This window comes from Klenkia soli (assembly GCF_900103975.1).
GTDB lineage: Bacteria > Actinomycetota > Actinomycetes > Mycobacteriales > Geodermatophilaceae > Klenkia > Klenkia soli.
This window is the reverse complement of sequence record NZ_FNIR01000006.1, coordinates 112056-169726: the sequence shown is the minus strand read 5'-3', so window position 1 is coordinate 169726 and position 57671 is coordinate 112056. Positions and strand designations below refer to the sequence as shown.

The window sequence follows — 57671 nt, the reverse complement described above, 5'->3', positions numbered from 1 at the left end:
GCACCACGTACAGCGGCACGACCTCGATGCCGAGCTCGTCGACCAGCTCTGCGGGCAGGTACGCCGTGGAGTCGGTGACCACGGCGACGGACATGGGCGCGAGGCTAACCGGCGCCGAGGCGCGACCGGCCGGGAACCTCCTGGTCAGCCCCGATCGGGGGACACCGGAGCCGGGTCAGGAGGCGGCGTCGGCGTCGGTCGGTGTGGGCGCTGCGTCGTCCGGCGTGGCCCCCGCGGGGAGCGGCGCCGACCCGGCGACCGCGACGTCGGACACCCCCGCGGCCTCGGCGACGTCGGGCCCGGTCTCGGACCCGGACCGCCGCGGCAGACCCGGGGCACCCCCGGTCGCCGAGGCGTTGTGCCGGAGCACGCGCCAGCGGGTGCCCTGGTGGGCCAGCTCGGTCCAGTGGCAGTTGCCCAGCGGACCGAAGATGCGCCGGTGCTCGGGGCCGAGCCCCAGCAGCGCCTCGACCAGCCGGCCGCCGGTGCCGCCGTGGGTGACGAGCACCGCGACCGGCGCGGTCGGCAGGTCGGCCAGCGCGGCCAGCGCCCGCCGGGCCACCTCGGCCGGGTCCTCGCCGCCGCGGCCCCGCACGGGCCGGCCCTCGACCCAGTCGGCGTACTGCTCGGGGAGGTCGCGGGCGACGTCGTCGCGGGTCAGGCCCTCCCAGCTGCCCAGGCCGTGCTCGCGCAGGCGCGGCTCGACCCGCAGGGTGGTGCCGAGGACGTCGGCGAGGGTCTGCGCGGTGTCCCGGGCCCGGACGAGGTCGCTGGTGACCACCAGCGTGCCGGCCGGCAGCTCCCGGCCCAGCGCCTGCGCCGCCCGCGCGGCCTGGGCGCGGCCGGTGGCGTCCAGCGGCGGGTCGAGCTGGCCCTGGAACCGGCCGCTGGCGTTCCACTCGGTCCGCCCGTGCCGCCAGACGAGCACGCGCTCGACCGACGGCGGGGCGTGCTCCCCCGCAGCGGCGCTCACCGGGTGGTGTCGGCCTGCGGGGCGTCGGACGTGGCCGGGTCGAGCGCCTGCGGGGCAGCTTCGCCGTCGCCGGAGATGCCGCCGGGCACCGCGTCGGCGTCCTGCGCGGCCGGCACCGCGGCACTCCCACCCGCAGCGGGCGCGGGCGCCGGCAGCGCGCTGTCGGTGAACGGGATGGTCGGGCAGTCCTTCCAGAGCCGCTCCAGCGAGTAGTAGGCCCGCTCCTCGGCGTGCTGGACGTGCACGACGACGTCCACGAAGTCCAGCAGCACCCAGCGGGACTCGGCCACGCCCTCGCGGCGGACGGCCTTGATGCCGTGCTCGCGGAGCCGGTCCTCGACCTCGTCCACGATGGACTGCACCTGGCGCTCGTTGGGAGCCGAGGCCAGCACGAAGGCGTCGGTGATGGCCAGCCGGTCGCTGACGTCGACGATGGACACGTCGGTGGCGAGCTTGTCGGCCGCGGCCTGGGCGGCCCACAGCGCGGTCTCGCGGGCCTCTGTCGAGGCGGTCATCGGGGAATCTCCTGGAACTCGGGGGTGCCGGGACCGTGGGTCGGCCCCGGCGGGGTGGCAGTGGTGCCGGTCGGCGCGCCGAGGTGGCGCACCGCCGTGCCGGGCAGCAGCTGCCCGGGCGGGCTGGGCGGCAGGCCGTCGCGGTAGAGGCCGCGCTTCTCGATGTACTGCACGACGCCGTCGGGCACGAGGTACCAGACCGGCTTGCCGCGGCGGACCCGCTCGCGGCAGTCGGTGGAGCTGATCGCCAGCGCCGGGATCTCGACCAGGCTCACCGCGCCGGCCGGCAGGTCGGCGTCGACCAGCTGGTAGCCGGGGCGGGTGACCCCGACGAAGTGCGCCAGGTCGAACAGGTGGGCGGTGTCCCGCCAGCCGACGATCTGGGCCAGGGCGTCGGCGCCGGTGATGAAGAACAGCTCGGCGTCGGGCCGCTGCCGGCGCAGGTCGGTGAGGGTGTCGATCGTGTAGGTGGTGGTGCCGCGGTCGACGTCGACCCGGCTCACCGAGAAGCGGGGGTTGGAGGCCGTCGCGATGACGGTCATGAGGTAGCGGTCCTCGGCGGGGCTGACCTCGCGGTCGGCCTTCTGCCAGGGCTCGCCGGTGGGCACGAAGACCACCTCGTCGAGGTCGAACAGGCTGGCGACCTCGCTGGCGGCGACCAGGTGACCGTGGTGGACCGGGTCGAACGTCCCGCCCATCACGCCCAGTCGACTGCCCGCCACCTGAGGAGCGTAGCCCGGTCCACGGCCGGTCACCGTCGAGATCGTGCAGGCCCGGGCCCCGCGGGCTCCCCGGGACCGCCGCTGGACCGCGGCAGCGGCGCACGAGCAGGCCGGCCGGTCCCCGTCTCGCGACGGCGGACCCGGTCCGGCCTGCTCGACCGGCGCCCCCGTGTCGCCGGCCCCCGACCGGGGTGACCGGTCGGCGCGCGGAGGCGGTGCGGCTGCCTCCACCGTGGACCAACGCGGGCACGGGGGGTTGGGTTACGGCGACTCACAGGAATTCGTGCCGGAGGCACGACCGGCTCACAGCGTGGTGACGAACTCCGCCAACTGGGCCGCGTTGCGGACCTCGATCATCGGGATGACCTGCCCGTACTTGTCCGCGGCGGAGTCCCCGCTCCCCCACAGCCGCGCGGGCTCGGGGTTGAGCCAGTAGGCCGAGCGCGACCGGCGCACCAGGTCGGCCAGCACCGGCAGGCCGGGCTGCCGGTAGTTGGTGCGCCCGTCGCCGAGCACCAGCAACGAGGTCTTGGGACCCACCGCGGTCGCCCACTTCTCGGCGAACACCCCGAACGCGTTGCCGTAGTCGCTGTGCCCGTCGAAGGTGACCACCTCGGCCTCCCGGCCGATCCGCTGCACGGCGTCGGCGACGTCGGCACCCGGGGAGAAGAACCGCGTCACCTCGTCGGTCGAGTCCACGAACGCGAACGCCCGGACGCCGGAGAAGTGCTCGCGCAACGCCTGGGTGAGCATCAGCGTGAAGTGGCTGAACCCGGCCACCGACCCGCTGATGTCGCAGAGCACCACCAGCTCGGGCTTGTGCACCGCGCGCGGCTTGTGGTGGGTCACCACCGGCACGCCGCCGGTGGCCAACGAGGCCCGCACGGTCTTGCGGAAGTCCAACCGGCCCTCCCGCCCCAGCCGGCGCTTGGCCGAGAGCCGGGCGGCCAACCGTCGGGCCAGCGGCGCCACCGACCGCCGCAGCTCGGCCAGGTCGGCGGACTGCGCCCGCAGGAAGTCCACCTGGTCGGCCAGCGGCTTGACCGCCGTCCGGGCGACCCGGTCGCGGCCGCGCTCGGCGGCCGACCGCCGCCGCACCTCGGCCTCCACGGCGGCCCGGAACGCGGCCAGCCGTTCGCGCACGGTCTGCCGGGCGACCTGCTCGGCCAACCCACCCCGGTCGGCGCCGCCGAGCAGGCCGTCCAGCAGCTGCGAGACCAGGGTGTCCGGGCTCAGCGCCCGCAGCACCCGGTAGGAGAAGAACGACTGCCCGGACGGCGAGGGCTGGCCCTGGCCGAGCTGGTCGACGGCCATGCGGGCGAAGCGGCGCAGGGCCTCCTCGTCGCCGTCGAGCAGCCGGCGCAGCAGCTCGGCGCGCAGCTCGGCGGCCAACGCCGCCTGCCGGTCGGCGTCGGGGATGCCGTCCTCGGGTGCGGGGGCGTCCTCGTCGACCTCCGCGGGGACCGCGGGCCGGTCCGACAGCGGCCACCACAGGTCGAACAGCACGTCGTAGGTCTGCCGCTGGGCGGCCCGCTGCAGCAGGACGGCCGCCAACCCGTGCCGCAGCTGCTCGCGGTCGAGCAGGTCGACGACGGTGAGCACCTGGGCCGCGTCGACGGCGGCCGAGATGCCCACCGGGATGCCGGCCTCGCGCACCGCGCGCACGAAGCCGTCCAGGTGGGCCGGGAGGCCGCCGTCGACCATCAGTTCAGCCGCAGCTCGGCGGCGGCCCGCGTCTGGTCGCTGGCGTGCTTGAGCACGACCCCCAGGGTCTGGCGGACCTCGTCGCTGCCGAGGGTGTCCAGGCCGAGCGCCAGCAGGGTCTGCGCCCAGTCCAGGGTCTCGGAGATCGACGGCGACTTCTTCAGCTCCATGGCCCGCAGCGCCCGCACCGTGCGCACCAGCTGCTCGGCCAGCGCGGGGGCGAGCTCGGGCACCCGCGACAGCACGATCTCGCGCTCGCGCTCGGCGCTGGGGTAGTCCAGCGCCAGGTAGAGGCAGCGCCGCTTGAGCGCCTCGGACAGCTCGCGGGTGGCGTTCGAGGTCAGCACCACCATGGGGCGCCGGGTGGCCACGATCGTGCCGATCTCGGGGATCGTGACCTGGAAGTCGCTGAGCACCTCGAGCAGCAGACCCTCGACCTCGACGTCGGCCTTGTCGGTCTCGTCGATCAGCAGCACGGTCGGCTCGGTGCGCCGGATCGCGGTCAGCAGCGGGCGCGAGAGCAGGAACTCCTCGCCGAACACGTCGTCGTGCAGGTCGCCCCAGTCACCGCCGTCCGCGCTGTTCTGCGAGGCCTGGATGCGCAGCAGCTGCTTCTTGTAGTTCCACTCGTACAGCGCCCGCGCCTCGTCGAGGCCCTCGTAGCACTGCAGCCGGATCAGCTCGGACGACGTCGCGGTCGCCAGCGCCTTGGCCAGCTCGGTCTTGCCCACCCCGGCCGGCCCCTCGACCAGCAGCGGCTTGCCCAGCCGGTCGGCCAGGAAGACCGTCGTGGCGATCTGGGCGTCGGGCAGGTACCCCGCGGCCGACAGCCGGGCGGTGACGTCGGCGACGTCGGCGAAGAGGGCGGGCTGCTGCGGGGGCACGGGGCTCCTATCGGGTGTGGCCGTTGCCGGTCACGACGTAGGTGGTGGAGGTCAGCTCGGGCAGGCCGAGCGGGCCGCGGGCGTGCAGCTTCTGGGTGGAGATGCCGATCTCCGCGCCGAACCCGAACTCGCCGCCGTCGGTGAACCGGGTCGAGGCGTTGACCAGGACGGCCGCGGCGTCCACGCCGGCGACGAAGGCGGCGATCGCGGTGGCGGAGTCGGCCACGACGGCCTCGCTGTGCCCGCTCCCCCACTCCGCGATGTGGTCGAGGGCGGCGGGCAGGTCGTCGACCACGCGCACGGCCATGTCCATCGACAGGTACTCGGTCGCCCAGTCCTCGTCGGTCGCCGGGACGACGGCCTCGTGCGCGGCCCGGGCCGCCTCGTCGCCGTGCAGGGTCACCCCCGCGTCGACCAGAGCGGTGAGCAGTCGGCCCAGGTGGGGCGAGTCGCGGTGCACCAGCAGCGTCTCCGCGGAGTTGCACACGCTCACCCGGTGGGTCTTGGCGTTGAGCACGATCGCCTCGGCCATCGCGCCGTCGGCGGAGGGGTCGACGTAGACGTGGCAGTTGCCGACGCCGGTCTCGATCACCGGCACGGTCGACTCGCGCACCACCCGCTGGATGAGCTCGGCGCCCCCGCGCGGGATGACGACGTCCACCAGACCGCGGGCGTTCAGCAGCTCGCCGACGCTGGCGCGCTCGGCCGGCAGCAGCTGCACGCTGTCGGCCGGCAGCCCGGCCTCGGCCGCGGCCTCGGCGAGCACCTGCACCAGGATTACGTTGGTGCGGTAGGCCGAGGCGGACCCGCGCAGGAGCGCCGCGTTGCCGCTCTTCAGGCACAGCCCGGCCGCGTCGACGGTGACGTTCGGGCGCGCCTCGTAGACGATGCCGATCACCCCGAGGGGCACGCGGACCTGGCGCAGCTGCAGCCCGTTCTCCAGCGTCGAGCCACGGACGACGTCACCCACCGGGTCGGGCAGCGCGACCAGCTGGCGCAGCGCCTCGGCCACACCGGCCACCCGGTCGGCGTCCAGCCGCAGCCGGTCGAGCATGGCGTCGGGGGTGCCGGACGCCCGCGCGGCCTCGACGTCCTCGGTGTTGGCGGCGAGCACGTCGGCGGTGTGCGCGACCAGCGCGTCGGCCATGGCCAGCAGCGCGGTGTCCTTGGTGGCCGACGGCAGGGTGCGCAGCACGCGGACGGCGGCGCGGGCGCGACGCGCGGCGTCGCCGATCAGCGGCAGGTCGACCTCGGGCACGACGACGAGAGTACCCAGCCGTCAGCGCTGACTGTCCGGGAAACCGGGTGAGCCCGTCGGGACCCAGCCCCTACGGTTCCGGGATGACCGACGTCCCCGTGCTGCGCAGCCCCGACGGGCAGGTCCTGCTCCGCGCCCACCGCGGATCGGACGCCCCCGCCGTCGAGGAGCAGAGCCAGGACCCGGACATGCAGCGGTTCACCACGATCCCGGTGCCCTACGGACCGGAGGACGCCGCCGGGTTCCTCGAGCACGTCGCCGGGATGTGGGCCAGCGGCACCGGCGCAGCGTGGGCCATCGAGGTCGCGCACCGCTTCGCCGGCACCGTCGACCTGCGCTTCGGCGAGGACTGGGCGTCGATCGGCTACGGCCTGGCGCCGTGGGCGCGTGGTCGCGGGGTGATGACGGCCGCGGTGCGTCTGGCCCTGGACTGGGGTTTCGTCGAGCGCGGGCTGGTCGGCGTCCGGTGGGAGGCGCTCGTCGGCAACCACGCGTCGCGCCGTGTGGCCGAGAAGTGCGGGTTCCTGGTCGAGGGCACGGCCCGGGGTCTCAGCGTGGCCCGCGGGGTACGGCACGACGCCTGGATCGGCAGCCTGCTGGCCACCGAGTGGCGGGCCGGGCGCGGGGTGTCCGCGGATTCCTGAGGGTGTCCGGTCATCGCGATGGCCGCCCACCTGCAGCAGACCCCGGACACCCCGTGCCGGCTTCGGCTCAGGCCGGGGCGAGGTGGCGGCGCGGCACCGGGCTGGAGTAGACGACGCTGGTGGTGATGCCGCCCAGCGTGGCGAGCCGGCCGGTGATCCGCTCCAGGTCGCGCATCGATCGAGCCACGACCCGGATGACGAAGCAGTCGTCGCCGGTGACGTGGTGGGCCTCGACGATCTCGGGTGTGACCTCGACGAGGTCGTGGAAGGGCTTGTAGTTCCCCGACGGGTACGCCAGCCGCACGAACGCGCTCACCGCGTAGCCCAGCGCCTCGGGGTCGACGGTCGCCGAGTACCCGGTGATGACCCCGACGTCGGTGAGCCGTCGCACCCGGTCGGCTGTCGCGCTGGCGGACAGGTTGACCTCGCGGCCGAGGTCGGCGGTGGTCAGCCGGCCGTCGCGCTGCAGGGCGGCGACGATGCGACGGTCGGTGTCGTCCAGCCGTGGGTTCGCGGGCACATGGCCAAAAGTACCGCGGATCCACCGGCTGGACGGCAGTCCTGCCATGGATCACCCCTGTCCTGGGGGCGCCGTCCACGGTGGGATCGATCCATGACCAGCGCCGCCGACTTCTTCGCCGCCAAGCTCGCCCACGAGACCGACCCCGCCGACCTGGCTGCTGCCCGAGCCGCCGGCGCCGGCCCGGTCGTGGTCGACGTCCGGTCGCCTCAGGCCTGGGACCAGGGCCACCTGCCCGCCGCCGTCCACCTCCCCGACGTCGCCCGGGCCGCCGAGGTGCTGCCCGACCGCGACGCCGACCTCGTCGTCCACTGCTGGGGCCCGGGCTGCAACGGCAGCACCAAGGCCGCCCTCGCACTTGTCGAGCAGGGGTACACGCGGGTGCGCGAGCTGATCGGCGGCTACGAGTACTGGGTCCGCGAGGGCTTCGCCGTCGTGACGCCGGAGGGCCGCGTGCGCCGGTCCCCCGACCCGCTCACCGCACCCGTCCCGGATTGATCGTGGGGTGGATCAGCCGCGCAGGGCGCGGAAGGCGGCCTTCTTGGCCTCGCCGGTCAGCCGCTGGAGGAACACCATGCCGTCGAGGTGGTCGACCTCGTGCTGCAGGCAGCGGGCCATCAGGCCCTCGCCCTCGAGGCGCAGCGGTTTGCCCTCGACGTCGAACCCCTCGGCCGCGCACCACATCGCCCGCACGGTGGGGGCGTAGAGGCCGGGCACCGACAGGCAGCCCTCGTCGCCGTCCTGGGTCTCCTCGGAGCGCTCGACGATCACCGGGTTGACGAGGTGACCGATCTCGCCGTCGATGTGGAAGCTGAAGACCCGCAGCGAGACGCCGATCTGGTTGGCCGCCAGGCCTGCCCGGCCGGGGTGGTCGACGGTCTCCTCGAGGTCGCGCACCAGCCCGGCCAGCGCGGCGTCGAAGGCGCGCACCGGGTCGCAGGGGGTGCGCAGCACCGGGTCGCCGAGTTCACGGATGGGACGCAGAGCCACGCCGAGGATCCTCTCAGGCGCCGACGGAGGCCCGGACCAGCACCATCTCGTCGCGGTGCACGACCGGGCGCCGGTGGTCGGGTTCCAGGTCACCGGTGGACCGCCCGACCAGGCCGGGCATCTCGCGGGCGTCGTAGGAGACCAGCCCGCGGGCGACCACGACCCCGTCGGGTCCGACCAGCTCGACCGGGTCGTCGGCGAGGAACTCGCCGGTGACCCCGGTGACCCCGGCAGCCAGCAGCGAGGCACCGCGCTCGCGCACGGCGGCCACGGCTCCGGCGTCCAGCAGCACCCGGCCGCGCGGCCGGGAGGCGTACCGCAGCCAGAACTGCCGGGCGGAGGGACGACGACCGTGGGCAGCGAACAGCGTGCCGACCGGCTCGCCGGCCAGCGCGGCGGCGGCCTGCGCGGTCGAGGTGACGACGACGGGCACCCCGGCCTGCGCGGCGATGAACGCGGCCTCGACCTTGGTGGCCATCCCCCCGGTGCCCACGCCGTTGCGCGCAGCCGAGCCGAGCACCACCGCGGCGAGGTCGTCGGGGCCGGTGACGGTGTCGATGCGGGAGGCCGGACCCACTCGCGGGTCGCCGTCGTAGACCGCGTCGATGTCGCTCAGCAGGACCAGCGCGTCGGCCACCGCCAGGTGCGCCACCAGCGCGGCCAGCCGGTCGTTGTCGCCGAACCGGATCTCCTCGGTGGCCACGGTGTCGTTCTCGTTCACCACCGGCAGCACACCCAGGGCCAGCAGCCGGTCGACGGTCTGCCGGGCGTTGCGGTAGTGCCCGCGGCGGGTGAGGTCGTCGGCGGTGAGCAGCACCTGGCCGACGGTGATGCCGTGCTCGGCGAAGGCATCGGCGTAGGCGCGCATCAGCCGCAGCTGGCCGACGCTGGCCGCGGCCTGCGCGGTGGCGAGGTCCCGCGGGCGGCCGGTGACGCCCAGCGGGGCCAACCCGGTGCCGATGGCGCCGGAGGAGACCAGCACGACGTCCCGGCCGGCGGCGCGCAGCGCGGCGAGGACGTCGACCAGCGCCCGCAGCCGGCCCTCGTCCAGGCCGGCCTCGAGGGAGGTCAGGCTGGAGGACCCGACCTTGACCACCACGCGGTGGGCGGCGGCCACGGCCTCCCGGGTCACGGGGCGTCGTCCCAGCTGGGGTCGTCGTCCTCCGGCTCGAGCAGCTCGTAGGGGGTGCGCCGACGACGCTTGGCGGCCAGGCGCTCGTCGGCCCGCGGGCGGGCGTTGGTCTCGAGCCGCACGTCGGTGCCGCGGCCACCCAGGCCCGCGGTCTCCTCGACGGTGAGCGTGCCGGCGGGCAGCGTCGGCTCCCAGTCGAAGGTGACGTCGCCGACGGTGATCGCGTCGCCGGGGCGGGCACCGGCCTTGGCCAGCTCGATCTCGACACCGAGCCGGTTCAGCCGGTCGGCCAGGTAGCCCACGGCCTCGTCGTTGCTGAAGTCGGTCTGCCGCACCCAGCGCTCGGGGCGCACACCCACGACCATCCAGCCGTCGGTGCGGGGGTCGGGCTGCACGACGAAGCCGCCGTCGTCGACCGCCTTGGGCGTGAGGGTGATGCGCAGCGCCTCGGGGGCCGGCAGCGAGGCCCGGTGCGCCTCGACCGCACGGGCCAGCGCGTACCCGAACTCGGCCAGGCCCTCGCCGGTGACGGCACTGATCGGGTGGACCTCGAGGCCACGGGCCTCGAGCGTGCCGCGGACCAGGTCGACCAGCTCGCGGCCGTCGGGCACGTCGATCTTGTTCAGCACGGCGATGCGGAGTCGGCCGACCAGGTCGAGCTCGTCGTCGTACTCGCGGAGCTCGTGCTCGAGCGCGGCGATGTCGTTCTCGGGGTCGCGGCCGGGCTCCATCGTCGCCATGTCGACCACGTGCACCAGGACGGCGCAGCGCTCGACGTGCCGGAGGAACTGCAGGCCCAGCCCACGCCCGGTCGAGGCGCCGGGGATGAGCCCGGGGACGTCGGCCATCGTGTAGGTGACGTCGCCGGAGCGGATCACGCCCAGGTTCGGGACGAGCGTGGTGAACGGGTAGTCGGCGATCTTGGGCTTGGCGGCGCTCATCGCGGCGACCAGCGAGGACTTGCCGGCCGAGGGGAACCCGACCAGGCCGACGTCGGCGACGCTCTTGAGCTCCAGCACCGCGTCGACCGCCTCGCCGGGCTCGCCCAGCAGGGCGAAGCCGGGGGCCTTGCGACGGGCGTTGGCCAGCGCGGCGTTGCCCAGCCCGCCCCGGCCACCGGCGGCCAGCACCATGCGGGTGCCCACGCCCATGAGGTCGGCGAGCACCTCGCCGTCGGCGGTGGTGACCACGGTGCCCTCGGGCACACGCAGCACGGCGTCCTCGCCGCGGGCGCCGTTGCGGTTGCTGCCCGCGCCGGGCTTGCCGTTGGGGGCCTTCTGGTGCGGGTGGTGGTGGAAGTCCAGCAGCGTGTGCACGCTGGCGTCGACCTCGAGGACGACGTCGCCGCCGTCGCCGCCGTTGCCGCCGTCGGGGCCACCGAGGGGCTTGAACTTCTCGCGGTGCACGGAGCTGACCCCGTGGCCACCGTTGCCTGCGGACACGTGCACGGTCACCCGGTCGATGAAAGCGGCCATGATCGCCGCCTCTCCACGTCAAACGGCCGTACGGATGGGACCGGGCCCGGCAGGATCTCCCGCCGGGCCCGGATGGAACAGGTGGTGCTGGTGGAGCAGGTTCAGACAGCCGGCTCGAGGGCGGGCTCGACGAGCTGCACGTTGACGACCCGACGGCCGCCGCGACGGCCGAACTCGACCGCACCCGGGGTGAGGGCGAACAGCGTGTCGTCCTTGCCGCGGCCGACGCCGAGGCCGGGGTGGAAGTGGGTGCCGCGCTGGCGGACGATGATCTCGCCGGCCTTGACGACCTGGCCGCCGAAGCGCTTCACGCCGAGGCGCTGGGCGTTCGAGTCGCGACCGTTGCGGGACGACGATGCGCCCTTCTTGTGAGCCATGGCGGCGTCAGCCCTTCTTCTCGGAACCGATGGCGGTGACCACGACCTCGCTCAGCGGCTGACGGTGCCCCTGGCGCTTGTGGTAGCCGGTCTTGTTCTTGAACTTGTGGATCTTGATCTTCGGGCCCTTGCCGTGCTCGACGATCTCGCCGGTGGCGGTGACCTTCGCCAGCGCGTCGGCGTCGCTGGTGACGGTGTCGCCGTCGACCAGGAGCACCACGGGCAGCGCGACGGTGTCGCCGGCTGCGCCCGCGAGACGGTTGACGGTGAACCGGTCACCGACAGCCACCTTGTGCTGCTTCCCACCGGCCTTGACGACTGCGTACACCACTGACTCCTCGATAGGTCTTCGTTGTCCTGGGCGCACCCCGGCGCGAACCGGTGTGCGGGACGGGCTGCTCGATCACCCGGGGCCCGCCGTCTCCGCGCACGAGGCGCAGGGCAGCAGCCACTCCGGACGGAGCAACCCGGCTAGCGTACCCGAGCGGTGCGGGCCGGGTCGAACCCCTGTGCCGGACCTCTCGTCGGGTCCGGCGTCCGCGGCCCGGTGCCGGCGACGAGCAGGTCGTCACCGGCACCGGAACGGGTCACTCGACGGGCGGTCCGGCCGGGCGGCTGGCCGCCCGGCGACGGCGCGGACGGGCGACCGGCGCCGCCGGGGCCTCGTCGACCACCGGAGGCTCGGGCTGCTCGGCGGGCTGCTCCACGGCTACCGGCGCGTCCTGCACCTGCACCTGGGGCGGCACGCCGTCGACCACGAGCGGGCCGGAGTCGTCGACGGCGGTCGGCTCCTCGGCGGCCGGCTCGGTGCTGGCCGGCTCGGTGCTGGCCGGCTCGGTGCTGGCCGGCTCGGTGCTGGCCGGCTCGGCGGTGGTCGGCTCGACCTCGTCCTGCGTCACCTCGGCGACCGCCTGCACGACCTCGTCGGGCTCGACGGCACCGGCCTTCTCGCCCTGGCCGCCGTCCTGCAGGTCAGGAACCGTGTCGTCGGCGTCGTCCACCTGGGCGTCGTCCCCGTGGCTCGCGGCGAGCACGGCGGCGTCCTCGGCCACCTGGTCGTCACCGCTGCGGCCACGGTTGCGGCGTCCGCGGTTGCGCCGACCGGACCGGCCGGTGGACTCCTGCGGGGTGTCCCCCTCGGGGCCGGTGGCCGGTGCGTCGTCCTCGGCCGGCGCGGCCTGCACGGCCTCGGTGGGCCGGTCGTCGCCCCGGCCGCGGCCGCCGCCCTGGTTGCCGTTGCCGTGCCCGCCGTTCCCCTGGCCGCCGTTCCCCGGCGTGCCGTGGCCACCGTGGTTGCCGTTGCCGTTGCCGTTCTGGCCGCCGGAGCGCTTCTTCTCGTCCACCGGATCCAGGTGCACGACCACGCCGCGGCCGCGGCAGTGCTCGCAGTTCTCGCTGAACACCTCGAGCAGGCCCTGCCCGACGCGCTTGCGGGTCATCTGCACCAGGCCCAACGAGGTGACCTCGGCGACCTGGTGCTTGGTGCGGTCGCGGCCCAGGCACTCGGTGAGCCGGCGCAGCACCAGGTCGCGGTTGCTCTCGAGCACCATGTCGATGAAGTCGATCACGATCATGCCGCCGATGTCGCGCAGCCGGAGCTGGCGGACGATCTCCTCGGCGGCCTCGATGTTGTTCCGGGTGACCGTCTGCTCGAGGTTGCCGCCCGAGCCGGTGAACTTGCCGGTGTTGACGTCGACGACGGTCATCGCCTCGGTGCGGTCGATGACCAGCGACCCGCCCGAGGGCAGCCAGACCTTGCGGTCCAGGGCCTTGAGCAGCTGCTCGTCGATGCGCAGGTCGCGGAACACGTCACCGTTGCCGATGAACCGCTCCAATCGCTGCGACAGCTCCGGGGAGACGTGCGCGACGTATGCCTCGACGGTGTCCCACGCGTCGTCGCCCTGCACGACCAGCCGCTTGAAGTCCTCGTTGAACACGTCGCGGATGACCCGGATCGCCAGGTCGGGCTCGCCGTACAGCAGCGTCGGGGCAGAGGAGGCCGAGGCGGCCTTCGTCTGGATGACCTCCCACTGCGCCTGCAGCCGGGCGACGTCGCGGGTGAGCTCCTCCTCGGAGGCCCCCTCGGCGGCCGTGCGGATGATGACGCCGGCGTCCTCGGGGACGATCTTCTTGAGGATGTCCTTGAGCCGCTGACGCTCGTTGTCGGGCAGCTTGCGGCTGATCCCGGTCATCGAGCCGCCGGGCACGTAGACCAGGAAGCGGCCGGGCAGGTTGATCTGCTGGGTCAGCCGGGCGCCCTTGTGCCCGATCGGGTCCTTCGTGACCTGCACCAGGACCTTGTCGCCGGACTTCAGCGCCTGCTCGATGGAGCGCGACTTGCCCGAGAGCCCCGCGGTCTCCCAGTTGACCTCACCGGCGTAGAGCACGGCGTTGCGGCCCTTGCCGACGTCGACGAACGCGGCCTCCATCGAGGGCAGCACGTTCTGCACCCGGCCCAGGTAGACGTTGCCGGCGAAGGACGCCGACTGCGCCTGGGTCACGTAGTGCTCGACCAGGACGTCGTCCTCGAGGACGGCGATCTGGGTGCGCTCGCCCTGCTGGCGGATGACCATCGAGCGGTCGACGGCCTCGCGACGGGCCAGGAACTCGGACTCGCTGAGGATCGGCGCGCGACGGCGACCGGTGTCCCGGCCGTCCCGCCGACGCTGGCGCTTGGCCTCGAGCCGGGTGGAGCCGGCCACGCCCTTGACGGCGTCGTCGCTGGAGTCGCGGCCGTTGCGGCCGGCGCGCTCGGGGCGGTCGTCGTCCGTGCTGTCGCTGGTGTCGGACCCGGTGGACTCGCCACCGCGGCGACGACGCCGGCGGCGCCGACGCGTGCCCGAGCCCGACGCGTCGGCCCCGTCGTCGGTGTCGCCGTCGTCGTCGGTGGACTCGGCGTCCTCGCCCTCGGCGGCTGCGTCGTCCTGCGCGGCGTCGGTGTCGTCGGCACCGTCGTCGTCCTCGCCGGTGCGGCCACGGCCACGGCCACGGCGGCCGCGACGACGACGACGGCTGCCGGCCCCGTCACCACCGCGGTCCTCGGCGTCGTCGGCGTCGGTGTCGGTGTCGGCGTCGTCGGTGTTCTCGTCCTCGGCGTCCGGCGCCGGCAGGACGACGGACTCGTCGTCGGCGGGGCGGTCGACCTCGGTGGCGGGCTTGCGCCGCGAGCGGCTGCGGCGGGGACGGCCGGCCGACTCGTCCTGCTCCTCGGTGGCCTCCGGGGCGACCTCGGAGACCTCCGTCGGCTCGGCCGGGGTCTCGGCCTGGGTGCGGCGGCTGCGCCGGCGGGTGGCCGGGGCGGCGGGCTCGGCGTCGGCCGGGGCCGCGACGAACGCGATGAAGGCCGGTGCGGTCGGCGGGGCGGCCGGAGCTGGCTCGACCGAGCCCGGGTCGGCGGCCAGCGCCGGCCGGGTGGCGCGGCGACGCGGCCGGGCGGTGACGGTGGTGGGCTCGGGCGAGCTGAACTGGGCGCCGAACCGCGGCGCCTCGTCGGGGGCGTCCTGCGCCCTGGTCGGCGGGATCGCCGCGGCCTCGAGGGTCTCGGCGTCGGCCTGCAGGCGCAGCTCGGTCGGCTCCGCGACGACCGTCTCGTCGACCGCCGAGTCCTCGACGGCGGGCTCCTCGTCGGTCGGCTCGGGAGCCGGCTCGCCCGCGGGGATGTCGGGCGGGGTGGTGTCCTGCTGCTCGCCCACCCCGTCGGTGGTGGGCTCTGCTGTGGTGTTGTCGTCGGTGTCGGCCACGAAGGGCTCGCCTCCTGGTGCACCCCCGGGCGCCGGTCGTCGTCGACGGTCGGCGGCCGCACAGGGGTACGGGTCGGGCGGGTCGGTCCGCCGAGATGGCGTACCGGGGCCCGCTGAAGTCTGGTGCCAGAACCCGGCCACGTGATCGGGTCCCGGTGGTGCTGGTGCAGGTTCTCGGTGGTGCTGGCTCGCTGGGTGGAGCGGTGGTGCGAAGGCTGGTGTGCGCCGCGGCTGGCAGTTCGCGGTGCGGGGCGACGTCCTGCGTCGGCCCGGGCGGCCGGCCCCACCGGGTCAGACCGGCTGGGGCTCCCCCTGGCAGCGGGAGCCGGCCTCGCGGTCCGGTCCGAGCGGGTCGGCCACCTCACCGGTGTCGTCGAGCCGGCCCTGCGCCTCACGCACGGCCCGGGGGGGCAACGGCGGGTGCAGGTCGGCGACGGCAGCCAGTGCGGCCAACACGTCGTCCGGTCGAACGGTAGGTGTTACCTGCCGGACGACCACGTGCAGTATGGCACGTCCTGCCTCCCCCGACGCCGCAGCGGAGACGACGGCGGCCCGGGCGTCGATGTCGCGCGGGCCGTTCTTGGTGCGCTTGGCCACGACCACGGTCTCGGCGGCGAGCAGCGCCCGCACGGCCGCGTCGAGCTCGTCGACCTCGACACCGGCCAGGTCGATCCGCCAGCGGGTGCTGTCCAGCCGGTCGGCCAGCGCGCCGCCCCCGGCCGAGGCCTCGACGCACTCGAGCACGTCGATGCCCGGGGGCAGCGAGGCATCCAGGGCCACCCGCACGGCCTCGGGGTCGCGCCGTTCGGCCAGCCCGATCTCGACGTACTCGGCCTCCGAGGCGGCCCCGGTCGGCGCCGCACCCATGTAGCTGATCTTCGGGTGCGGGCTGAAGCCGGCCGAGAACGCCATGGGCACCTGGGCCCGGCGCAGCGCCCGCTCGAGGGCACGCGCGAGGTCGCGGTGCGAGGCGAACCGGAGCGGGCCGCGCTTGGTGTAGCGCAGCCGGAGCCGCTGGACGGTGGGCGGCGGCGGGGGGCCGTCGGGCTGGCGGGCCATCAGTGCGTGTGCACGGGGTCGGCCACCGCGGCGTCGACGGCGACGTCCACCTGGGGGCCACCACCCACCGCCGGGTCCTGCGGGCGCCCTGCGCCGACGACGGCCAGCGGGATCAGCGAGCGGCCGGTGGGGCCGATCTGGATCTCGGTGCCCATCGTCGGGCAGACGCCGCAGTCGTAGCACGGGGTCCACCGGCAGTCGGCGACCTCGTCCTCGTTCAGCGCCTCCTGCCAGTCGTCCCAGAGCCACTCCTTGTCCAGGCCGGACTCGAGGTGGTCCCAGGGCAGCTGCTCGTGCTCACCGCGCTCGCGGGTGGTGTACCAGGCCAGGTCCACGCCGAACGGGGCGAGCTCCTCGGCGGCGGCCGTTGCCCACCGGTCGTAGGAGAAGTGCTCGCTCCAGCCGTCGAAGTGCCCGCCGTCGCGCCAGACCCGCTCGATGACCCGGCCCACCCGGCGGTCGCCGCGGGACAGCAGCCCCTCGATCACCCCGGGCTTGCCGTCGTGGTACCGCAGCCCGATGGAGCGGCCGATGCGGCGGTCGGCGTTGATCGCGTCGCGCAGCACCCGCAGCCGGTGGTCGATGGTCTCGGCCGAGGCCTGCGCCGCCCACTGGAACGGGGTGTGCGGCTTGGGCACGAACCCGCCGATGGAGACGGTGCAGCGGATGTCCTTGCTGCCCGCGGCCTCGCGGCCCGCGCGGATGACCTCGACCGCCAGCTCGGCGATCTCCAGGACGTCCTCGTCGGTCTCGGTCGGCAGACCGCACATGAAGTACAGCTTCACCTGCCGCCAGCCGTTGGCGTAGGCGGTGGTGACGGTGCGGACCAGGTCCTCCTTGGACACGGTCTTGTTGATCACCCGCCGGATGCGCTCGCTGCCGCCCTCGGGGGCGAAGGTCAGACCGGAGCGGCGCCCGTTGCGGGACAGCTCGTTGGCCAGCGTGACGTTGAAGGCGTCCACCCGCGTGGAGGGCAGCGACAGCCCGGTGTTGGTGCCCTCGTAGCGGTCGGCGAGCTCCTTGGCGACCTGCCCGATCTCGGAGTGGTCGGCGCTGCTGAGCGAGAGCAGGCCCACCTCCTCGTAGCCGGTGGCGCGCAGGCCGGCGTCGACCATCGAGCCGATGCCGGTGATGGTCCGCTCGCGCACCGGGCGGGTGATCATCCCGGCCTGGCAGAACCGGCAACCCCGGGTGCAGCCGCGGAAGATCTCGACGCTCATGCGCTCGTGCACGCTCTCGGCGAGCGGCACCAGCGGCTGCTTCGGGTAGGGCCACTCGTCGAGGTCCATCACGGTGCGCTTGGCGACCCGCGTGGGGACGTCGTCCCGGTTGGGGGTGAAGGACGCGATGGTGCCGTCGGCGGCGTAGCTCACGGCGTAGAACTGCGGGACGTAGACGCCCTCGACGCGGGACAGCCGGGCCAGCAGCTCGGTGCGGCCACCGGGCCGACCCTCCGCCGTCCAGGCGCTGTGCACGTCGGTCATGTCGCCGACGACCTGCTCGCCGTCGCCGAGCACCGCGCAGTCGACGAAGTCGGCCACCGGCTCGGGGTTGAAGGCGGCGTGCCCACCGGCGACGACGACCGGGTGGGTCTCGTCGCGGTCGACCGCGTGCAGCGGGACCCCGGCGAGGTCGAGGGCGTCGAGCAGGTTGGTGTAGCCCAGCTCGGTGGCGAAGCTGACGCCGAGGAAGTCGAAGTCGCGGACCGGCCGGTGGTTCTCGAGCGTGAACTGGCCGACGCCGTGCTCGCGCATGAGGCCGGCCAGGTCGGGCCACACCGCGTAGGTGCGCTCGGCCAGGGCGTCGGCGCGCTCGTTGAGCACCTCGTACAGGATCATCAGACCCTGGTTGGGCAGCCCGACCTCGTACGCGTCGGGGTACATGAGCGCCCAGTGCACGCGGACGGCGTCCCACGGCTTGGTCTGGGCGTTGAGCTCGCCACCGACGTACTGGATCGGCTTCTGCACCTGGGCGAGAAGCGGCTCGAGACGGGGGTACAGGCTCTCGACAGTCATAGCGCGCCCGAGGGTAGTCGCCCGCGACGGGGCCCCAGGGTGTCCCCGGGACCCCGTCGGGTCACAGAGCGGGGAAGAACAGGCCGATCTCGCGGGTGGCGGACTCGGGAGAGTCCGAGCCGTGCACGATGTTGTTCTGCACCTCGAGGGCGAAGTCGCCGCGGATGGTGCCCGGCGCCGCCTTCACCGGGTCGGTGGCGCCGGCCAGCGCGCGGAAGGCCTCGATGGCCCGCGGGCCCTCGGCGACCAGGGCCAGCAGCGGGCCGCCGGTGATGAAGTCGACCAGCGAGCCGAAGAACGGCTTCTCGCTGTGCTCGGCGTAGTGCTGCTCGGCGGTCTCCCGCGGCAGGGTGCGCAGCTCGGCGGCCACCAGCCGCAGGCCCTTGGCCTCCAGCCGGCCGACGACCTCGCCGACGAGGCCGCGGGCGACGCCGTCGGGCTTGACCAGGATCAGGGTGCGCTCAGTCACGAGGCCGCAGCCTACGGAACGACGGTGACCGATCCGCTGCCGGTGGGCACCAGCTCCACCCAGGTGGTGCCCGGCGCGAGCAGCACCGGGCTGCCGTCCGGTGCGACCAGGGCGATCGGGTCGCCCTCGGCGCCCTTCGTCCAGGTGATCGGCACGGTCCGGCCGGCGGTGGCCACGAGGCCCTCGCCGGAGCGTCCGGCCAGCAACGTCTCGGGCACCGGGTTGCCGGCCGGGTCCACGGCGTCGGTGGCCACCACCTCGACCCGGAGGACGACGACGTCGGTCGCCGTCACCGGCACACCGTCCGCGGCGGTGGCCGGGGTGCCGGCCTCGGACCGCGCCCAGGTGCGGGCCACCGGGTCCCACCGCCAGGACGGCGCGGCGACGGGTGAGAGCTGCAGGTCCACCCCGCTCGCGGCGGTCCCCTGCGCCACGGTGGTCTGGGTACCCGCGGTCGGGGCGTAGCCGAACTGGGGGGCCGGCGGCGTCCGGTGGTCCGCGTCGGCAGCGGCGTAGAGCGCGGCGGGGTCCAGGTAGACGTTGTGCGGGGCCGGTCGGGGGCCCTGGCGGGCGAAGCCGTCGTCCCCGGCGTCGAAGCTGAACAGCTGCAGACCCGAGGCCGACACGGCCGACAGGTACTGCCCCTGCCCGCCGGAGGTGGCGAACAGCCCGTGCAGCGGGGCGGCGATCGCCGGGTCCATCGGGCGGGTGGAGCGCACGGGCCCGATCGAGGCCGGCAGCCGCGACTGGTAGACGGCCACGAACCGGCTGATGCCGCCCTCGACGACCTGCTCCCACACGACGTCGGCCTCGGTCAGCCCGGCCTGGGGGCGGGCCACCGCCGGGTTCTCGATCTTCACCGCCAGCGCCGCGCGGGCCTCGACCGCCGAGACCGGCAGCCCGGTGAGCGGCGCCACCGGCTGGGGCGCCGCGGTGGTCACCGGGGCGGCCGTCGTCGGCGCGGCGGTGGTGGTCCCGGTCGGGGCCGCCACCGGCACGGGGGCCTCACCACCGCACCCGGCCAGCACCACCGCCGCCAGCACCAGCACGGCACCCCGTCGACGTCCTCGCACAGCTCCCCGCATCCCGCACGCTCCTCCGGGACAGGACGTCCCCCCACTCCATCGGCAGTCCGACCCGGCCGTGGTCCGGGCCCGGCCGACCGGACGCCGTGCCGCCTCGGCTCAGGGCTGGGCCGGCGGGTCGGGCACCGGGCCGAACGGCGACCCCACGAGGTCCTTGCGGATCTGCAGCAGGTACAGCCAGACCAGCAGGAAGACCCCGCCGACGAACCACATGGCGTTGGAGTACAGCCCGGTGAGCAGCAGCGGGACCTGCAGCACGGTGCCGATCAGCAGGCCACGAGGACGACGCTGGATGCCGCTGGACAGGATCAGGACGACCGCGAGCACCAGCAGCACGGTGAGCCGCACCCACCCGAGCCCGTCGGACTGCACGATCCCCCGCGGGACGAACAGCACCGCGATGCCCTCGAGCAGCAGCACGGCCGCGGCCGCACCCGAGAGCGCCTTGGCCGCGCGGGCCGGGTCGGCCGCCCGCGGTGCGGTCACTTCCTCTTCCCGCCCATCAGCGTGCGGGCCTCCCCCGCGGTGATCACGCTGCCGGTCACCAGCACACCCGAGCCGCCCAGGGCGTGGTCGGTGCCGGCCTCGGCCAGCTCGATGGCCGACTCGAGGGCGTCGAGGAGCCGCGGGTGCACGCTGACCCGGTCGGCGCCGAACACGTCGACGGCCAGGGCACCGAGCTCGTCGGCCGGCATCGCCCGCGGGGAGCTGTTCTGGGTGACCACCAGCTCGGCGCACAGCGGCTCGAGCTCGGCGAGCATCCCGGCGACGTCCTTGCCGGCGACGCAGCCCACGACCCCGACCAGCCGGGTGAAGTCGAAGGACTCCCGGACCGCGGCGACGGTGGCGGCCATGCCGGCCGGGTTGTGCGCGGCGTCGACCAGCACGGACGGCGAGCTGCGCACCCGCTCCAGCCGCCCCGGCGAGCGGACGGCGGCGAACGCCGCGCGCACGACCTCGGGGTCGACCGGCCCGCTGGCCGAGCCCGCGCCCAGGAACGCCTCGACGGCCGCGAGCGCGACGGCGGCGTTCTGCGCCTGGTGGGCGCCGAACAGCGGCAGGTAGACCTCGGGGTACTCACCGCCGAGGCCCTGGATGCGGACTTGCTGGCCGCCGACGGCGACGGTGCGCTCGAGCAGGCCGAACTCGGTGCCCTCGCGGGCGACGGTGGCGTCGACCTCGACGGCCCGCCGGACCAGGGCCTCCAGCGCACCCGCCGGCTGGTGGGCCAGCACGGCGACGACGTCGGGCCCCGGGACGCCGTCCTCGGTGGGCGGCGCAGGCTTGATGATCCCGGCCTTCTCGGTCGCGATCGTCGCGACGTCGGGCCCGAGGTACTCGGCGTGGTCCATCGACACGGGGGTGACGACGGCGATCCGGGCGTCGGCGACGTTCGTGGCGTCCCAGGTGCCGCCCATGCCGACCTCGACGACGGCGACGTCGACCGGGGTCTCGGCGAACGCCGCGTAGGCCATCGCCACCATGACCTCGAAGAAGGACATCGGGACGTCGGAGGACCCGTCAACCATCTGCACGTAGGGCGCGATGTCGTCGTGGACCTCGACGAACCGGTCGGCGTGGATCGGTCGCCCGTCGACGACGATGCGCTCGCGGATGGACTCCAGGTGCGGGCTGGTGAACCGGCCCACGCGCAGCCCGAAGCCGCGCAGCAGCTCGTCGACCATCCGCGCGGTCGAGGTCTTGCCGTTGGTGCCGGTGACCTGGATGACCGGGAAGGCCTTCTGCGGGGAGCCGAGGAGGTCGAGCACGGCCGAGATGCGGGTGAGGCTGGGCTCGAGCCGGCTCTCGGGCCAGCGGGCGAGCAGCTCGGCCTCGACCCGGGCCTCGTCACGGGAGGTGGTCACTCCGCCCAGGATGCCAGTCGCGGGCCTTCCTAGGATGAGCGCATGTCCACAGACGTCACCGCCCCGGGCACCGTGCCCGACAAGCCCACCCTCGACGGCCTCGAGGCCAAGTGGGTAGCCGCGTGGGCGCGGGACGACGTCTACGGCTTCGACCGGGCCGCCGCGCTGGCCGCACCGCGCTCGCAGACCTTCGCCATCGACACCCCGCCGCCGACCGCGAGCGGCTCGCTGCACGTCGGCCACGTGTTCAGCTACACCCACACCGACATCGTGGCCCGCTACCACCGCATGACCGGCAAGCACGTGTTCTACCCGATGGGCTGGGACGACAACGGCCTGCCCACCGAGCGCCGGGTGCAGAACTACTACGGCGTGCGCTGCGACCCCTCGCTCCCCTACGACGAGTCGTTCACCCCGCCCGAGAAGCCGGGCAAGGACCAGCTGCCGATCAGCCGCCGCAACTTCGTCGAGCTGTGCGAGCAGCTCACCGCCGTCGACGAGGCCGAGTTCGAGAAGCTGTGGCGCCAGGTCGGGCTGTCGGTCGACTGGGGCAACGTCTACCGCACGATCTCCGAGTCCTCCCGGGCCACCGCGCAGCGGGCGTTCCTGCACAACCTGGCCCGCGGCGAGGCCTACGCCCAGGAGGCACCCACCCTCTGGGACGTCACCTTCCGCACCGCCGTGGCCCAGGCCGAGCTCGAGGACCGCGAGCGCCCCGGCGCCTACCACCGGGTCGCCTTCGCCGGCCCCGACGGCCCGGTGCACATCGAGACCACCCGCCCCGAGCTGCTGCCGGCCTGCGTGGCCCTGGTCGCCCATCCCGACGACGAGCGCTACCAGCCGCTGTTCGGGCAGACGGTGCGCACCCCGCTGTTCGGCGTCGAGGTCCCCGTGGTGGCGCACCGCCTGGCCGAGAAGGACAAGGGCTCGGGCATCGCGATGATCTGCACGTTCGGCGACCTCACCGACGTGATCTGGTGGCGCGAGCTGCAGCTGCCCACCCGGGCGATCATCGGCTGGGACGGCCGGCTGCTGCCCGACGCCCCCGACGGCGTGCCGGCCGAGGTCTACGCCGAGCTGGCCGGCAAGACGGTCTTCAGCGCCCAGCAACGGGTCGTGGAGCTGCTGCGCGAGTCCGGCGACCTCGAGGGCGACCCGCGGCCGATCAACCACCCGGTGAAGTTCTTCGAGAAGGGCGAGCGGCCCCTCGAGATCGTCACCACCCGCCAGTGGTACATCCGCAACGGCGGCCGCGACGCCGACCTGCGCACCGCGCTGGTGGCCCGCGGCAAGGAGATCCGATGGGTCCCCGAGCACATGCGGCACCGCTACGAGAACTGGGTCGAGGGCCTGAACGGTGACTGGCTGATCAGCCGGCAGCGCTTCTTCGGTGTCCCGTTCCCGGTCTGGTACCGCCTCGACGAGGCCGGCGAGCCGGTGCTCGACGAGCCCATCACCGCCCCCGAGGAGTCGCTGCCGGTCGACCCGTCCTCCGACGTGCCGGCGGGCTGGACCGAGGACCAGCGCGGCGTGCCCGGCGGGTTCATGGCCGATCCCGACGTCATGGACACCTGGGCGACGTCCTCGCTGTCGCCGCAGGTGGCCTCGGGCTGGGACACCGACCCCGAGCTGTTCGCCCACGTGTTCCCGATGGACCTGCGGCCCCAGGCGCACGACATCATCCGCACCTGGCTGTTCTCCACCGTCGTGCGCGCGCACTACGAGCAGGGCCAGGTGCCGTGGACGCACGCGGCGATCTCCGGCTTCGTCGTCGACCCCGACCGCAAGAAGATGAGCAAGTCCAAGGGCAACGCCACCACGCCGATCGACGTGCTGGAGAAGTACGGCACCGACGCCGTCCGCTGGCGCGCCGCCGGCGCCCGGCCGGGTGCCGACTCCCCCTTCGACGAGGTGCAGATGAAGGTCGGCCGCCGGCTGGCCATCAAGCTGCTCAACGTCGGCAAGTTCGTGCTCGGCAGCCTGGGCGCCACCGCCGAGCTGGTGGGCGCGCCGGTCACCGAGCCGGTGGACGCCGCCCTGCTGGCCCGGCTGCGCACGGTGGTCGACGAGGCCACCACCGCGATGGAGGCCTACAACTACACCCGGGCGCTGGAGGTCACCGAGACCTTCTTCTGGCAGTTCTGCGACGACCACGTCGAGCTGGTCAAGACCCGCGCCTACGGCGAGGACGGCGGCCCCGCCGAGGGCGCCACCTCCGCCAAGGCGGGGCTCGCGACCACGCTGTCGGTGCTCACCCGCCTGCTGGCGCCGGTGCTGCCCTTCGCCGCCGAGGAGGTCTGGTCCTGGTGGCAGACCGGCTCGGTGCACCGCGCCGCCTGGCCGACCGCCGCCGAGCTGCCCACCGGCGGTGACCCGGCACTGGTCGGCGTCGCCGCCGAGGCGCTGGCGGCGATCCGCAAGGCCAAGAGCGAGGCCAAGGTGTCGATGCGGGCGCCGGTGGAGTCCGCGGTGGTGCACGCGCCGCAGACCGAGGTGGCCCTGGTCGAGGCCGTGCGCCGCGACCTGGTCGCCGCCGGCATCATCACCACGCTCACCGTCGAGCCCACCCAGGGCCCGCTGTCGGTGGACGTCGTCCTGGCCCCGACCGAGTAGGCCGGCCGACCTCTGCACGCCGGTGGCCCGGAACTGCCCACGTCCGGGCCACCGAGGTGCAGAGGGCTTCGCACGGCGGGTTGGGCGGTGCGGCGAGGCTGTCCACAGGGGCCTCGGGCCGCCGGGGTTCGCAGCTGTGGTCGCCCACAGGGGACTCCGCGCACGGAGCCCCAGCTCCAGCAGCGTCACCCGCTGGCTGACCGACGGCGACGTCGTCCTCCTCCACCCCGGCGTCCTCGCGTTGCCGGACCGGGTGCGCGAGTGGGACGTCCGAGCGCTGGCTGCGACGCTGTGGACCCGCGGTCCGCTCAGCCATGCGTCGGCCCTGGTGCACCTCGGGCATCCCCGCGTGCACCCAGCAGGACGAGGTGGGGCTGTCCGGCCGCAGGGTGCGCCTGGACGCTGCCTGGCCCGACCTGCGCGTGGCCGTGGAGCTCGACGGCCATCGTTTCCACAGCAGCCGCGTCGACCGGGAGCGGGACATGCGCCGCGACACCGCCCTCGCGGCCTGACACCCGGACCGATGAACGCGAGAGGCCCAGAACCGGTGAGGTTCTGGGCCTCTCGGGTACGAGCGCGGTGCTGGCTAGGCCGACTTCTCGCGGCGCTCGCGGGAGGGCTTGCGGGGCACGATGGTCGGGGCGACGTGCTCGAGCACGACCTCGCCGGTGATGACGACGGTCGCGACGTCCTCCCGGCTCGGGATGTCGTACATGACCGACTGCAGCACCTCCTCGAGGATCGCGCGCAGGCCACGGGCACCGGTGCCGCGCAGCAGCGCCTGGTCGGCGATGGCCTCGAGGGCGTCGTCGGTGAACTCCAGCTCCACCCCGTCGAGCTCGAACAGCCGGCGGTACTGGCGCACCAGGGCGTTCTTGGGCTCGGTGAGGATGTTGATCAGCGCCGTGCGGTCGAGCTTCTGCACCGTGGTGATGACCGGCAACCGCCCGATGAACTCGGGGATCATGCCGAACTTCAGCAGGTCCTCGGGCAGCACCTGCGCGATGGCGTTGGCCTGCTCGATCTCGGCCTTGCCGCGCACGGCCGCGCCGAAGCCCATGCCCTGCTTCCCGGTACGGGCCTCGATGACCTCCTCGAGACCGGCGAACGCACCGCCCACGATGAACAGCACGTTGGTGGTGTCGATCTGGATGAACTCCTGGTGCGGGTGCTTGCGACCACCCTGCGGCGGGACCGAGGCGGTGGTGCCCTCGAGGATCTTCAGCAGCGCCTGCTGCACGCCCTCGCCGGACACGTCGCGGGTGATCGACGGGTTCTCGCTCTTGCGGGCGATCTTGTCGACCTCGTCGATGTAGATGATGCCGGTCTCGGCGCGCTTGACGTCGTAGTCGGCAGCCTGGATCAGCTTCAGCAGGATGTTCTCGACGTCCTCGCCCACGTAGCCGGCCTCGGTCAGCGCGGTGGCGTCGGCGATGGCGAAGGGCACGTTGAGCATGCGCGCGAGGGTCTGCGCCAGGTGGGTCTTGCCGCACCCGGTGGGGCCCATCAGCAGGATGTTGGACTTGGCCAGCTCGACGGCGTCGTCGCGGGAGCCGCGCTCACCGCCGGCCTGGATCCGCTTGTAGTGGTTGTAGACGGCGACCGCGAGCGTGCGCTTGGCCTTGTCCTGGCCGATCACGTACTGCTCGAGGAAGTCGTGGATCTCCTTGGGCTTCGGCAGCTCGTCGAACTTGAGGTCCGAGGACTCGCTGAGCTCCTCCTCGATGATCTCGTTGCAGAGCTCGATGCACTCGTCGCAGATGTAGACCCCGGGGCCAGCGATGAGCTTCTTGACCTGCTTCTGGCTCTTCCCGCAGAACGAGCACTTGAGCAGGTCGCCGCTCTCACCGATACGTGCCACCTGGCTGACCTCCGTGTCACAGCGGGCCTGCTGGGAAGAGCAGGACCCTCGATCATTCCCCTGATCACCCCGCCGGCGGCGGGCCTCGTGCACGAGCCGGTGAGTACCGGGGATCGGGCGTCCGCCGACCGTACCGGCCCTCTCCGACGTTCCCGGGCAGTGACGCACCCGGGTGTCTGCGAGTCCTTCCCCCGCCTCACACCGGCCCCGGGTGACCCCGGGGCACGGGGAGGACCGTGCGGCTCCGGAGCCCCACCGCGGGGCTCCGGAGCCGGCGGACCGGGGTCGTGCGGTCAGGCCAGGAGCGCGTTGAGCTTCCGGCTCTGGACGACCTCGTCGACGATCCCGTACTCCTTGGCCTCCTGGGCCGTGAGGATCTTGTCGCGGTCGATGTCCTTGCGGACCTGCTCCTGGGACCGGCCGGTGTGCCGGGCCAGGATCTGCTCCATCTGCGTGCGCACGCGCTCGATCTCGTTCGCGTGGATCTCCAGGTCGGTGACCTGGCCGCCCGCCTCGCCCGAGGGCTGGTGGATGAGCACCCGGGAGTAGGGCAGCGAGAGCCGCTTGCCCTTGGTCCCGGCCGCCAGCAGCACGGCGGCCGCGGAGGCGGCCTGGCCCATGCAGACGGTCTGGATGTCGGGCCGGACGAACATCATCGTGTCGTAGATGGCCATCAGCGCGGTGAAGGAGCCACCGGGCGAGTTGATGTACATCGTGATGTCGCGGTCGGGGTCGGTGGACTCCAGCGTCAGCAGCTGGGCCATGACGTCGTTGGCGCTGGCGTCGTCGACCTGCACCCCGAGGAAGATGATGCGCTCCTCGAAGAGCTTGTTGTAGGGGTTGGACTCCTTCATGCCGTAGCTGGTGCGCTCGGTGAAGGAGGGCAGGATGTACCGGCTCTGCGGCATCTGGAAGCTCATGTCAGGTCCTCCGACCGTCAGTTCTCGGTGACCGGGTTGTCGGTCTCGGTCGTCGCGGAGGCCTTCGTGACCACGTGGTCGACGAAGCCGTACTCCAGCGCCTCGGCCGCGGTGAACCAGCGGTCGCGGTCGGAGTCGACCTCGATCTGCTCGACGGTCTGGCCGGTGTGCTGGGACTGGAGCTCGTTGAGCTCCTTCTTGGTGCGGCGGAACAGGTCGGCCTGGATCGCGATGTCCGAGGCGGTGCCCCCGACGCCGGCCGACGGCTGGTGCATCATGATCCGCGCGTGCGGCAGGGCGTAGCGCTTGCCCGCGGTGCCGGCGGTCAGCAGGAACTGGCCCATCGAGGCGGCCAGACCCATGCCGTAGGTGGCGACGTCGCAGTCGATGAACTGCATCGTGTCGTAGATGGCCATGCCCGCGGTGACCGAGCCACCGGGCGAGTTGATGTAGAGGTGGATGTCGCGCTTGGGGTCCTCGGCGGACAGCAGCAGCATCTGGGCGGCGAGCTGGTTGGCGATCTGGTCGTCGACCTGGCTGCCGAGGAAGATGATCCGCTCGCGCAGGAGGCGCTCGTAGACCGAGTCGCCGAGGTTCATCATGTTCCCGGCGCCGCGCATCACCGGCGCGGTCGGGTATGGGGTGCTCACGAGTGCGGTGACCTCCGTAGGACTGTCGAGCAGGCGGTCTCTGGGCTGTGGTGCGGTGGAGCAGGTGGGCCGCCGGGGACGGGCCGTTCCCTGGTCGGGGCGGGCCCTTCTCGGTGTCACGTCGACCCTAACGCGCACGTCCGACAGGCCACTCCCGCGACGGCCGGTGTTCGCCGAGGGCGCACAGGACCGTCCCCCGGGACGACGACGCCCGCCCCGGCCGCGGGTGGGCGGCGGGACGGGCGTCGTCGGCGGGGCGGGGTGGGTCAGGACTCGGCGGGGGCCTCGTCCTCGGCCTTCGCGGCGGCGGCCTTCTTGGCCGGGGCCTTCTTGGCGGCGGCCTTCTTCTTCGGGGCGGCCTCGCCGTCCTCGGCCGGTGCGTCCGCGTCGGCGTCGGCCTTGGCGGCCTTCTTGGCCGGCGCCTTCTTGGCCGCGGTCTTCTTGGCGGCGGCCTTCTTCTTCGGGGCCTCCCCGCCGTCCTCGCCGTCGGCCCGGACGGTCTTCGGGCGCAGGCCCTCGAGGTCGACCTCGTTGCCGGAGGCGTCGGTGATGGTCGTGGACTCCAGCAGCTGGGCCAGGGCCTTGGTGCGCCGGACGTCGGCCACGAAGTCGGCGATGTTGTTGCCCTGCTGCAGCTGCTGGGCGTACTGCTCGGGGCTCACCCGGTTGCGCTGGGCCTGGGCCATGATCTGCGCCGAGAGGTCGTCGTTGTCGACGGTGACCTCACGGGCGTCGGCGATCGCGTCGAGCACGAACTGGGTGCGGACGGCGTTCTCCACGTTCGAGCGCATGTCGGCGTCGTAGGCCTCGCGACCGTCGATGCCGGCGGCGGTGAAGTAGGCGTCCCAGTCCATGCCGGCCTGCTGGAGCTCGCCCTCCATGGCCTGCGTGCGCCACTCGAGCTCGCGCTCGACCAGCTTCTCGGGCACGGGGACCTCGATGACCTCGAGCAGGTGCTCGACCAGCTTGTCGCGCGCCTGGCTGCCCTGCTGCATGACCTTCACGCGGCCCAGCCGGGTGCGGACGTCGTCGTGCAGCTCGGCGAGGGTGTCGAACTCGCTCGCGGTGGAGGCGAAGTCGTCGTCGAGCTCGGGGAGCTCCTTGGCCTTGACCGACCGCACCGTGACGGTGACCTCGGCGTCCTGACCCGCGGCGTCGCCGGAGAGCAGGGCGGAGGAGAAGGTGGCCGACTCGTCGACCGACAGACCGCGCACGGCCTCGTCCAGGCCGTCCATGAGGGTGCCGGTGCCGACCTCGTAGGACATGCCGCTGGTGGTGCCGTCCTCGAGGACCTCGCCGTCGAGCTTGGCCTCCAGGTCGATGGAGACGTAGTCGCCGTCCCGCGCGGCCCGCTCGACACCGGTGAGCATCGCGAAGCGCTCGCGCATGGTCGAGACCTGGGTCTCGACCTCCTCGTCGGTGACCTCGACGTCGTCGACGGTCACGGCCAGGGAGTCGAGCTCGGGCAGCTCGAGCTCGGGGGCGACGTCGACCTCGGCGGTGAAGGCCAGGGTGTCGCCGTCGTCGATGCGGGTGACCTCGACGTCGGGCTGGGTCAGGACCCGGACCTGGTTCTCGCGGATCGCCTCGGAGTAGACCTCGGGGACGGCGTGCTGCACGACCTGCTCCAGGACGGCGGCCCGCCCGATGCGCTGGTCGAGTATGCGGTTGGGGACCTTGCCCGGCCGGAAGCCGGGGACCCGGACCTGACGGCCGAGCTCCTTGTAGACCTCGCCGAAGGCGTGGTCCAGGTCGCCCCACGGCACCTCGATGGCGAGCCGGACCCGGGTCGGGCCCAGGTTCTCGATGGTGCTCTTCACAGTGCAGCGCTCCTCGGTGCAGACATCAGGGGGTACGGCGAGACCACGGGTCACGCCGGGATGCCCGCCAGTCTCCCAGAGACCGCGCGGACGTCGTGTCGGGGTGACAGGATTTGAACCTGCGGCCCCCTGCTCCCAAAGCAGGTGCGCTACCAAGCTGCGCCACACCCCGTGGCGAGGGCCGAGTCTAGGCCCGAGCGCTACCGGTACCCTGGGCGGGCGACATCTCGCGGGTGTAGCTCAATGGTAGAGCCCCAGCCTTCCAAGCTGGCCATGCCGGTTCGATCCCGGTCACCCGCTCCACCACGAGATCAGACGGGTTGTCGAGGGGGCGCCAGGTCTGGCCTGCGCCGGTCATGGCGTCCCCGGCAGAGCGGAGCGGTGCGCCCGTCGGCTAGACCGGCGCTTCGGCCCTCAGCCCGCCTCGTCGATGTCCACGCCGTGCCGGATGGCGAGATCGGCGAGGTCGTCCTGATAGCCCTGACCGACTGCACGCCAGCGCCACGCTCCGTTGCGTCGGTACAAGGTGCCGAGGATGAGGCTGCGCTCCTGGGTGGCTGCGTCCAGGGTGGCTCGGGCGACGGGCGCACCGTCGGCGTCGCGAAGGATCAGTTCGACCGCGCCGACGTCGCCGAAGGTGACCGCGCCGTCGATGGCTGCGGCAAGCAACACGCGCTGCCGGGCGGCAGGCAGGTCCTCGGGGCGGATCGACACCAGAGCTTCACCGGCGATCCCGCTCGAGAGGAGGACGGCTCCGGAAGGGTGCTCGGGGGCGTTGTAGAAGACGAAGTCCTCGTCGACGGCGACCTGTTCGTCGTCGTCCACGACGAGAGCCACCACGTCCACGTCGTACTGCTCGGCCGCGTGGCGGCCGGGCGCTGCCCAGCGCACCTCGACCAGCCATTCGTCCTTGGCCGGGAGCTGCATCACCTCGCCCCGGACGAGGATCCGCTGGTCGGCGATCGCAGTCGTGGCATCTGCTGCAGCGGCCGGAGGGGCACCCGAGGACTCCGGCAGATCTGCCGTGTCGACACCGTCCGGCCACGGGCGTGGCGCGAGGGTCGCTGGGTCGAGCGGCTGGATGCCGAGCGCCCGCGCGCGGTCCAGCCGGCCATCGAGTTCTGCGGAGGGTGCGAGGACGACATCGGTGACGGAGCCGGTCAGGTTGACGGCGACGCTGGCGCCGGCCTCGAGGAGGCGCGCTCGGATCTCGGCTGCACCACCATGGCTGCCGCCGAGGACGACGACGCGTCGGCCGCTGAGCAGGCCACTGGGTGCAGTCGCGCGAGGTGCAGGAACAACCGGGTCAGCGCCGGTTGCCTGCGGGGCGTCCACGAGCTTCGGTTGCCCGGGCGTGACCGAACCGAGCAGCGCGGTGAACTCGGCTTCGGTGATGACCGGTGTGCCGTGTTCGCGAGCCTTGGCGGCCTTGTTGGTGTCCAGGTCGGGGCGGTTGCACATCAAGAGGTGCGTGCGACCGCTGACGGTGTTCATGACGTCGAGCCCGGCGGCGGCAGCCCGTCGTGCCAGCAGCTCCCGCGGAGCGCTGGTCGCGCCGGAGATGACCACCTTCATCCCCTGCACCAGCGGTGCACCCGGGACCCAGCGATGCGGTGCGCGCCACGGACATGGCGTGCGCGGGGCCTTCGGCGGATACGGCGCCGGTACGGCATCGATGCAGGCCGCCAATGGTAGGTCCATGTCGAGGCGTGCCGCTGTCACGAGCGAGTGCCGGAGGATCTCGGTCAGCACGCGGACGTCGTCGGCGGCGTCGTGGGCGCGGACGGCCCGCACCCCCCAGTAGGCCGCGACGGATCCAAGCTTGAAGTCGAGCACCGGGACGTCGAGCCGGCGGGTCAGCGCCAGGGTGCACAGCCGCTGGTCCACCAGCAACCGACGGCCGGCGCGGGTGGCCTCGGCGGCGAGGAAACGGTGGTCGAAGTCGACGTTGTGGGCCACGATGACGCGCCCGCCGACCCGGCGGCCGACGTCGTCAGCCACATCGCAGTACTGGGGTGCTCCCCGCAGCTTCGCCCGGGTGAGCCCGTGGATGTGGGTCGGCCCCGGGTCGCAGCCGGGATCCAGCAGTGTCGACCAGGTGGACTCGATCGCTCCGTCGGCAGCCATCTGGGTGACGGCGATCTGCAGGACCCGGTCGCTGGTCGCGCGCAGACCCGAGGTCTCCACGTCCACGAGGGCGTAGCCGTACGGATAGCGACTCGCGACCTCGGCGGGCAGGACCGCCGAGGAGAAGACCCCCGTCATGCACCGCAACCTAGACCGATGCTGATCGATCCGGTCTCCGTCGTCGGACGTGTCGAGGCTGCCGGCCCAGCTCGGCCCCACGTAGGAAGCGCAGCGGCCCGGCCGCCGCCTGCCGCACGGGCTGGTTCGATCCCGGTCACCCGCTCCACGCAGGCGTCAGTGCGCGATGTCCTCGAACGCCGAGGCCACCCTCGCCTGCTCCTCGAGCACCTCCGCGATGCGGGTCTGGACGACGTCCAGCTTGCCGATGGTCTCCGCGGTGCTGTGGATGCCGTCGGCGACGGTGCGGCTGGACGCCTGGATCCCCGCGATCTGGTCCGAGACCTTCTTCGTCGCGGCGGCCGTCTCCCGGGCCAGGTCCTTGACCTCGGAGGCCACGACCGCGAAGCCCTTGCCGAGCTCGCCGGCGCGGGCGGCCTCGATGGTGGCGTTGAGGGCCAGCAGGTTGGTCTGGTCGGCGATGCCGGAGATGATCCGGATGACCTCGTCCACGGCGGCCGAGGCCTGGCCGAGCTCCTCCACCTCGCGGGTCATCGTGGTGGCCTGCCCGACGGCCTGCTCGGCGACCAGCCCGGCGTCGCCGGAGGCCTGGCGCAGGCGCGCGATGGTCTCCAGCAGGTCGCGCGCGTTGCGGGCGGCCTCCTCGCTGCGGCGCAGGACGTCCAACCGCTGCGACACCAGCTGCTGCACGTTGCGCAGGGCGGCGGCCCGGGACTCGGAGAGCTCGATGGTCTCGGTGACGAAGAAGTCCATCGTCCCGATGACCCTGCCGCCGACCACGAGCGGGAAGCAGACCCCGGACTTCACGCCGGCGCGCTGGGCGGCCGGCGCGCGGACGCAGTCGGTCATCTCGCCGATGTCGCTGACGAACACCAGGTCCCGCTTGCGCCAGGCACGACCGGACAGGCCGACCCCCTCCGCGAAGGAGGCGGCCAGGGTGACCTGGCGGAACTCCTCGCCCGCCGAGCCGGACTCCTGGGCGAACCGGAGCAGGTGGTCCCGCTCGTCGAGCCCCCAGAAGGAGCCGTAGGCCCAGCCGAAGGCGGTGCGCACGGTGTCCAGCGCGACCCGCAGGGCGCGCTCCTCGGTCGTGGCATCCGCGATCTGCCCGACGACCGTCGTGACCGCCTGGCGGTCCTCGAGGGTCTCCTGGAGCGCCGCCTTGCTCACGGCCGCCTTGCGGGCGTTGTTGAGCAGCCGCTCCAGGGAGTGCCACTTGGCCTGCCGGAACACCGGCAGGTCGCCGCGCTTGTAGAACTCCTTGACCGCGACCACCACGCCGTCCTCGACCACCGGGAGCTGCGCGCCGCTCGTGGCACCGGCCGCCGTCGCCGCGGTCCAGCGGGTGCAGGCCGCGGCGCCCGCGGCGGAGTCGCAGATCACCGCCTCGCGGGTGGAGAGCGCCCGGCCGCCCAGGCCCGAGGACTGCGTGAGGGTCTCGACGCGCGTGGCCTGCAGAGCGGGCACCAGGGAGCCCCACTCCCCCGCGAGCCGGAAGGACCCGCCCCCGGCGGGGAGCCAGACCGCGCCGTAGTCCAGCCCCAGCTCGGAGACCAGGGTGCCGGTCATCACCCGGTGGGCCTCCAGGTCGTCGGCGATGCCGCGGTCCAGCGCGGTGATGACGGCCTCGACGGCCTCGACGTCCCGAGGCATCTCGGCCGCCGGGACCTGCGCCACGGATCGTCCCCACCGTCGTTCCACCACGAGCTCCCCCAGCGTCCGGATCCGGTGCCGGTGACCCGGCTCCACCACCTTCGGCACGAACTCGGCCGGAATCATCCCGAAAGCGGAGCCGACGTCCTGCTACCCGGGCAGCAGGCTCTCCGGCGGGGTCGACGGCAAGCCGAACAGGTCGAACAGACCGGTGTCCAGGAACGACGTGATGCGACTGATCCGTCCGTCGTGCACCTCGAGCGCCTGGATGGCGAACGGGGCCCAGCCGCCGGCGCCGTCGGGCTTCCACTGGGCGAACGCCGTCGACCCGTTGAGCTCGACCGGCGCGAGCACCGAGCCGCGGCACCCCGACCCCGGACCCTCCATCCAGGCGACGACGTCGTCGGCCGAGCGCAGCCACATGGCGAAGGGCGGCATGTCCTGCACGGCGTCGTCGTGCAGCAGCCGGACGAACGCGGCCATGTCGTAGCGCTGGAAGGCGTCGACGTAGGCGGCCAGCAGCTCGGCCTGGTCGGCGTCCACCTCGCCGGGGCGGGCCTTGCCGTCGTGGCCGGCCAGCGTGGCCCGGGCGCGCTGCAGGGCGCTGTTGACCGCGGCCACGCTGGTGTCCAGCAGGCCGGCCACCTCGTCGGCCTTCCAGCGGAGCACCTCGCGCAGCACCAGGACGGCGCGCTGCCGCGGCGGCAGCACCTGCAGCGCCGCGACGAAGGCGAGCCGGACGGAGTCCCGCTGGGCGGCGATGTCGGCCGGGTCGCCGCCCAGCACCGACCCGGTCAGCGCGGGCTCGACCCAGGCCCCGTCGGGCAGCGTCTCCGACAGCGAGGCCTCGACCGGGGCGAAGGGCTCGTCGGACATGTCGACCGGCAGGGCCCGGCGCTTGCGGCCGTCGAGGAGATCCAGGCAGACGTTGGTGGCGATGCGGTAGAGCCAGGACCGCAACGCGCCGGGGCCCTGCAGCTTGTCCAGCGACCGCCACGCCCGGACCATCGTGTCCTGCACGGCGTCCTCGGCGTCGAACGAGGAGCCCAGCATCCGGTAGCAGTAGCCGGTCAGCTCGCGCCGGTGCGTCGCCATCCGGGCCTCGAGCTCGTCGCGGTCGACGACCGGGGATTCCAGCAGCTCGGTCATGGGGTCCTCACTGGTAGGTGACGAGCTCCGGCAACGGGAGCGCCTGCGCCACGGTCTCGGCCGGGGTCAGCATCGGTTCGTCCTCGTCGATGAAGTTCTTCCAGCCCCAGTAGACCGGAGAAGGGGCCCCCTGGTGAAGGGTGTTCCACGTGCCCTGCTTGGCAGGTTGGCTGCCCTGGCCGTCGACGTGCACCAGGATCGCCAGTTCCTCGCGCGAGGTGTCCAGCCGCTCGCGGTCGGTGATCATGCGGAGCTGGAACTGGTGCAGGACGAGGAGCTTCTGCGGCAGGGCGTTCTCACGGGTGAGGTCGGCCAGCCAGGTCACCACGGAGTTGACCTCGTCCACGCCCACCGACCCGATCTGCTGCAGGTGGACCTGGTCGGGCTGCAGCCGCCACTCGGGGTCCAGCGCCAGACCCACGTAGGGCAGCTCGAGCAGCGACCGGTACTGCTGGGCCTGGGTGAGGAAGTCCGTGCGCCCCGGCTGCAGGTCCAGGACGACGTAGAGCCCGGCAGCACCCGCGGCCTCCACGTAGGGCTGCAGCTCGGTCGGGTCGAGCTCCGTGGAGTAGTTGCCGTCGGGGCCGGCCGACCCCGAGGCCACCGTCACGATGATCTCGAAGGTCGGGACGACGGTCCGGTCCGGCAGCAGGTCGGCGTAGGGGGCGGCGAACTCCCCGGCCCGGGCGATCGAGGCATCCAGCCCCTGCTCCCCCAGGACGCCGAGGGCCGGGCCCTGCGTCGACCCGTACATCGCGACCAGGAAGTGCTCGGGGAACAGCAGCTGACCACCTCCGGGCAGCTGGGTGCCCGAGGCCGCCGTCGCGGTCTTCCAGTCCAGCCCCTCGACCCCGTCGAACGCCGTGCCCAGGGCCACGACGGCAGCGGGGGTGGTGCCGGCGAGGGCGTCCACGACGTCCGCGGAGGCCCGGGGGTCGGTCTGGCCCGCGGTGTCCACGACGGTGGCACCGGCCGCACGGGCGGTCACCGCGCCGGCCGCGGTCTCCGCCGACCCGCTGTCGAGCACGACGACGTCGGCGAGCTCGTCGGCGGCCCCGACCTCGGGGAGGTCGTCGTCGGCCGGGACGACGTCCCGGTCGCCCAGCGCGCCGTCGGCGAGCTCCGCGCCGCCGGCCAGCACCACCGACGTGGCGTCCAGCCGGTCCAGCTCGTCCCGGACGACGCCGGGGTCGTCCCCCACGAGGAGCAGCGGCACCCCGAGCTCCTCCGCGGCCTCCGCCGCGTCGTCGGGGAGCTCCTGCCCCTCGGGCGCCACCACGACCACCGGCGAGGACGCGAACAGCGCCCGGCTGGTGGAGATGGCCGCCGCCACCGGGTCGGTGTCGGCCACCAGCGTCACCGCGGACCCGGGGGTCGTCGTCACCGGCCCGACCGCCGCGGGGGCGGTGGTCGGGTCGGCGGCCCCGTCGGAGGACGACGAGGAGCACGCCGACAGCAGGAGCAGCGCGGCGAGGACGACGGGGACGGGGGTGGAGCGCATGGGCCTTCTCTCGGGACGGGCCACCGGCCCGGGCGTGGACCGGCTCGCAGGCCGTTGTCGAGGCTAACGGCTTCCGCGCGCTCCGGAGGTCACCGTCCGGTGACGTCCCCGGGTGCACGAACCCGGTCGCCCCGACGGCCGGCGACCGGTAGAGAGGACGGGTGAGCACCGTTGCGACCCCACCCGCCGACCCCGACCTGGTCGCCGCCCTCCGCCCCGTCGCGGAGCCGGAGTGGCCGGCCTTCGCCCGAGCCATGTACCGCGTGTTCGGCGAGGACCCGACCGGGCCGTTCATCGAGCAGCCCCGCCCCACGTCCGAGCTGGGCCGGTCGCTCGCCCTGGTCGAGGACGGCTTCGTCGCGGCCACCGCCGGCATCTACAGCCACCAGCTGACCGTGCCCGGCGGCGTGGTCCCGGCGGCGGGCATCACCTGGATCACCGTCTCGCCGACGCACCGCCGTCGTGGCGTGCTGACGGCGATCATGCGGCGGCAGCTCGACGAGGTGCACGCCGCCGGCCGCGAACCGGTGGCCGCCCTGTGGGCCGCAGAGGGCGGCATCTACGGCCGCTTCGGGTACGCCCCGGCGGTCTGGCGCGGCGGCATCACCCTGGATCCGTCCCGCGTGCGGCTGCGCGCCGACCTGCCGGAGTCGACCGGCCGCACGACGATCGTCGACCTGGACGCCTACCGCGCGGCCGCCGTCCCCCTGTACGACCGGCTGCGCCGCGACGTCCCCGGGCACCTGGCCCGCGACGACCGCTGGTGGGACCGCCGGCTGCGCGACGACAAGGACGACCGGAACGGCTTCACCGAGCGCCGCTACGCGCTGCACACCGGCGCGGACGGCCAGGTCACCGGGTACGCGAGCTACCGCCAGAAGGAGAGCTGGTCGCCCCGCGACGAGCCGGAGGGCAAGCTGCACGTGACGGACCTGGTGGCGGCCGACCCGGCCACCCGCGTCGCCCTCTGGCGCTTCCTGCTCGGCCACGACCTGGTGCGGGAGCTCACCTCATGGGCGCTGGCTGCCGAGGACCCGCTGCGCTCGATGGTGGCCGACCCGCGCTCGGTGACCACGTCGCCCTCCGATGCCCTCTGGGTCCGCCTCGTCGACGTCGACCGGGCCCTGGCTGCCCGCCGCTACCCCGCGCCGATCGACCTGGTGCTCGAGGTCCGCGACGCCTTCTGCCCCTGGAACGACGGCCGCTGGCGGCTCACCGGGCACCCGGCCGGCGGGCACTGCGCCCGCACCGACCGCGACCCCGACCTGGTCCTGGGCATCGAGGAGCTGGGCGCGGCCTACCTCGGTGGCGTGTCGCTGGGCACGCTGCACCGGGCCGGCCGGATCACCGAGGTCAGCCCCGGCGCCGTGGCCCTGGCCTCGACGTCGTTCTCCTGGCCGGTCGCCCCGCAGAGCCCGGACTCCTTCTGACCGCCGCTCAGCCGGCTGCGGCGTAGGCCCAGGAACCCGGCCGCGGCCGGCCGGGGAGGTCGGCGCGGCCGGTGGCCCAGCGCAGGGTCGTCGCCGGGTCGGTGTCGGCGGGGGCGTGCGGGAACAGCCGGGCCAGCACGCGGGCCGCGACGTCCGCCGGCGGCGCCCACCGCAGCCCGACCGCCTCGACGACGTCCCCGGTGTGCAGCAGCACCTCGGCGCAGGCCATCGCCGCGAAGCCGGCCGGGTCGGGCGACCCCCATGGGTGGAAGCCCCGCTCGGCGGGGTCGGCGGCGTCCAGCACGCGGGCCAGCACCTCGCCCCAGGTGGTCAACCCGGTGATCAACCGGCCGTAGCCGGCGGCGGGGTCGCGCTCGTAGCGGCCCGCGGTCAGGTCGACCGGGCCCAGCAGCAGGTCGTGGCCGTACCAGTGCAGGCACTCGCCGACGTGCCAGACGACGCCGGCGACGTCGGTGCCCATCAGCGGGACCTCGGCGGTGGGGTCGGGAGCGCGGGCCAGGACGGCGACGGCCTCGTCGACGCACCGGCGGACGTCGTCCCCGCCCACGTCAGCCACCGGCGGGGTGATGACGCTCCTGCTCGTACTCCGCGACCAGGCCGATCCGCCGCACGTGCCGCTCGTCGTGGCTGAACGGGGTGCGCAGGAAGGTCAGCACCAGCTCGGTGGCCTCCTCGACGGTGTGCTGACGGCCACCGACCGCGACCACGTTGGCGTCGTTGTGCTGGCGGGCGAGCTCGGCGGTCGAGGTGTTCCAGACCAGCGCGGCGCGGACGCCGGGCACCTTGTTCGCCGCGATCTGCTCGCCGTTGCCCGAGCCGCCGATGACGATGCCCAGGGACCCCGGCTCGACGACGACGCGCTCGCCCACCTCGATGCAGAACGGCGGGTAGTCGTCGAGGGGGTCGTACTCGAACGCCCCGCAGTCGACGGGCTCGTACCCGGCGTCGGCGACGGCGCCCATCAGGTGGGCCTTGAGCTCGAGTCCGGCGTGGTCGGTGCCGAGGAAGACGCGCATGGCCCCAGTTTGTCAGGACAGGCGGGCGGCGACCGGCAGCGGGAGCACGCGCAGCAGACCCGCGACGGCGCGCCACGGCCACTCGGGCACGTAGGCGCGCACCGGCTCCCGGTCGACCGCGGCCACCAGGGCGTCGACGCCGGCGTCCAGGCCGACGGTGAACGGTCCCCGCCGGCCGGTGTTGATGTCGGTCTCGATGAAACCGGGGTGGATGGTGCTGACCCGGATGCCGCGGGTGGCCCGCGACCCGAGCAGGTCGGCCCGGATGCCCTCGGCCAGGACGGCGTCGGCCGCCTTCGACGTCGCGTAGGCCGTGCGGGTGCCGCCCATGCCCCGGACCCCGGCGACGGAGCTGATCACCACGAGGTGGCCGTGGCCCTGGGCGCGGAACACCGCCACCGCGGCCTCGCAGCAGGCGTGCGTGCCGAGCACGTTCGTGGTGAGGACGGCGCGGTTGGGCCGGGCGCCGCCGGTGCCCACCGGCACGCCCTTGCCCAGCCCGGCGTTGGCCACGAAGCGGTCCAGCCCGCCCAGCTCGCGGGCCAGCCGGGGCACGACCTCCGCCACCGCGTCGGGGTCGTCGACGTCCAGCGTGTCCACCAGGACGGTCCGGCCGTGCCCGGCGAGCTCGTCGCGCAGCCGCTCCAGCCGGTCGGTGCGGCGGGCCACCAGGGCGAGGTCGTGGCCGGCGGCGGCCCAGCGGCGGGCCATGCCCTCGCCGAGGCCGGAGCTCGCGCCGGTGATGAGGATGCGCTGGCGGCGGGGGTGCGGCATGCCCGCGAGCATGCCGCACCCGGAGCTCACGCGTGCTTCGTGATCTCCAGCGCGGAGGCCGGCACCGTGGAGAAGTCCGGCTCCTCGGTGCGGGTGCGCTTGAGCTCCCAGAAGCCGGGCAGGTTGGCCAGCAGGACGGCGCCGTCGAAGGCCTTGCCGGCCTCCTCGCCGGTGGGCACACGGCTGATGACGGGCCCGAAGAAGGCGACGCCGTCCACGTGCAGGACCGGGGTGCCGACGTCCTCGCCGACCGGGTCCATGCCCTCGTGGTGGCTCTTCTTCAGCGCCTCGTCGTACTCGGTGGACTCCGCGGCCTCGGCCAGGGACGCCGGAAGACCCACCTTCGCCAGCGCCGGGGCGATGACGTCGGCCAGCTCCTGGCCCTCCTGGTGCCGCAGCGTGCCCATCGCCGTGTAGAGGTCGCCCACGACCTCGTCGCCGTGCTGCTGCTGCGCGGCGATCAGCACGCGCACGGGCCCCCAGGCCTGCTTCATCATCTCGACGTACTGCTCCGGGAGGTCCCGGCCCTCGTTGAGCACGGCCAGGCTCATCACGTGCCAGTGGACGTCGAGGTCGCGCACCTTCGACGCCTCGATCACCCAGCGGCTGGTCAACCAGGCCCAGGGGCACAGCGGGTCGACCCAGACGTCGACCTTCGCGGCGGTGGGGGCGCTCTGCACGGCCTCGGTCATGCGATCTCCTTCGGGTTGGGGTGTGCTGCGTTCGCTGCCGCCGTCAAGGGCCGGCTCCGTCCCGTCATTCCCACCAGGCCCAGCGGTACACCCGCACTCCCCCGCCCGGCCGACCGTGTCGTACCGGCGTGGGAAGCTCCCCGGCGTGGCTGTTCCCAACTTGACCCGCGACGCTGCCGCTGCGCGCGCCCAGCTCCTCACCGTCCACGAGTACGACCTGCAGCTCGACGTCACCGATGGTGCCGGTCACCCCGGCGCCGAGACGTTCCGGTCGACCACGACGGTCCGCTTCGACGCGGCGACCCCGGGCAGCGCCACGTTCGTCGACCTGGTCGCCGCGCGGGTGCTCTCGGCCACGCTGAACGGCACCGCGCTCGACGTCTCCGGCTACACCGAGGAGGAGGGTCTGGCCCTGCCCGGGCTGGCCGCGCAGAACGAGCTCGTCGTCGACGCCGAGTGCCGCTACTCCCGCACCGGCGAGGGCCTGCACCGGTTCGTCGACCCCGAGGACGACGCGGTCTACCTCTACTCGCACTTCGAGCCGGCCGAGGCCAAGCGGATGTTCGCCTGCTTCGACCAGCCCGACCTCAAGGGCACCTTCGCCGTCCACGTGACCGCGCCGTTCGACTGGCAGGTCGTGTCCAACACCGGCGGCCGCACCATCGAGGCCGGCGCCGGCGGCTCGCAGCTGGTGCACTTCGAGCCGACCAAGCGCATCTCGACCTACTTGGTGGCCCTGGTCGCCGGCCCTTACGCCAAGGTCACCGACTCGCACGAGGGCCTGCCGCTGGGCATCTACTGCCGGGCCTCGCTGGCCCAGCACCTCGACGCCGACGCCATCTTCGAGGTGACCAAGCAGGGCTTCGACTTCTACCACCGGGTCTTCGACTACCCGTACCCGTTCGACAAGTACGACCAGCTCTTCGTCCCCGAGTTCAACGCCGGGGCGATGGAGAACGCCGGCTGCGTGACGTTCCTGGAGGACTACGTCTTCCGCTCGCGCACCAGCCGGGCCCGCTTCGAGCGCCGCGCCGAGACGATCCTGCACGAGCTGGCGCACATGTGGTTCGGCGACCTGGTGACCATGCGCTGGTGGGACGACCTGTGGCTCAACGAGTCCTTCGCCACCTACATCTCGACGCTGTGCCAGGCCGAGGCCACCGAGTTCACGACCGCCTGGACGACGTTCGCCAACACCGAGAAGTCCTGGGCCTACGCGCAGGACCAGCTGCCCTCCACGCACCCGATCGCCGCCGACATGGTCGACGTCGCCGCGGTCGAGGTGAACTTCGACGGCATCACCTACGCCAAGGGCGCCTCGGTGCTCAAGCAGCTGGTGGCCTACGTCGGCCAGGACGCCTTCCTCTCCGGGGTGCGCCGCTACTTCCGCACCCACGAGTACGGCAACACCACGCTGGCCGACCTGCTCGGCCCGCTGTCCGAGGCCACCGGCCGTGACCTCACCGCCTGGGCGCAGCAGTGGCTGCAGACCAGCCAGGTCAACACGCTGCGCCCGGTCTTCGAGGTCGACGACGACGGCCGCTACCGCTCCTTCTCGATCGAGCAGACCGCGGTGCCCGAGCACCCGGTGCTGCGCGACCACCGGCTGGCGGTCGGCCTCTACTCGGCCGGCCCCGAGGGGCTGACCCGCACCCACCGGGTCGAGCTCGACGTCCGCGGCGCCCGCACCGAGGTGGGTCAGCTGCTCGGCCACCCGGCCGCCGACCTCGTGCTGGTCAACGACGACGACCTCACCTACGCCAAGATCCGGCTCGACGAGCGGTCGCTGGCCACGCTGCGTGCGCGGATCGGCGACCTCTCCGACCCGCTCCCCCGGGCGCTGTGCTGGTCGGCCGCCTGGGACATGACCCGCGACGGCGAGCTGGCCGCCCGCGACTGGGTGGCCCTCGTGCTGGCCGGGGTCGATGCCGAGAGCGAGATCTCGGTGGTGCAGTCGCTGCTGGCCCGGGTGCAGGCCGCGCTGTCCAACTACGTCGACCCGGCCTGGGCCGACACCGGCTGGGCCGCGCTGGGCGACAAGGCGCTGGCCGCCCTGCACGCCGCCGAACCCGGCTCCGACGCCCAGCTGCAGTGGTCGCGCACGCTGGCCTCGGCGGCCCGCAGCGACGAGCAGGTCGCCGCGGTGCGCGGGTTGCTGGACGGCTCGCTCGACGTGCCGGGGCTCGAGGTCGACGCCGACGCCCGCTGGGCGTTCCTGCAGGGCCTGGTCGCCGTGGGCGCGGCCGGCGACGCCGAGATCGACGCCGAGGCCGAGCGGGACGCCACCGCCACGGGCGCCCGGCGGGCAGCCACGGCCCGGGCCCTGCGCCCGACCGAGGCGTCCAAGGCCGACACGTGGGAGCGGGCCTTCCGCGACGAGTCGATCGCCAACTCGATCCACGAGGCGATGGTGGCCGGCTTCTGGCACCCGGCGCAGCGGCAGCTGACGGCCCCCTACGTGGCGCGGTACTTCGCCGACATCGCCCCGCTGTGGGACCGGCGTCCGGGCGAGATCGCCAAGAACGCCGTCGAGTACCTGTTCCCGAAGCAGGTGTCCGAGGAGACGGTCGCCGCCGCCGACGCCTGGCTGGCCGACCCCGGCCACCCGGCCCCGCTGCGCCGGCTGGTCAGCGAGGGCCGCGACGGCGTCGCCCGCTCGCTGCACGCCCAGCAGCGCGACCGCGAGGCCGCCGCCCGCAGCTGACACGACGAGGGCCCACCCGGTTCACCGGGTGGGCCCTCGCCGTTCGGCCCCCTCGCAGGGTCCCGGCCCGCGCGGAGCGTGGGTCGGGGGGCGAGGGGGTCCTTCCTCAGGTCCTTCTCCGGTTGGCGGCGGGGTGGCCGGCCTGGTCGGAGAGCTGGCGCAGACCGTTGACGATGCCGCCCACCAGGTCGCCGGCGCCGAAGCGGCCGGTCATGGTGAGCACCGCCAGCGCGCAGGCGCGGTCGGGCAACCGGCGGGCGGCCGCCGAGCCGGTGACGATCTCGAGCACGCGCTGGTCGGGCGCGACGGCCACCAGCACGGAGTCGGCGGGGTGTCCGCCGGAGCGGGCGTGGAGGTCCTCGGCGCCGGCGCGCGTGTCGGTGGGCAGCTCACCGATGTAGAGGGTGAACCGCAGCCCGGTCTCGCGGGAGGACATGGTGAGCGCCTCGTCCAGGCGGGCCAGCTCGGCCGGGCTGAACGGCGACGCCTCCGGTCCCTGCTGGTCGTCGACGATCGGCTCGCGGGTGCCCTCGAGCTCGGTGGCCATCAGTGGGTGCCTCTCTGCGCTGCGCTGGTGGTGCTGGGGACGGGTGCGGGGACGTCGATCACCAGGTGCCGCGGGCTCCGCCGGAGGCGGTCCGGCGGGGGTGGCCCGCGGTCTCGCCGATGGTCAGCGCGGCGGCCTGCTCGCCGGTGGTGTGCTCGACCCCGTGATCGGCATCGTGCTCGGCGCCGTGCGCCCCGCCCTCGGGGTGCGGCTCGTACCAGACGGCGGCGTGGCCCCACGCCGTGCCGGGCTTGTAGCGGGCGCGGTCCTTGAGCGCGGGCAGCAGCACCAGCGCGTAGGCCAGGAGCACGACGGCCAGCGGGGCCACCACGAAGACGAGCAGGGTCTCGACGACGGTCACGGGCAGGAATCTACCGGGGCCGGCGCCGCCCAGCTCACCAGCCCGGGGGGTGCCGGTGCGCCCACGGGCGGGCCACCTCGAGCTGCGCGGCCAGCGCCACCAGGGTGAGCTCGTCGGCCGGGCGGCCCACCAGCATCGTGCCGACCGGCAGCCCGTCGGCGGTCCAGTGCAGCGGGACGCTGACCGCCGGCTGACCGGTGACGTTGTACAGGGCGGTGAACGCCGCGTACCGCTTCTGCCGCTCGAAGTCCGCGGCGCCGTCCCCGTCGTGGTCGAACCAGCCCAGGGGCCTGGGGGTGTCCGTGCAGACCGGCGCCAGCAGGACGTCGTAGGGCGCGGTGGCCTGCAGGAACCGACGGCTGAACACCCGGAGGGCGGTGAGCGCCTCCATCGCCTGCCCGGCCGACAGCGCCAGCCCCCGGTCGCGCAGGTAGCGGGTCAGCGGCCGCAGCAGGTGCACCTGGTCCTCGGGCACCGGGAGCGTGGCGCCGGTCAGCGACCACACCACCTCGAAGGCCGCCAGCACCTCCTCGGTGAGGGGAGCGCTCGGCAGGTCGACCACCTCGTGGCCGAGGTCGACCAGCAGGGCCGAGGCCTCCTCGAACGCCGTCCCGACCTCGGTCGAGAGCTGCGCCCCGGGCATGCCGCTGTCCCGGTAGCGCGCGATCCGCAGCGGGCCCGCCGGGCGGTCGGCCGCGGCCAGGAAGCTGGTCGCCGGCGGCGGGGCCCAGGTGGGGTCGCCGACGACCGGGCCGGCCATCGCGTCCAGCATCGCGGCTGCGTCCCGCACGGTGCGGGCCAGCGGGCCCTGCACGCCCAGGCCGGTGATCTCGGCCCCCAGCGGGGCGCTGCTGACCCGCCCGCGGGCCGGTTTGATGCCGACCAGGCCGTTGATGCCGGCCGGGATGCGGATCGACCCGCCGCCGTCCGAGCCCTGCGCGAACGGCAGCATGCCCAGCGCCACCGCCGCGGCCGCCCCGCCGCTGGAGCCGCCTGCCAGCCGGGTGGTGTCCCAGGGGCAGCGGGTGGGGCCGACCAGGTCGTTGTCGGTGTAGCAGGGGAAGCCGAACTCCGGCGTGCTGGTCTTGCCCAGGCTGATCGTCCCGGCGGTGGCCAGCGCCGTGACCACGTGGTCGTCGACGGCGGGCACGTGGTCGGCCATCGCGGCGGAGCCGAACGTCGTCCGGACCCCGGCCGTGAGGTTGAGGTCCTTGATCGCGGTCGGCACGCCCAGCAGCGGCGCCGGGTCGCCGGCGGCCAGGCGGCGCTCGGCGTCCCGCGCCGCGGCCCGGGCCCGCTCGGGGGTCACGGTGATGAAGGCGCCGATGCCGGGGTCCAGCGCCTCGATGCGCGCCAGGTGGTGCTCGACCAGCTCGGTGGGGCTCACCTGCCGGGCCCGGACGGCGTCGGCCATCCCCGTCGCGGTCAGCTCGTGCAGCGCGGTCACACCGCCGGACGCTAGCGGTGCAGCATGGTCCCGTGCGCACCCGATCCGACGCCCAGCAGCTCGACGCCGCCGACCCCCTCGCCGGGTTCCGCGAGCGCTTCACCGGTGACGGCCCCGACGGGACGTGGGACGACGGCCCCGGCCGCCGGATCTACCTGGACGGCAACTCGCTGGGCCGGCTCCCCCGCGCGACGCCGGCGGCCGTGGCCCGCGTGGTCGAGCAGGAGTGGGGGCGCGGGCTCGTCGGCTCGTGGTCGGACTGGGTCGGCCAGGCCGGTCGGGCCGGCGATGCCCTGGCCGCCGGGGTGCTCGGCGCCCGGCCCGGGGAGGTCCTCGTCTCGGACTCCACGTCGGTGAACCTGTTCAAGCTGCTGGAGGCCGGCGTCGACGCCCGACCGGGCCGCGACGTCGTGGTGTGCAGCGCCGACGAGTTCCCCACCGACCGGTACGTCGTCGCCGGGGTGGCCCGCCGGCGCGGGATGACGGTGCGCGAGGTGCCCGTCGACGTCGACCAGGGCCTGGTGCTCGACGACCTCGCCGCCGTGCTGGACGACCGGGTCGCCGTCGTCGTCCTCTCGCTGGTCGCCTACCGCTCCGGGGCGCTGGCCGACCTCGTCGCGGTCACCGCGCTGGCCAGGGAGCACGGCGCGCTGGTGCTGTGGGACCTCAGCCACGCCGCCGGGTCGGTCGAGGTGGACCTGTCGGCCGCCGACCTGGCCGTGGGGTGCACCTACAAGCACCTCAACGGTGGTCCGGGCGCGCCGGCCTTCCTCTACGTGCGGCGCGAGCTGCAGGCCGAGCTGCGGCAGCCGATCCAGGGCTGGTTCGGGGCCAGCGACCAGTTCGCCATGGGCCCGGACTACGAGCCGGTCGACGGTGTGGAGCGGTTCGCCGTCGGCACCCCGCCGGTGCTGGCCACCACCGCCGTCGAGGTGGGGGTGGCCATCACCACGGAGGCCGGCATGGCCGCGATCGCCGCCAAGGGCCGCGCGCTGACCGACCTGCTGGTGGAGCTGGCCGACGACCGGTTGCCGCAGCTCCGGTTGGCCTCCCCCCGGGACGCCGCGCACCGGGGCGCCCACGTCAGCCTGGAGCACCCGCAGGCGTGGCAGCTGACGCAGGCGCTGGTCGACCACGGCGTCGTCCCCGACTTCCGCACGCCGGACCGGGTGCGGTTCGGCCCGGCCCCGCTGTACACCCGGTTCGTCGACGTCTGGGACGCCGTCGACCGCCTCGCGGAGATCCTCGCCGCCGACGACCACCTCCGGTACCCGGCCACGCGCTCGCGCGTGACCTGACGGAACCGCCCCCTTCTTCAGGCGGCGTCGGGGAGGCCGAGCCAGGTGCGCCAGCGGGGGTCGACGGTGCGGTGGCCGAGCAGCCGCCACGCCGAGCCCGACGGCGCCCGGGGCGGCTGCGGCAGGGTCCACCCCAGCTCGGCGAGCGAGCGGTCGGCCTTCGTGTGGTTGCACCGCCGGCAGGCCGCGACGACGTTGTCCCAGCTGTGGGTGCCGCCCCGGCTGCGCGGCCAGACGTGGTCGATGCTGGTCGCGGCGGCCCCGCAGTAGACGCAGGTCGAGCCGTCCCGGGTGAACACCGCCCGCCGGGACAGCGGCACCTGCGCCGGGTAGGGCACCCGCACGAAGCGGGACAGCCGGACGACGACGGGCACCGGCAGGGCCACCAGCTCGGCGTGGCAGAGCACGTCGGAGACGTCGACCGGGTCGGCCTTGCCGGCCAGGACCAGCACGACGGCCCGGCGGCTGGAGACCACGCACAGCGGCTCGTAGGTGGCGTTGAGCAGCAGGCAGGCCGCGGTCAGGGCCGGGGCTGCGGGCACGGTCGAGCCGGGGCGGGGGTCGCGCCGCGGGCCCGGCGGGCCGGCTGGGGACGACGACCCGAGTGCGGTCAGCGGCACGGGGCACCTCCATGCGCCCCGGACCGCCGGTGTGCTGCGACCCACGGGCACCCCCATCCTGCCCCGGATCGGCCACCAGGGGGCAAGTGAGTTGTCCGACGTCCTGGTTACCGTCGCCGGGTGACCGCCATCCCTGACCCGCTGCTCGCCCCCCGCCTGGACCTCGTCGAGGACCTGCACGGGCGCGCGGTGGCCGACCCGTACCGCTGGCTCGAGGACCCCGCCGACCCCCGGACGACGGCATGGGCGGCTGCGCAGGACGAGTACGCCGGGCAGCTGCTGGCCGGCCTCCCCGGGCGGGCGGCCTTCGCCGAGCAGCTGGGTGAGCTGGTGCGGTCGGGGTCGGTCGGCATCCCGGTGTGGCGGGCGGGGCGGGCGTTCTCGACCCGCCGCGACCCGGGCCAGGAGCACGCGGTGCTGCGGGTCCGGGAGGCCGTCGGTCGGGAGGGTGGGGATGCAGCGGCCACCCAGCGCGTGCTGGTGGACCCCATGGCCCTGGACCCGGCCGGCACGACCACCCTCGACGCGTGGTCGCCGTCCTGGGAGGGCGACCGGCTGGCCTACCAGGTCTCGGTCGGGGGCGACGAGGAGTCGCAGCTGTTCGTGCTGGACGTGCGCACCGGGGAGCTGCTCGACGGGCCGGTCGACCGGTGCCGCTACTCCCCGGTCGCCTGGCTGCCCGGCGGCGACGAGCTGTTCTACGTCCGCCGGCTCGCCCCGGACCAGGTGCCGGCGGGCGAGGAGCAGTTCCACCGGCGGGTGTTCCGGCACCGGGTCGGGGCCGACCCGGCCACCGACGTCCTGGTGCACGGCGAGGGGCTGGACCCCACCAACTACTACGGGGTGCGGTTGTCCCGCGACGGCCGCTGGCTGGTCGTGTCCGCCTCGGCGGGCACCGCACCCCGGGACGACGTGTGGCTGGCCGACCTGCACGGCGACGGCGTGCTGGCCCCCCTGCAGGTCGGCGTCGACGCGCAGACCAGCGCCTGGGTGGCCCGGGACGGCCGGCTGTGGCTGTCCACCGACCGAGACGCACCGCGCGGGCGGGTCGCCGTCGCCGACCCGGCCGACCCCGCCACCTGGGAGCCGGCGGCCTGGACCACGGTGGTGCCCGAGGCCGACGGCGCGGTGCTCTCCGACCTCGCGCTGGTCGACGGCCCCGAGGGCGACCTGCGGGTGCTCGCCGTCCACGCCGTCGACGCCACCGACCGGTTGTCGGTCTGGGCGGCCGACGGGTCCGGCCGGCTGGGCGACATCGCGGTCCCGCCGGGCAGCATCGCCGGCGTGAGCGCGCCTCCTGAGGGGGGCACCAGCGCGTGGGTGGGCTGGACCGACTACGCGACCCCGCCGTCGGTGCTGCGGTGGGACGCCGCCGACCCCGGCACCCTCACGCCGTGGGAGCAGGCCCCGGTGGCCGGCGCCGTCCCCGACGTCGTCGTCACCGAGACGCACGCGACCTCGGCCGACGGCACGCCGGTGCACCTGTTCGTGCTCTCGCTGGAGAGCGCGCCGAGCCGCCCGCGGCCGACGGTGCTCTACGGCTACGGCGGGTTCGGGGTGTCGCTGACCCCGGGCTACAGCGCGCAGGCGCTGGCCTGGGTCGCCGCCGGCGGGGTGTGGGCGGTGGCGAACCTGCGCGGGGGTTCCGAGCACGGCGAGCAGTGGCACCGGGCCGGCATGCGGGAGCACAAGCAGAACGTGTTCGACGACTTCGCCGCCGCCGGTGAGCACCTGGTGGGGCAGGGCTGGACCACGCCGGCGCAGCTGGCGGTGTTCGGCGGCTCCAACGGCGGCCTGCTGGTGGGTGCCACCACCACCCAGCGCCCCGACCTGGTCGCCGCCGTCGTGTGCAGCGCCCCGCTGTTGGACATGGTGCGGTACGAGCTGTTCGGGCTGGGCCGCACCTGGAACGACGAGTACGGCACCGCCACCGACCCCGACGAGCTCGGCTGGCTGCTGGACTACTCCCCCTACCACCGCGTCGTCGAGGGCACGGCCTACCCGGCGGTGCTCCTCACGACCTTCGAGTCCGACACCCGGGTCGACCCGCTGCACGCGCGCAAGCTGGCCGCGGCGCTCCAGCACGCGACGTCGTCCTCGGCCCCGGTCGTGCTGCGCCGCGAGCTGGCGGTGGGCCACGGGGCCCGGGCGGTGAGCCGTACGGTGGGGTTGGCCGCCGACCAGCTCGCCTTCGTCGCGGCCCACACCGGGCTCGAGCCCCGCTGACCGTCGACCGGTCCCCCGCGCCGAGGCGCACCGCCGCCCGCGCCCCGAGGACCTGGTCCCCACCATGATCCACATGGGAGACTCCTGAGTGATGACTTCTGCACTGTCCGTCACAGCCGCCGAGGTGCCGAGCTGCGTGACCGAGGACACCTCGTCGCTGTGCGCGCGGGTCTACGACTGGTTCGGCCTGGACTGGCTGGCCGACAACGCGCAGGCCTTCGTGGCCACCCCGCTGCGCATCCTGCTGATCATCGTCGTGGCCGCCGTCGCGCGGCTGCTGATCAACCGCTCCATCCGCCGGCTCACCAGCCGCACCGCCAGCGGCCAGGTCCCCACGATCCTCAAGCCGCGCCGGACCAAGAACGGCAACCAGAACCACCAGCAGGTGGTCGAGCAGGTGGCGGCGCGGCGCACCCAGCGCGCCGAGGCCATCGGCTCGGTGCTGCGGAGCTTCGCCTCGATCGTCGTGTTCTTCATCGCGATCGTGATGGTGCTCGGCGAGCTGGGCATCAACCTGGCGCCCATCGTGGCCTCGGCCGGGGTCGTCGGCGTGGCCCTGGGCTTCGGCGCGCAGAACCTGATCAAGGACTTCATCGCCGGGATCGGGATCATCCTCGAGGACCAGTACGGCGTGGGTGACGTCGTCGACCTGGGCGAGGCCAGCGGCACCGTCGAGGCCGTCGGGCTGCGCATCACCCGGCTGCGCGACGTCAACGGCGTGGTCTGGTACGCCCGCAACGGCGAGGTGCTCCGGGTGGGCAACAAGAGCCAGGGCTACGCCCAGGTCGTCATCGACCTGCCGGTCACCCACGACACCGACCTCGAGCGTTGCCGCACGGTCATGCAGGAGGTCGGCGACGCCGTGTACGCCGAGCCCGAGTGGGCCGAGGTCATCCTCGGCGAGCCCGAGTCGCTGGGCGTGGAGGCCATCACCCCGCAGGCCATCGTCATGCGGCTGCAGGTGCGCACGACCAACGCCGACCAGTGGCGGGTCGGCCGCGAGCTGCGCATGCGGCTGCAGGAGCGCTTCGCCGCCGAGGGGATCCGGATCCCCGTGGTGGTGGCCCCGACCGCGGTGGGTCCGACCTGACCCACCGGGCCCCCACCGAGCACCGCGACGACCGACCGGCCACCTACCGGTCGGTCTTCGCCGTGCCCGAGTACCGCCCGCTGTTCGGGTCCCTGGTGCTGGCCACGATCGGTGACCAGCTGGCCCGCCTAGCCCTCACGGTGCTGGTGTTCCAGCGCACCGGTTCCCCGGTGCTCAGCGCGCTGACCTTCGCGATCGGCTACCTGCCGTGGGTCGTCGGCGGACCGGTCCTCGCGGCCCTGGCCGACCGCCTCCCCCGGCACCGGGTGATGGTGGTGAGCGACCTGGCCCGCGCGGGGCTGGTGGCGGTGATGGCCATCCCCGGGGTGCCGCTGCCGGCCCTGCTCGGGTTGCTCCTGCTGGTCTCGGTCGGCGCCCCGCCCTACGAGGCCGCCCGCGCGGCGCTGACCGCCGACATCCTCACCGGCGACCGGTACGTGGTGGCGACCTCGGTGGCCGGGATCGTGCTCCAGCTGGCCCAGGTCGTCGGCTTCCTCCTGGGCGGGCTGCTGGTCACCGCGCTGTCCCCCTCGCTCGGGCTGCTGCTGAACGCGGCCACGTTCGCCGTCTCCGGCCTCTGGCTGCTGGGCGGGCTGCGGAGCCGGCCGGCGCCGCTGGACCCGGACGCGCCCGCGGCCCAGTCGGTCTGGCGCGACACCGCTGCCGGCCTGCGGCTCGTGCTGGGCGACCGCCGGCTCGTCGCCGTCGTGACCCTGCTGTGGGTCGGCGTGCTGCTGAACAACGCGCACGAGGGCATCGGGCCGGCGTTGTCCGACGAGCTCTCCGGCGGCCAGTCCCTGGTCGGCGTGCTGCTGGCGGTCCACCCCGCCGGGGCCGTCGTCGGCGGGGTGGTGGTGGGCCGGTTCTGCCCGCCGCAGCTGCGCGAGCGGCTGGTCACGCCGCTGGTGGTGCTGTCGGTGGCCGCCACCGCCGCCGCCGGGCTGGCCGCACGCCTGCCCGACCGCGACCTCGCCGTCCCGCTCTTCGTCGCCGCGCTCGCCGTCGCCGGGTTCGGCAGCGCCTGGTCGATCCCGCTGAACGTGGCCTTCGTGCAGGCGGTGCCGCCCGCGGCACGGGGGCGCGCGCTCGGCATCGCGATGGCCGGCATGTTCGCCGTACAGGGGCTGGGCGCCCTCGCGGCCGGGGCCGCGGCCGACCTCGTCCCGGCGAGCACCGTCGTGCTGCTCACCGGTCTGGTGGGGTTGCCGCTGGTGGTCGGGCCGTTGCTCGGGCTGGTGCGCACCCGGCCGCCGGCCGGCGTCCCCGTTGCGGGACCATCGGGACCATGAGCGAGTCGAGCCGCCCCCTGCCCTCGGCACGCACGTTCTACGCCGAGGTCGGCGGTGAACCGGTCTTCCGCGCGTTGGTGGCGCACTTCTACGCCGGCGTCCGCAGCGACCCGGTGCTGTCCCCGCTGTACCCGCAGGACGACTGGGACGGCGCCGAGGAGCGCCTGCGCAGGTTCCTGGAGCAGTACTGGGGCGGCCCGACCACCTACTCCGAGCAGCGCGGCCACCCCCGGTTGCGCATGCGGCACGCCCCGTTCGCCATCGGCGAGCGCGAGCGCGACGCCTGGCTGGCGCTGATGCGCGCGGCCGTCGACTCGCTGGGGCTCACCGCCGAGCAGGACGCCACGCTGTGGGGCTACCTGGAGATGGCTGCCCGCAGCATGCAGAACCGGTGGGACGACCCCACCGAGCTCGCCCCCTGACCCTCGCTGACAGCGCCGTCGGCGTGCCCCTCCGAACCTCCCCGGGAGCACCCACGTGACCACCACCCTGCCCGCGCCGCCGTCCACCGACTGGTGGCGGGACGCGGTCTTCTACCAGGTCTACATCCGGTCCTTCGCCGACGGCGGGGACGACGGCGTGGGCGACCTCGCCGGCCTGCGGGCCCGGCTGCCCGAGCTGGCCGCCCTGGGCGTCGACGCGCTGTGGATCAACCCGTTCTACCCCTCCCCCATGGCCGACCACGGCTACGACGTCGCCGACCCCCGCGACGTCGAGCCGGTGTTCGGCGACCTGGCCGAGTTCGACGCCGTGCTGGCGCAGGCGCACGAGCTGGGCATCCGGGTGACCATCGACCTGGTGCCCAACCACACCTCCGACCAGCGCGAGTGGTTCCAGCAGGCGCTGGCCGCAGGCCCGGGGTCACCGGAGCGCGCGCGGTACGTCTTCCGGGAGGGCCGGGGCCCCGACGGCGCCACCCCGCCGAACAACTGGCCCTCGATCTTCGGGGGGCCGGCCTGGACCCGGGTCCCCGACGGGCAGTGGTACCTGCACCTGTTCGCCCCCGAGCAGCCCGACCTCGACTTCACCCACCCCGAGGTGCTCGCCGACCTCGAGCACACGCTGCGGTTCTGGCTGGACCGCGGGGTCGACGGCTTCCGCATCGACGTCGCGCACGGCATGGCGAAGGCACCGGGGCTGCCCGACGTGGCCTTCGACGAGGAGACCGGGATCTTCGACGACCACGGTCCCGACGACCCGCGGCTGGACCAGGACGGCGTGCACGACATCCACCGGCTGGTCCGCCGGGTGCTCGACGAGTACCCGGGCGCGATGACCGTCGGCGAGGTGTGGGTGTCCAGCGAGGAGCGGCTGGCCCGCTACCTGCGCCCCGACGAGCTGCACTCGGCGTTCAACTTCCGGCTGCTCACCGCCGACTGGACGGCGACCGACCTGCGGGCCGCCGTGGTCGACTCCCTCGCCGCGGTGGCCGCCACCCCGGCGCCGGCGTGCTGGGTGCTGTCCAACCACGACCGGCCCCGGCACGTGACCCGCTACGGCGACGGCGAGCTGGGCACCCGACGGGCCCGCGCGGCGGCCCTGCTGCAGCTGGCCCTGCCCGGCATGGCGTTCGTCTACAACGGCGACGAGCTCGGCATGCCCGACGTCGAGCTGCCCGACGAGGCCCTCACCGACCCGGTGTGGTTCCGCTCGGGTGGGGCCGAGCGCGGGCGCGACGCCTGCCGCATCCCGGTGCCGTGGAGCGGCGAGCACCCGCCCTACGGTTTCAGCGACGGCACCGAGACGTGGCTGCCGATGCCGGCCGGGTGGGGTGCGCTCACCGCGGAGGCGCAGGCCGGCGACCCCGGTTCGATGCTGTCGCTGTACCGACGCGCCCTGCAGCTGCGCCGCTCGCTGGCCGGCGAGCTGACCTGGCAGTCCGCGCCGGAGGGCTGCCTGGCGTTCCGGCGTGGTGACCACGCGGTGCTGGTGAACCTCTCGGGGGCACCGGTCCCGCTGCCGGCCGGGGAGGTCCTGCTGGCCAGCGCCGAGCTCACCGGCGGGCACCTGCCCGACGACGCGGCGGTGTGGCTGGCGGTCTGATCCCGGGAGGCGCGCGCCCGGACCGCGGGTAGTCTCCACCTGACCACTCACCGTCACGGGGACGACGTCGGGGACCCTCGCGGGGAGCCGGCCCGGGAGGCCAGAACACCCCATGTCCGTGCTGCACGTGGAGGGTGTCGCCAAGGCCTTCGGGGGCCGGCGGGTGCTGCGCGACGTCTCGTTCACCGTCGAGGCCGGCGAGGTCGTCGGCCTCGTCGGCGCCAACGGCGCGGGCAAGTCGACGCTGGGCGACGTGGTCGCCGGCACCTACGCCCCGGACGCGGGGCGGATGACCGTCCTGGGCCACGCCTACGCCCCGCTCTCGGCGCACGACGCCCGGCACCTGGGCGTGGGCCGGGTCGAGCAGCTCATCCGGATCGACCCGTCGCTCACCGTCGCCCGGGCGGTGCTGCGCGGCACCGAGCTCGCCGACGCACCCGAACCCCGGGTGCGGGCCCGGGCCCGGGCGGTGCTCGCCGAGATCGGGCTGGACCTCGACCCCGACGCCCTGGTCGCCGACGTCCCCCGGTTCGTGCACGGCCTGGTCGAGGCCGCCCGGGTGCTCGCCGAGGACACGAAGCTGATCGTCATGGACGAGGTCTCCGCGTCGCTGACGCCCGGGGAGGTGCAGGGCCTGCACGCGGTGGCCCGGCGGCTGCGCGACGAGGGTCGTGGCGTGCTCTACATCAGCCACCGGCTGCCCGAGATGCTCGAGGTGGTCGACCGGGTGCTCGTGCTGCGCGAGGGCCGCATCGCCCTCGACGCCCCGGCGGCCGAGCTGGACCCCGCCCGGCTGGTGGTGGCCACGCTGGACGGCGCGCTGCCCCGACCGGCCACCCCGGTGCGCATCCCCACGGCCCGCCCCGCCCCCGACGACGCATCGACCACGACCACCCGCCCGCAGCCCTCCGCGGACGTCGCCCTCGAGGTGCGCAACCTGCGGGTGGCCGGCACCGCGACCGGGCTGGACCTGCGGCTGCGCCGGGGTGAGGTGCTGGGGCTGACCGGACGACGGCGCTCGGGCCTGCGGGAGATCGCCGGCGCCCTCACCGGGGAGATCCCCGCCCAGTGCGACGGCGTCACCGTGGGGGGCGAGGACCGCCCGGTGCCCACGGCGGCCGGCTCCGCGGCGCTCCGGCTGGAGGCCTACCGGCCCGACGACGACGCCTACGGGGTCGACCCGGGCGCGACCATCGCCCGCACCCTGACCGACGAGGAGTGGGGCCGGCCCTCGGACCTCCGGTCGGAGATCGCCAGCCTGCGCGGGGTGATCGACACCGTGCACCGCATGAACGTGGCCACCCTCAGCATCAAGACCGTCTTCGGCGCGCTGTCCGGGGGCGACCAGCACAAGCTGGCCCTGGCCCGGTGGCTGGCCGCCCACGACGGCGACGTGGTCGTCGTCCACGAGCCGACCCGGGGCCTGGACGCCCGCTCGCGCCGGGAGGTGCGCACGCTGCTGGACGAGGCCACCGCGCACGGCCGGTCGGTGGTCGTGGTGTCGGTCGACCCCGACGAGCTCACCGAGTGCTGCGACCGGATCGGCGTGGTCACCGACGGCCGGGTCGACGAGTGGCTGGACACCCACGAGATGACCGCGGTCGACATCCGCGCCCGCATCCTCGCCGCCGCCTGAGGCCCCCTCCCCCCGCGGCGGGGAGAGGGGTCCTCCGTCAGACGCTGACGGTGGTGGCGACCGAGCGCAGCTTGTGCCGGGCCAGGGCCAGGTTGGCCGTCGAGCGGTTGAGCACCAGGTAGATCAGCAGACCGGTGTTGCCGGCGCCCTTGAGCACGTTGATCAGGTGGTACTGACCCTTGAGCGTGATGAGGATGTCCTCGATCTCGTCCTGGAGCTCTAGGTCGGCGATGGTGCGCAGCTTGGCCCGCACCACGTTGGAGTTGCCGGCCGCGGCGACGTTGAGGTCGAAGCCGGGGCTGCCGCCGGCCGCGAGGGCCATGCCGCTGTCGATGTCGACGATGGCGGCACCGCTGGCGCCCTCGATCTCCAGCAGTGAGGTGATGACGCTGTCGAGCTGAGCCATGGGTGGAACTCCTGTCGTCTCTGCGGGGGGACGTGCTGGTGTGTCCCCGCCCGTCGGTGGGTCACCGGGGGGCGGTCCTGCCGGGGCGCTCCGCGGCGAGGGGACGTGCTCGCGCGCAACCGGTCTCTCCTCCGGTTGCGGGTCCTCGACCGGGACGCGCGGCGCCGGGAGGGCCGCGCGCTCGGCCACCTCGGGCGCCGACAGCACGCGCTGCCACCACGAGGACCACCATCCGGATGCCATTCCTCTTCGCCGTTCGTCGCGGACCCCGTGCACCCAGACAACCTCACGCTCAGCACCCGGGCAACCCGGCTGGGTAACCGCTGGTCAACCCCGCGGCGGGCTCGCCACCGGCCACCGGATACCTTCCGCGGTCGACACCCGACACCGACGGAGAGGCCCACCGTGAAGACCCGCGACCTGGCCTACATCGCCCTGTTCGCCGCGCTCACCGCGGCGCTCGGCCTGCTGCCGGCGATCCCTGTGGCCGCGCTCCCGGTGCCGATCACCGCCCAGACCCTCGGGGTCATGCTGGCCGGGGCCGTGCTGGGTGCCCGCCGCGGGTTCCTGGCCCTGCTGCTGTTCCTGGTGCTGGTCGCCGTCGGCCTCCCGGTGCTGTCCGGCGGGCGGGGCGGGCTCGCGGTCTTCGTCGGCCCCAGCGCCGGGTTCCTCTACTCCTGGCCTGTCGCGGCCCTCGTCACCGGGCTGCTGGTCGAGCTGCTCTGGCGCCGGCTGAACGTGGTCACCGCGCTGGTGGCCACCGTGGTCGGCGGCATCGGCGTCGTCTACGCGATCGGCATCCCCTTCCTCAGCCTCTACGCCGACACCTCGCTGGCCGCGGCGGCCACCGGGTCGTTGGTCTTCGTCCCCGGCGACCTGGTCAAGGCGGTGATCGCCGCGGTGCTGGCGGTGGCCGTGCGGCGCGCCTACCCGGTGGTCGAGCGGCCCCGGCGGGCAGCCACCGCCCCGTGAGGCTGCGCCGTGGGCCTGCCGGCCCGACGCCCACGCCCGACCCGTCCCGCGGGATCGAGCTGCTCGGGGTCGGGCACGCCTACGGCGAGCGCATGGTGCTGGCCGACCTGGACCTGCGGCTGACCGAACGCCGCATCGGTGTGGTCGGGGCCAACGGGTCGGGCAAGTCCACGCTGGCCCGGCTGCTCAACGGCCTCGTCGTCCCCACCTCGGGCCGGGTGCTGGTCGACGGGCTGGACACCGCGACGGCGGCCCGCGAGGTGCGCCGCCGGGTCGGGTTCGTCTTCCAGGACCCCGACGCCCAGATCGTGCACCCCACCGTCGCAGAGGACGTCGGGTACGGCCTGGAGAACCAGGGCGTGCCCGCGGCCGAGCGCGCCGAGCGGGTGGCCGAGGTCCTCGCGCGGTACGGGCTGGCCGACCACGCCGACCACCCCGCACACCTGCTCTCCGGGGGCCAGAAGCAGCTGCTGGCGATCGCCGGCGTGCTCGTCATGCGGCCCGCGCGGATCGTGTTCGACGAGCCGACCACGCTGCTGGACCTGGTGAACACCCGTCGGATCGGCCGGCTGGTCGACGGCCTGGACCAGGCGGTCGTGGTGGTCACCCACGACCTGGAGCTGCTCGCCGGCTTCGACCGGGTGCTGGTCGTCGACGGCGGGCGGGTGGTCGCCGACGACCGCCCGACCCCCGCCCTGGCCGCCTACCGCGCGCTGATGGCCGACCGGTGACGCTGGCCCTGTACGTCCCGCGCACCAGCCCGGTGCACCGGCTGCCCGCCGGGGTGAAGCTGCTCGTGCTGCTGGTCCTGGGCGTGGTGGTGTTCGTCGTCCCGACCCTGCCGGCGGCCCTGGGCACGCTGCTCGCGGTGGTGCTGGTCGGGCTGGGCGCCGCCCGGCTGCCGGTCGGGCTGCTGCTCCGGCAGGCCCGGGCCGTCGCGGTGTGGGCGGCGGCGATCTTCGTGTTCCACGCGCTGGCCACCGACGTGCTCACCGGGGCGGCCACCGCCGTCCGGCTGCTGGCGCTGGTGCTGGCCGCCGCCGTGGTCACGGCGACGACCCGGGTGACCGCGCTGGTCGCCGTCGTCGAGCGGCTCTGCGCCCCGCTTCGGGTGTTCGGTGTCCGGCCGGCGCGGATCGGGCTGGCGCTGGCCATGGCCCTGCGGTTCGTGCCGCTGGTCGCCGAGCGGGCCGACCGGATCCGGGAGGCCCAGGCGGCCCGCGGCGGGCGGGTGCGCGGG

Annotated in this window: 53 protein-coding genes and 2 tRNA genes (2 of these 55 cut by a window edge); 17 read left to right on the top strand and 38 right to left on the bottom strand. The window is 74.1% G+C overall.

From position 1 onward, the window contains the following. The 7 genes from BLS67_RS11060 to BLS67_RS11030 form a co-directional block, all read right to left on the bottom strand. On the bottom strand, positions 1–94 hold the start of the coding sequence (locus tag BLS67_RS11060) for a DegV family protein (protein ID WP_091244670.1). Its footprint begins 773 nt before the window's first position; only the first 94 of its 867 coding nucleotides appear in the window; the start codon lies at positions 92–94; its stop codon lies off the left edge, out of view. Between the two features lie 81 nt (positions 95–175). Next, positions 176–973, bottom strand: a complete 798-nt coding sequence (locus BLS67_RS11055; RefSeq protein ID WP_091244667.1) for a histidine phosphatase family protein — start codon at positions 971–973, stop codon at positions 176–178. Then, a complete protein-coding gene (gene rsfS, locus BLS67_RS11050; RefSeq protein ID WP_242653992.1) occupies positions 970–1488 on the bottom strand; it encodes a ribosome silencing factor in 519 nt (172 codons plus the stop codon). The genes BLS67_RS11055 and rsfS overlap by 4 nt, the downstream gene beginning before the upstream one ends. Beyond that, entirely contained in the window at positions 1485–2210 is a 726-nt protein-coding gene (gene nadD, locus BLS67_RS11045; protein WP_242653991.1) for a nicotinate-nucleotide adenylyltransferase, read from the bottom strand. The genes rsfS and nadD overlap by 4 nt, the downstream gene beginning before the upstream one ends. A gap of 303 nt (positions 2211–2513) precedes the next feature. Next, complete coding sequence (locus tag BLS67_RS11040; RefSeq protein ID WP_091244664.1) at positions 2514–3914, bottom strand: vWA domain-containing protein; 1401 nt, start codon at positions 3912–3914, stop codon at positions 2514–2516. Further along, the gene (locus BLS67_RS11035) at positions 3914–4798 is read right to left on the bottom strand and encodes an AAA family ATPase (protein ID WP_091244662.1); all 885 of its coding nucleotides are present in this window, start codon (positions 4796–4798) and stop codon (positions 3914–3916) included. The genes BLS67_RS11040 and BLS67_RS11035 overlap by 1 nt, the downstream gene beginning before the upstream one ends. A gap of 7 nt (positions 4799–4805) precedes the next feature. After that, positions 4806–6056 carry a glutamate-5-semialdehyde dehydrogenase gene (locus BLS67_RS11030; RefSeq protein ID WP_207500487.1) on the bottom strand — a complete coding sequence of 417 codons (1251 nt, stop codon included), beginning with the start codon at positions 6054–6056 and terminating at the stop codon, positions 4806–4808. Positions 6057–6139: 83 nt separating this feature from the next. Here BLS67_RS11030 and BLS67_RS11025 point away from each other — a divergent pair, with 83 nt between their 5' ends. Next, positions 6140–6700, top strand: coding sequence for a GNAT family N-acetyltransferase (locus BLS67_RS11025; RefSeq protein ID WP_091244658.1), 561 nt, complete (start codon positions 6140–6142; stop codon positions 6698–6700). Between the two features lie 67 nt (positions 6701–6767). On the opposite strand, the gene BLS67_RS11020 is transcribed toward BLS67_RS11025, so the two are convergent. After that, a complete protein-coding gene (locus BLS67_RS11020) occupies positions 6768–7220 on the bottom strand; it encodes an Lrp/AsnC family transcriptional regulator (protein WP_091244655.1) in 453 nt (150 codons plus the stop codon). 93 nt (positions 7221–7313) lie between these two features. Here BLS67_RS11020 and BLS67_RS11015 point away from each other — a divergent pair, with 93 nt between their 5' ends. After that, positions 7314–7718: a rhodanese-like domain-containing protein gene (locus BLS67_RS11015; protein WP_091244651.1), complete on the top strand. Its 405-nt coding sequence runs from the start codon at positions 7314–7316 to the stop codon at positions 7716–7718. Positions 7719–7730: 12 nt separating this feature from the next. On the opposite strand, the gene def is transcribed toward BLS67_RS11015, so the two are convergent. The 12 genes from def to BLS67_RS10955 form a co-directional block, all read right to left on the bottom strand. Continuing rightward, entirely contained in the window at positions 7731–8210 is a 480-nt protein-coding gene (gene def / locus BLS67_RS11010; RefSeq protein ID WP_091244650.1) for a peptide deformylase, read from the bottom strand. 13 nt (positions 8211–8223) lie between these two features. Continuing rightward, positions 8224–9342 (bottom strand): glutamate 5-kinase, encoded by a 1119-nt coding sequence (proB, locus tag BLS67_RS11005; RefSeq protein WP_091244647.1) that lies wholly within the window; start codon positions 9340–9342, stop codon positions 8224–8226. Continuing rightward, positions 9339–10817 carry a GTPase ObgE gene (obgE, locus tag BLS67_RS11000; RefSeq protein WP_091244645.1) on the bottom strand — a complete coding sequence of 493 codons (1479 nt, stop codon included), beginning with the start codon at positions 10815–10817 and terminating at the stop codon, positions 9339–9341. The genes proB and obgE overlap by 4 nt, the downstream gene beginning before the upstream one ends. Before the next feature lie 101 nt (positions 10818–10918). Beyond that, positions 10919–11194 carry a 50S ribosomal protein L27 gene (gene rpmA / locus BLS67_RS10995; RefSeq protein WP_091244642.1) on the bottom strand — a complete coding sequence of 92 codons (276 nt, stop codon included), beginning with the start codon at positions 11192–11194 and terminating at the stop codon, positions 10919–10921. Positions 11195–11201: 7 nt separating this feature from the next. Further along, positions 11202–11522 carry a 50S ribosomal protein L21 gene (gene rplU, locus BLS67_RS10990; RefSeq protein ID WP_091244639.1) on the bottom strand — a complete coding sequence of 107 codons (321 nt, stop codon included), beginning with the start codon at positions 11520–11522 and terminating at the stop codon, positions 11202–11204. 259 nt (positions 11523–11781) lie between these two features. Then, on the bottom strand, positions 11782–14934 hold the full coding sequence (locus tag BLS67_RS24075) for an Rne/Rng family ribonuclease (protein ID WP_242653990.1): 3153 nt from the start codon (positions 14932–14934) through the stop codon (positions 11782–11784). Positions 14935–15225: 291 nt separating this feature from the next. Beyond that, positions 15226–15993 carry a TIGR03936 family radical SAM-associated protein gene (locus BLS67_RS10980; protein ID WP_091244636.1) on the bottom strand — a complete coding sequence of 256 codons (768 nt, stop codon included), beginning with the start codon at positions 15991–15993 and terminating at the stop codon, positions 15226–15228. After that, complete coding sequence (locus BLS67_RS10975) at positions 15993–18008, bottom strand: TIGR03960 family B12-binding radical SAM protein (RefSeq protein ID WP_091244633.1); 2016 nt, start codon at positions 18006–18008, stop codon at positions 15993–15995. Before BLS67_RS10975 ends, BLS67_RS10980 begins: the two co-directional genes overlap by 1 nt. A 61-nt stretch (positions 18009–18069) precedes the next feature. Next, positions 18070–18477: a nucleoside-diphosphate kinase gene (gene ndk, locus BLS67_RS10970; protein ID WP_207500485.1), complete on the bottom strand. Its 408-nt coding sequence runs from the start codon at positions 18475–18477 to the stop codon at positions 18070–18072. A gap of 11 nt (positions 18478–18488) precedes the next feature. Continuing rightward, positions 18489–19562 carry a DUF3048 domain-containing protein gene (locus BLS67_RS10965; protein ID WP_091244631.1) on the bottom strand — a complete coding sequence of 358 codons (1074 nt, stop codon included), beginning with the start codon at positions 19560–19562 and terminating at the stop codon, positions 18489–18491. A 99-nt stretch (positions 19563–19661) separates the two neighbouring features. Then, the gene (locus BLS67_RS10960; RefSeq protein ID WP_091244628.1) at positions 19662–20048 is read right to left on the bottom strand and encodes a DUF4233 domain-containing protein; all 387 of its coding nucleotides are present in this window, start codon (positions 20046–20048) and stop codon (positions 19662–19664) included. Then, positions 20045–21427, bottom strand: coding sequence for a bifunctional folylpolyglutamate synthase/dihydrofolate synthase (locus BLS67_RS10955; RefSeq protein WP_207500484.1), 1383 nt, complete (start codon positions 21425–21427; stop codon positions 20045–20047). The genes BLS67_RS10960 and BLS67_RS10955 overlap by 4 nt, the downstream gene beginning before the upstream one ends. Before the next feature lie 42 nt (positions 21428–21469). On the opposite strand from BLS67_RS10955, the gene valS reads away from it, so the two are divergent. Together valS and BLS67_RS10945 are read left to right on the top strand one after the other, a co-directional pair. After that, positions 21470–24040: a valine--tRNA ligase gene (valS, locus tag BLS67_RS10950; protein WP_091244625.1), complete on the top strand. Its 2571-nt coding sequence runs from the start codon at positions 21470–21472 to the stop codon at positions 24038–24040. 314 nt (positions 24041–24354) lie between these two features. Next, a complete protein-coding gene (locus tag BLS67_RS10945) occupies positions 24355–24552 on the top strand; it encodes a hypothetical protein (protein WP_091244622.1) in 198 nt (65 codons plus the stop codon). Between the two features lie 74 nt (positions 24553–24626). Here BLS67_RS10945 and clpX read toward each other — a convergent pair whose 3' ends face one another. The 5 genes from clpX to BLS67_RS10920 all read right to left on the bottom strand — a co-directional run bounded on the left by clpX (position 24627) and on the right by BLS67_RS10920 (position 29463). After that, positions 24627–25901, bottom strand: a complete 1275-nt coding sequence (clpX, locus tag BLS67_RS10940; RefSeq protein ID WP_091244620.1) for an ATP-dependent Clp protease ATP-binding subunit ClpX — start codon at positions 25899–25901, stop codon at positions 24627–24629. Positions 25902–26194: 293 nt separating this feature from the next. After that, positions 26195–26821: an ATP-dependent Clp protease proteolytic subunit gene (locus tag BLS67_RS10935; RefSeq protein WP_091244616.1), complete on the bottom strand. Its 627-nt coding sequence runs from the start codon at positions 26819–26821 to the stop codon at positions 26195–26197. 17 nt (positions 26822–26838) lie between these two features. Next, entirely contained in the window at positions 26839–27471 is a 633-nt protein-coding gene (locus BLS67_RS10930; protein ID WP_479723814.1) for an ATP-dependent Clp protease proteolytic subunit, read from the bottom strand. Positions 27472–27737: 266 nt separating this feature from the next. Beyond that, a complete protein-coding gene (tig, locus tag BLS67_RS10925) occupies positions 27738–29291 on the bottom strand; it encodes a trigger factor (protein ID WP_165617543.1) in 1554 nt (517 codons plus the stop codon). Between the two features lie 98 nt (positions 29292–29389). Then, a tRNA-Pro gene (locus BLS67_RS10920) sits at positions 29390–29463 on the bottom strand. A 57-nt stretch (positions 29464–29520) separates the two neighbouring features. On the opposite strand from BLS67_RS10920, the gene BLS67_RS10915 reads away from it, so the two are divergent. Continuing rightward, positions 29521–29594, top strand: a tRNA-Gly gene (locus tag BLS67_RS10915). 111 nt (positions 29595–29705) lie between these two features. Here BLS67_RS10915 and BLS67_RS10910 read toward each other — a convergent pair. The 4 genes from BLS67_RS10910 to BLS67_RS10895 all read right to left on the bottom strand — a co-directional run bounded on the left by BLS67_RS10910 (position 29706) and on the right by BLS67_RS10895 (position 35859). Further along, on the bottom strand, positions 29706–31556 hold the full coding sequence (locus BLS67_RS10910) for a TerD family protein (protein WP_091245021.1): 1851 nt from the start codon (positions 31554–31556) through the stop codon (positions 29706–29708). 156 nt (positions 31557–31712) lie between these two features. Then, positions 31713–33233: a methyl-accepting chemotaxis protein gene (locus tag BLS67_RS10905; protein ID WP_278247126.1), complete on the bottom strand. Its 1521-nt coding sequence runs from the start codon at positions 33231–33233 to the stop codon at positions 31713–31715. Between the two features lie 126 nt (positions 33234–33359). Then, complete coding sequence (locus BLS67_RS10900) at positions 33360–34358, bottom strand: sigma-70 family RNA polymerase sigma factor (protein ID WP_091244604.1); 999 nt, start codon at positions 34356–34358, stop codon at positions 33360–33362. Between the two features lie 7 nt (positions 34359–34365). Then, the gene (locus tag BLS67_RS10895) at positions 34366–35859 is read right to left on the bottom strand and encodes a hypothetical protein (protein ID WP_091244601.1); all 1494 of its coding nucleotides are present in this window, start codon (positions 35857–35859) and stop codon (positions 34366–34368) included. Between the two features lie 161 nt (positions 35860–36020). Here BLS67_RS10895 and BLS67_RS10890 point away from each other — a divergent pair, with 161 nt between their 5' ends. Beyond that, positions 36021–37289 (top strand): GNAT family N-acetyltransferase, encoded by a 1269-nt coding sequence (locus BLS67_RS10890; RefSeq protein WP_091244597.1) that lies wholly within the window; start codon positions 36021–36023, stop codon positions 37287–37289. 7 nt (positions 37290–37296) lie between these two features. Here the strand turns inward: BLS67_RS10890 and BLS67_RS10885 are convergent, their stop codons facing one another. From BLS67_RS10885 to BLS67_RS10870, 4 genes are read right to left on the bottom strand one after another with little or no spacing between them, the layout of a single operon-like run. Continuing rightward, entirely contained in the window at positions 37297–37866 is a 570-nt protein-coding gene (locus BLS67_RS10885) for a hypothetical protein (RefSeq protein WP_131801719.1), read from the bottom strand. After that, complete coding sequence (locus tag BLS67_RS10880; RefSeq protein ID WP_091244592.1) at positions 37859–38326, bottom strand: ribose-5-phosphate isomerase; 468 nt, start codon at positions 38324–38326, stop codon at positions 37859–37861. Before BLS67_RS10880 ends, BLS67_RS10885 begins: the two co-directional genes overlap by 8 nt. A gap of 12 nt (positions 38327–38338) precedes the next feature. Further along, positions 38339–39130, bottom strand: a complete 792-nt coding sequence (locus tag BLS67_RS10875; RefSeq protein WP_242653989.1) for an SDR family oxidoreductase — start codon at positions 39128–39130, stop codon at positions 38339–38341. Then, positions 39127–39792: a mycothiol-dependent nitroreductase Rv2466c family protein gene (locus BLS67_RS10870; protein ID WP_091244589.1), complete on the bottom strand. Its 666-nt coding sequence runs from the start codon at positions 39790–39792 to the stop codon at positions 39127–39129. Before BLS67_RS10870 ends, BLS67_RS10875 begins: the two co-directional genes overlap by 4 nt. A 145-nt stretch (positions 39793–39937) precedes the next feature. Here BLS67_RS10870 and pepN point away from each other — a divergent pair, with 145 nt between their 5' ends. Further along, positions 39938–42496, top strand: coding sequence for an aminopeptidase N (pepN, locus tag BLS67_RS10865; RefSeq protein WP_091244586.1), 2559 nt, complete (start codon positions 39938–39940; stop codon positions 42494–42496). A 106-nt stretch (positions 42497–42602) separates the two neighbouring features. Here the strand turns inward: pepN and BLS67_RS10860 are convergent, their stop codons facing one another. From BLS67_RS10860 to BLS67_RS10850, 3 genes are read right to left on the bottom strand one after another with little or no spacing between them, the layout of a single operon-like run. Then, positions 42603–43043: a DUF5130 family protein gene (locus BLS67_RS10860; RefSeq protein WP_091244583.1), complete on the bottom strand. Its 441-nt coding sequence runs from the start codon at positions 43041–43043 to the stop codon at positions 42603–42605. A gap of 58 nt (positions 43044–43101) precedes the next feature. Then, complete coding sequence (ctaJ, locus tag BLS67_RS10855) at positions 43102–43404, bottom strand: aa3-type cytochrome oxidase subunit CtaJ (RefSeq protein WP_091244579.1); 303 nt, start codon at positions 43402–43404, stop codon at positions 43102–43104. Positions 43405–43438: 34 nt separating this feature from the next. Further along, a complete protein-coding gene (locus BLS67_RS10850) occupies positions 43439–44851 on the bottom strand; it encodes an amidase (protein WP_242653988.1) in 1413 nt (470 codons plus the stop codon). 32 nt (positions 44852–44883) lie between these two features. Between BLS67_RS10850 and kynU the strand changes: the two genes are divergently transcribed. Then, the gene (gene kynU / locus BLS67_RS10845; RefSeq protein ID WP_091244576.1) at positions 44884–46149 is read left to right on the top strand and encodes a kynureninase; all 1266 of its coding nucleotides are present in this window, start codon (positions 44884–44886) and stop codon (positions 46147–46149) included. A gap of 17 nt (positions 46150–46166) precedes the next feature. On the opposite strand, the gene BLS67_RS10840 is transcribed toward kynU, so the two are convergent. Then, positions 46167–46769, bottom strand: a complete 603-nt coding sequence (locus BLS67_RS10840; protein ID WP_242653987.1) for an HNH endonuclease — start codon at positions 46767–46769, stop codon at positions 46167–46169. 120 nt (positions 46770–46889) lie between these two features. Here BLS67_RS10840 and BLS67_RS10835 point away from each other — a divergent pair, with 120 nt between their 5' ends. The 6 genes from BLS67_RS10835 to BLS67_RS10810 all read left to right on the top strand — a co-directional run bounded on the left by BLS67_RS10835 (position 46890) and on the right by BLS67_RS10810 (position 55053). Then, entirely contained in the window at positions 46890–48995 is a 2106-nt protein-coding gene (locus BLS67_RS10835; protein WP_242653986.1) for a prolyl oligopeptidase family serine peptidase, read from the top strand. Positions 48996–49131: 136 nt separating this feature from the next. Continuing rightward, complete coding sequence (locus BLS67_RS10830; protein WP_242653985.1) at positions 49132–50085, top strand: mechanosensitive ion channel family protein; 954 nt, start codon at positions 49132–49134, stop codon at positions 50083–50085. 62 nt (positions 50086–50147) lie between these two features. Further along, positions 50148–51374, top strand: coding sequence for an MFS transporter (locus BLS67_RS10825; protein WP_242653984.1), 1227 nt, complete (start codon positions 50148–50150; stop codon positions 51372–51374). Then, the gene (locus BLS67_RS10820) at positions 51371–51796 is read left to right on the top strand and encodes a globin (RefSeq protein ID WP_091244566.1); all 426 of its coding nucleotides are present in this window, start codon (positions 51371–51373) and stop codon (positions 51794–51796) included. The genes BLS67_RS10825 and BLS67_RS10820 overlap by 4 nt, the downstream gene beginning before the upstream one ends. A gap of 55 nt (positions 51797–51851) precedes the next feature. Further along, positions 51852–53417, top strand: a complete 1566-nt coding sequence (locus BLS67_RS10815) for a glycoside hydrolase family 13 protein (protein ID WP_091244562.1) — start codon at positions 51852–51854, stop codon at positions 53415–53417. Between the two features lie 112 nt (positions 53418–53529). After that, positions 53530–55053, top strand: coding sequence for an ATP-binding cassette domain-containing protein (locus tag BLS67_RS10810; RefSeq protein ID WP_091244559.1), 1524 nt, complete (start codon positions 53530–53532; stop codon positions 55051–55053). Positions 55054–55090: 37 nt separating this feature from the next. Here BLS67_RS10810 and BLS67_RS10805 read toward each other — a convergent pair whose 3' ends face one another. After that, entirely contained in the window at positions 55091–55459 is a 369-nt protein-coding gene (locus BLS67_RS10805) for a hypothetical protein (RefSeq protein ID WP_091244557.1), read from the bottom strand. 405 nt (positions 55460–55864) lie between these two features. On the opposite strand from BLS67_RS10805, the gene BLS67_RS10800 reads away from it, so the two are divergent. The 3 genes in view from BLS67_RS10800 to BLS67_RS10790 are tightly spaced (each overlapping or abutting the next) and all read left to right on the top strand, a layout consistent with a single transcriptional unit that may run on beyond the window. Continuing rightward, positions 55865–56431 (top strand): biotin transporter BioY, encoded by a 567-nt coding sequence (locus BLS67_RS10800; RefSeq protein ID WP_091244554.1) that lies wholly within the window; start codon positions 55865–55867, stop codon positions 56429–56431. Next, positions 56428–57162 carry an energy-coupling factor ABC transporter ATP-binding protein gene (locus tag BLS67_RS10795; RefSeq protein ID WP_242653983.1) on the top strand — a complete coding sequence of 245 codons (735 nt, stop codon included), beginning with the start codon at positions 56428–56430 and terminating at the stop codon, positions 57160–57162. Before BLS67_RS10800 ends, BLS67_RS10795 begins: the two co-directional genes overlap by 4 nt. Continuing rightward, positions 57159–57671, top strand: the 5' portion of a protein-coding gene (locus BLS67_RS10790) for a CbiQ family ECF transporter T component (protein ID WP_091244550.1). The gene runs 105 nt beyond the window's last position; 513 of the gene's 618 nt are visible here — the first part of the coding sequence; it begins with the start codon at positions 57159–57161; its stop codon lies beyond the right edge, outside the window. Before BLS67_RS10795 ends, BLS67_RS10790 begins: the two co-directional genes overlap by 4 nt.

Bases quoted from the DNA above. Each gene is read 5' to 3' on its own strand.
- rsfS (WP_242653992.1), bottom strand. From the start codon at position 1,488: ATGACCGCCTCGACAGAGGCCCGCGAGACCGCGCTGTGGGCCGCCCAG.
- BLS67_RS11040 (WP_091244664.1), bottom strand. From the start codon at position 3,914: ATGGTCGACGGCGGCCTCCCGGCCCACCTGGACGGCTTCGTGCGCGCG.
- BLS67_RS11025 (WP_091244658.1), top strand. From the start codon at position 6,140: ATGACCGACGTCCCCGTGCTGCGCAGCCCCGACGGGCAGGTCCTGCTC.
- BLS67_RS11015 (WP_091244651.1), top strand. From the start codon at position 7,314: ATGACCAGCGCCGCCGACTTCTTCGCCGCCAAGCTCGCCCACGAGACC.
- obgE (WP_091244645.1), bottom strand. From the start codon at position 10,817: ATGGCCGCTTTCATCGACCGGGTGACCGTGCACGTGTCCGCAGGCAAC.
- rpmA (WP_091244642.1), bottom strand. From the start codon at position 11,194: ATGGCTCACAAGAAGGGCGCATCGTCGTCCCGCAACGGTCGCGACTCG.
- BLS67_RS10980 (WP_091244636.1), bottom strand. From the start codon at position 15,993: ATGGCCCGCCAGCCCGACGGCCCCCCGCCGCCGCCCACCGTCCAGCGG.
- BLS67_RS10975 (WP_091244633.1), bottom strand. From the start codon at position 18,008: ATGACTGTCGAGAGCCTGTACCCCCGTCTCGAGCCGCTTCTCGCCCAG.
- BLS67_RS10965 (WP_091244631.1), bottom strand. From the start codon at position 19,562: ATGCGGGGAGCTGTGCGAGGACGTCGACGGGGTGCCGTGCTGGTGCTG.
- valS (WP_091244625.1), top strand. From the start codon at position 21,470: ATGTCCACAGACGTCACCGCCCCGGGCACCGTGCCCGACAAGCCCACC.
- BLS67_RS10945 (WP_091244622.1), top strand. From the start codon at position 24,355: ATGCGTCGGCCCTGGTGCACCTCGGGCATCCCCGCGTGCACCCAGCAG.
- BLS67_RS10935 (WP_091244616.1), bottom strand. From the start codon at position 26,821: ATGAGCTTCCAGATGCCGCAGAGCCGGTACATCCTGCCCTCCTTCACC.
- BLS67_RS10910 (WP_091245021.1), bottom strand. From the start codon at position 31,556: ATGACGGGGGTCTTCTCCTCGGCGGTCCTGCCCGCCGAGGTCGCGAGT.
- BLS67_RS10900 (WP_091244604.1), bottom strand. From the start codon at position 34,358: ATGACCGAGCTGCTGGAATCCCCGGTCGTCGACCGCGACGAGCTCGAG.
- BLS67_RS10895 (WP_091244601.1), bottom strand. From the start codon at position 35,859: ATGCGCTCCACCCCCGTCCCCGTCGTCCTCGCCGCGCTGCTCCTGCTG.
- BLS67_RS10880 (WP_091244592.1), bottom strand. From the start codon at position 38,326: ATGCGCGTCTTCCTCGGCACCGACCACGCCGGACTCGAGCTCAAGGCC.
- BLS67_RS10870 (WP_091244589.1), bottom strand. From the start codon at position 39,792: ATGACCGAGGCCGTGCAGAGCGCCCCCACCGCCGCGAAGGTCGACGTC.
- BLS67_RS10860 (WP_091244583.1), bottom strand. From the start codon at position 43,043: ATGGCCACCGAGCTCGAGGGCACCCGCGAGCCGATCGTCGACGACCAG.
- BLS67_RS10820 (WP_091244566.1), top strand. From the start codon at position 51,371: ATGAGCGAGTCGAGCCGCCCCCTGCCCTCGGCACGCACGTTCTACGCC.
- BLS67_RS10810 (WP_091244559.1), top strand. From the start codon at position 53,530: ATGTCCGTGCTGCACGTGGAGGGTGTCGCCAAGGCCTTCGGGGGCCGG.
- BLS67_RS10805 (WP_091244557.1), bottom strand. From the start codon at position 55,459: ATGGCTCAGCTCGACAGCGTCATCACCTCACTGCTGGAGATCGAGGGC.